Raw genomic sequence first — 56,871 nt, 5'->3', positions numbered from 1 at the left:
TCGTCGACATCGCGGCCGGTTCGCTCCAGATGGCGCTCATACCCGACGCGCTGCGCTCTCGCGTGACGGGCGCCTACCGAACCCTGAACCATGGCTTCCGGCCCCTCGGAGCCCTGGCGGGCGGGGCGCTGGGGGAGGCGGCCGGGCTGCGGACCGCACTGTGGGTGGGCACGGCCGGGGCGGTGCTGAGCGTGGTGTGGATCCTGTGCTCCCCGGTGGCCGGGATCCGAAAGCTACCAACTCGTAGTGCCGCGTCAGGCAACGATTGCCCTGTTGTGATGTGACGCGCCGCATGGGTCCTACAGGGGGCCGGTGTGGGGGCGGACCTCTTCGGGGCGGGGTGGTCGGCCCAGGCCGAGCGTGGGCTCAGCAGCGGGTGCATGTTGTGATCAGTGCCGACTTCAGCGAGAAGACGTGATCACGCAAAGGCCGCCCCACTGTCCGGTGAATGGCGAAGCCCGTGACCAACGGGCCGCACACGGGCGGAGGTTGAACGCCAAGCTCAGACGCGGGATGTCGCACACCAGGCCGTTTCAGTTGCCCCGACCGTCTCAACGCGGTACGCGTACGCCCGAGTCCGCCCCGGGAACCGGGCGGCGTGCGCGGCACGACGCGACATCGCTCGGCTCATAGAGTGAGCACTTCATCAGACCAACGATCCGCGAGGGCCCATGTCTTACACCACCACACGCCCCACCGTCACCAGGCGCGCCCGTCTCGGCCGCCGCACTGCCGCCGCACTGCTCGGCGCCGCCGCCCTGACCGGGCTGACCGCGGTCACCGCGCCGTCCGCCGGCGCCATCACCTGGGACCACACGTACTCAGGCACGGGCGTCAAGGTCTACGTGAAGGAGCACGGGGACATCATCCGCGTGTGCGACACGTCCGCGAACGGCCACTCGGCCTGGGTGGCGGTCATGGACATCACCGACAACGTCGATCATTACAAGCTCAAGGCCAGCGGTGGCAAGGGCACCTGCGCCACGCATCAGGCCAGTGAAGGCGGCAGGTACAACCTGGCGGAGTACTCCCGGATTGCCCTCAACTTCGAGGGCGCGGGCGGAAACGGTTCCTACTACGTGAGCTTCGTCAACGACCACTGACAGCCGCGACGGCCCGTGCGCGCCGCGCACGGGCCGCTCCCGCACCGCACGCCGACCGTCGCCCCTCCGCGATCACCACGGCCGACGCACATTCTCCCGCTTCTGTGCAACCGGGAAGCCGAGCCCAGGTTCGGGTGCCGACTTTCGAGGTTTGGGGGCCCGCCGCTGCCACTACCAACGACGAGGCCACGACCTCCACATGCGGTTGCAGTACCTAGGCGGCTTCCCGGCCGGCCCGGCGCACCGGCGACTTCCGGAGCACGGGCCGACTCGCCCTGCGGTTCAGCGGCACAGGGCGGTGTCCACGGCGGCCTCCACCCGCTTCACGACAGCCTCGTCGGTCGGCATGGCGGTCACCGCGACACTGGCGGCGCGTCCGTCGTCGGTGGCACCGCCCCGGGTCTCGTATCCAGGAATGTCGCCGCCGTGGCCCCAGTACACACCGCCGCACGACAGCGGCTTGCTCGCCAGCCCCAGTCCGTAGCGAGCGCCGGTACCGAGATAGTCGGCGGGGACGGTGGTGCGCATCTCGGCGAGCTGGGCCGCCGGGAGGAGGCGGCCCCCGAGGAGCGCGGTGTAGAACCGGTTGAGGTCGGTATTGGTGGAGATCACCGCGCCTGCCGCCCAGCCCAAGGAAGGGTCCATTTCCGTGTAGTCGCGCAGGGGCCCGTCCGCCGAATCCCTGAAATAGCCCTTGGGGTGGGGCTCGCGAATGGTCATGTCACCTGGGGCGGGGAAGTACGTGTGGCGCAGTCCGACGCGGTCGATGACGCGCCGGGTGATCTCCTCGCCGAGGGGCCGGCCCGTGACCTTCTGGATGATCAGGCCCGCCAGCAGGTAGTTGGTGTTGCTGTACTCCCATTTCGCGCCCGGGGGGAAGTCGGCCTTGTGCTTGAGGGCGATATCGAGAAGGTCCCGGGGTTCGTAGTACCGGTGCTGAAGAGTGGTGCGGTCCAGATCGCCGGTGTACTCGGGAAGTCCGCTGGTGTGCTGGAGGAGTTGGCGGACGGTGATGCGGCGTCCGTCTATCCCGTCCCCGCGTACGAGGCCCGGCAGATAGGTGTCGATCGCGGTGTCGAGGCCGACCTTCCCCTCACCGACCAGCTGCAGCATGACCACGGCGGTGAACGTCTTGGTGTTGCTGCCGACCCGTACCTGCCCGTCCCTGGGCACCTTCGAGCCGGTGGCCAGGTCGCCGACCCCCGCGGTGTAGGTACGGGTGCGGCCCTCACGGCCGTCGCGGCCCTTGACGCTCGCCAGCGCGGCGGGCATGCCGTCGGTGCGCACCAGCGCGCTCAGGCTCTGCTGGACGGTGTCCGGCCTGGTCGCTGCGGAGGCCGCCGGCGGCGCCAACGCACCCACCGTCATGACACCGGCGATCACCGCGACCGCGGCCGACACGGCCTTGCGCCGAACGCCCCGCCTCCCGCCGCGGGAGCGGAACCTCTGCCATGTCTGCTCGTGCACGAAACAACTCCTGCCAGATCGAGGGGAACCGGTGGCGTGTGCGGTGCCCAGCATCTCCGGGTGCGGCCGCCCGAAGTGATCCCGCTACCTGCCCACTTCCGGGTAGGGCTACCCCCCGGGTGCACTCAGAGAAGGCAGAAGTTACGCCGGAAGGCGTCGAGTTCGGCTGCCCGGCCGATGACGGATGCTCGTCTGCGGTCCTCGATGATCTGTTGCATCGAGCGGCGGCGCGGCCGGGCTGAGGGCATACGGCTCAGTCCGACAACACGGTAAGCAGCTCCGGGAGGTGTCCGTCGGACGCGGCAGCCGCCGCAACCCGCTCCTGCGGCACATCGCCGTACAGCGTCGTACGCGGCTTCGCCGGGCGGCCCGGGAGCGGGCCGCCCCGCGAACTGGGCGTGATCGACGCCGTGCTGACCGATCACGACCGGCTCGGCTGACATCGGCGGGCCGGGCGCACCCACCCCACTGGTGCGCGTGCCCTCGCCGGTCACGGCTTGTCGTGGCCGGCGCGCAGGCTCGCTGCGAGGCTCAGTTGAATGAGAACGGACGTCACGAGGGTCGTTCTGACCGGCCTGACGGGCCATCGGGACGTCGTCGCCGAGCGCGCGTCGGCCCTCACCGCTTCGATGTGTGTGTTGGGGGGCGGCCCGGTCGCGAAGGATGAAAGCGGGTACCGGGTTCAGCGCATCGCGCCGAACGTGTTCCGGGCTCGGAATCTAACCGCTGGTCATGCTGCGTGCCGAGGAGTACACGTCGAGGACGGCCAGGCAGAGGGGGACGAGCGCGAGGAGGAGAACCACCTCGGCCAGGTCGGAGAGACGGCCCCAGAAGGGTGACAGTCCCCTCTTCGGAATGATCAGAGCGATGCCGATCAGCAGGGCGGCACCGGCCGTGACGGCCGTGGCGAGCCACAAGGTACGGATGTCGAGCGGCCCTCGGTCCTGTTCCGTCAGGAGCTTGATGACAGCGCCGGTAGGCGGATTGAGCGACAGCCCCAGCACCAGCAGGCCCAGGGCGGCGAGGCCCGCGCCCAGAACGGCGGCGACTTGGGCGGTGTAACGGAAGAGCCGTGCTCGCAACAGCATGGCCAGGCCTGCGACCAGCGCGAGGGTCTGGCCCCAGACGTCACTGGAGAAGCCCAGGACAGCGGCGGCCGCGACCACCACGACGCAGCAGCCTCCGACAAGGCCCAGCAGCAGCTCGTGCCCGCGCCGGGCCTGGGCCGCGATGCGTTCGGCGTCGACAGGATCGGGCTCGCCGACGCCCGGCTCGTTGTCGAGGTCGGCGTCCGTCGTGGGGCGGGGGGCGGCGTAGCCGATCGGCAGGTGGGCCACCCGCGCGGAGAGCCCGGGCAGGAAGGCGATGGCGCCGATCGCGACGACCGCGCAGACAGCGGCGGTCTCGCTGGGGCGGGCTTCGGTGAGGATCGAGCAGAACGTCGCGAGGGTGCCGACCGCCGAGGCGAAGACAACGGCGACGAAGGGGGCGTCGCCGGTCGGCATCGCGGCGACGAGCCCGGCGGAGACGACGAGCACCGTGGCGCAGCCGAGCAGGAACTGGAGACGCCCGATACCGGTGCCCGGGTCGAGCGCGAGGAGGCCGGACCCGGCGATCATCAGGTGCGGCAGAGCCGCGAGGCCGAGCGCGATCGCGGAGGCCCGGTCGCCGTAGCTCCGCGCCCTGACGCCGGCGAGCGTGACGAGCAGCGTACCGACGGCGGCGGCAACGATGCCCGGCAGTCCATGCATGTCATGCCGGACCGGGTCGGCGAACCAGAGCACAAAGCCCATGAGCACGAGAAGGAGCGCGCCACCGAAGCGACCGGAGACGCCCAACAGCTGGTCGCTCCACAGTGCGCGGTCGCGGCGGACGGCGGACGCGACCGCGTCGGCGACATCGTCGAAGACGGCCGGGGGGAGCGATTCGGCGAAGGGCCGAAGCCGCAGGACGTCACCGTCCAGGACCCGCTGGACGGCCAGCGGGTGGGTGGCGTCCAGGAGGGTGCCGTCGCGGCGGGCCAGGTGGTAGCCGGGAGGTACCCCCGGTGGTGTGGCCTGGCCGGTCAGCCGCAGGATCTCCGGAAGGAGATCGGCGACAGCGACATCGTCCGGGAGGGCGACATCGATACGGCTGTCCGGTGCCACGACCGTTACTCGGCTAAAACCGGTTGTCAGGGTCGAACTCACCTGATGGATCCCCTCGTTCGCTGTACACCACGCTCCGGGCCAAGGGCGCCACCCTATCGGGGTCTCTCCCATGGCCTACACGTAGGATTATTGGCGCGCGGAGGTAGGTCGCTGCCACGGGGGTGCCGGCCCGCAACTCTCCGGGCCGCACTGAGGGATTGATTCGCCGGTGACCCAGATCGTCGTCAAGCGCCTGCCCCGAGCCATGCCACCTGAGACATCAGCTGCGGAGGTGCGGCTCGAGTCGCCTCCTGAACTGCCGCGTGGGCAGCAGGAGGGCATGGCCATGCAGTTGCTGCCGATGCTCGGCATGGGCTCATCGGTGGTGTTCTTCTTCATGCCCGGCTCACAGCCGTTCATGAAGATCATGGGCGTCATGATGCTGCTGTCGACTGCGGCCATGGCGATAGCGCAGGTGATGCGGCACCGCAAGGGAACCCAGGGCGAAGCCTCGGAGGGCCGCCGGGACTACCTGAAATATCTCGCGCAGACCCGGCGGAAGGTACGCCGTACCGCGCGGATCCAGCGGGACGCGCAGTTCTATCTGCATCCGGATCCGGACCAGTTGTGGTCGCTGGTCGCCGAGGGCGAGCGGCTCTGGGAGCGGCGGATCGGCGACAAGGACTTCGGACAGGTCCGCATCGGTCTGGGACCGCAGCAGTTGTGGACACCGCTGGTGGCTCCGAGCACCGCGCCGCTGGATGAGCTGGAGCCGCTGTCGGCCGGTGCCATGCACCAGTTCCTGGCCACGCACGGTTCGCTCGACCGGCTTCCCATGGCGGTATCTCTTCGCGCCTTCTACCACGTCGTGGTGTCGGGCGAGCCGGGTTCGGTACGCGATTCCGCCCGCGCGATGGTGGCCGGACTGGTCGCGCTGCACTCACCCGACGACCTCATGGTCGCGGTCGTGGCGTCCCGGGATGTCACGGACCAGTGGGACTGGACGAAGTGGCTGCCGCACACCCAGGTTCCGGGGTCTTCCGACGGGGCCGGCACGAAGCGGCTGTTCGGCGACAACCTGATGGAAGTCGAGGCACTTCTCGAGAACACCCTGGCGGGCCGGTCGAGGTTCAATCGCGAGGGGTCACCGCTCCTCGACCAGCCGCACGTCGTCATCGTGCTGGACGGCAGTTTCGTGCCGGCGGAGTCGCTGCTCGCCTCTCCGGAGGGGCTCCAGGGCGTGACCGTCGTGGAGATCGTTCCGGAAGAGCTGGACGAACCCCGCGGCGGACTGAACATCGCCGTACGGCCGGGCCGGCTGCGGCTGGAGTCTGCCGCAGCCACCTATCACGGCACGCCCGACTTCCTGCCGGTCGAGACCGCGGAGGCCCTGGGCCGTCAGCTCGCCCCGCTACGGATGGGCAGCGGCGCCGAGGACGACGAGCCGCTGCTCGCCAACCTGGACTTCACGGATCTGCTGGGAATCGGTGATCCGGCCGCGGTCGACACCGCGACCGTCTGGCGGCCGCGTTCAACGGCCGACCGGCTGCGGGTACCGATCGGCATCGGCGAGGACGGCTCGCCCGTCATGCTCGACCTCAAGGAGGCCGCGCAGGAGGGCATGGGCCCGCACGGGCTGTGCGTGGGAGCGACCGGTTCCGGCAAGTCCGAGCTGCTGCGCACCCTGGTGCTGGGCCTGGCGGTCACCCACTCCTCCGAGACGCTCAACTTCGTCCTGGCCGACTTCAAGGGTGGCGCGACGTTCGCCGGGATGTCCGAGCTTCCGCACGTCGCCGCGGTCATCACCAACCTGTCGGACGACCTCACCCTGGTCGACCGTATGCGGGACTCCATCACGGGTGAGCTGCAGCGCCGTCAGGAGCTCCTTCGGGCGTCGGGCAATTACGCGAACCTCACCGACTACGAGAAGGCGCGCGCCGCCGGGGCCCCGCTGGAGCCGCTGGCCTCACTGGTCCTGGTGATCGACGAGTTCAGCGAGCTCCTCACCGCGAAGCCCGACTTCATCGACATGTTCATCCAGATCGGCCGCATCGGGCGGTCCCTGGGCGTGCACCTGCTGCTGGCCTCGCAGCGCCTGGAGGAGGGCCGCCTGCGCGGCCTGGACACCTACCTGTCCTACCGGATCGGCCTGCGTACGTTCTCCGCCGCCGAATCCCGTACCGCTCTGGGTGTGCCCGACGCGTACCACCTGCCCTCGGTCCCCGGTTCCGGGTTTCTGAAGTTCGGCACGGAGGGGATGACCCGCTTCAAGGCCGCCTACGTGTCGGGTACCTACCGGCCGGGCGTCGCCCCGACCACCGGTACCGGGGAACTCCCCATCGACCGCCGCCCCGTGCTGTTCACCGCGACTCCGGTGGCGGTCCACTACCCCGAGCCCGATCCGGGCGTCTCCTTCGCGCCCGGACAGAGAACTGACGATGCGCTGGCGGACACCGTTCTCGACGTCATCGCCCGCCGCTTGGAGGGCCAGGGGCCCCTCGCTCACCAGGTATGGCTGCCGCCTCTCACCGAAGCCCCGTCCCTCGATCAGATGCTGCCCCCGCTGGCCGTGACGCCCGAGCGCGGACTCCACTCCCCGCAGTACGGGCAGAACGGCGCCCTGGTCGTTCCGTTCGGTCTGGTGGACAAGCCCTTCGAGCAGCGGCGCGACCCTCTGGTGCGGGACTTCTCCGGCGCCGCCGGTCACATGCTGATCGTCGGCGGCCCCCGCTCCGGCAAGTCCACCCTGCTGCGTGCCCTCATCGGCTCCTTCGCCCTCACGCACACACCGCACGAGGTGCAGTTCTACGGAATGGACTTCGGTGGCGGCGGCATGATCGCCGTCGAGGGCCTGCCCCACGTCGGCGGGGTGGCTTCCCGGCTCGACCCGGAGAAGATCCGCCGCACGGTCGCCGAGGTCTCCGGGATCCTCAACCGGCGCGAGGAGTTCTTCCGGGACAACAACATCGACTCGATCACCACGTACCGCCAGCTCCGCGCCGCCGGCCGGCTGCCGGGCGAGCCGTGGGGCGACGTCTTCCTGGTCATCGACGGCTGGCAGTCCTTCAAGACGGACTACGAGTTCCTGGAGCCCGTCGTCGCCGACATCGCTGCCCGGGGCCTGGGGCTGGGCGTACACCTGATCGCCACCGTCGCCCGGTACATGGAGATGCGGGCAGCGCTCAAGGACCAGTTGCTCAACCGGCTGGAGCTGCGCCTGGGCGACCCGACCGACTCCGAACTGGACCGCAAGGTAGCGGTGAACGTCCCCGTCGGCACACCGGGCCGCGGCCTGACGGCGGAGAAGCTCCACTTCATGGGTGCGCTGCCGCGCATCGACGACTCCGCGGGCTCCGGCGACGACCTGTCCGAGGCCACCAGCGCCTTCGTCCGGGCCTCGTCCGACAACTGGCCCGGCCCGCACGCCCCGCAGGTCCGCATGCTGCCCAGGAAGCTGTCCGCGCGCGAGCTGCCGAGCGGCCCCGACCGGTCGCGCGGTGGTGTCGCGATCGGCATCGACGAGATGAACCTCGCACCGGTCCTGGTCGACTTCGACACCGACCCGCTGTTCGCGGTCTTCGGTGAGTCGGAGTCCGGGAAGACCGCCCTGCTGCGGCTGCTCATCAAGCAGATCACCGAGCGGTACACCCCGGAGGAGGCGTTGATCTGCGTCGGTGACTACCGGCGCAGCCTGCTGGAGTGCGTGCCCGAGCCGTACCTGGTCGGATACGCGACGACTCACAACGCGTTCGAGAAGTACCTCAACGACATGAACACCCTCATCAGCAGCCGCATCCCCGGACCGGATGTGACCCCGCAGCAGCTGCGCACGCGCAGCTGGTGGCGGGGGCCCCGGGCGTTCATCATCGTCGACGACTACGACCTGGTCGCCACGTCCTCCAACAACCCCATGGCGATGCTGGTCGACAATCTGCCGTACGCCCGCGACGCCGGGGTGAACTTCATCATCGCCCGCAGCAGCGCGGGGGCCGGCCGCTCCTCGTACGAGCCCTTCGTCCAGCGCTTCAAGGAGCTCGGCGCGCAGGGCGTCGTCCTGTCCGGCCATCCCGGTGAGGGCGAACTCCTCGGCGATGTGAAGGCCCGCCCGCTGCCGCCGGGCCGCGGCCTGTTCGTCTCCCGCCGCAGCGCGCCTTCCCTGATCCAGACGGGCTGGCTGCCGACGGACGTGGACTGAGCGGGTCACCACACAACGGAGGAGGGGGCCGGCCCGGTGACGGGCTGACCCCCTCCTCTACGCCGAGGCGCCCGCTCCTTACGCGCCGCCCTTGCCCAGGTTCCAGGGCTCGACGGTGTACTTCCCTGGGGCGAACCGCTCAAGTGCGTCAAGGATCAAGTCAGGGTGATTCGGCCTCCGTCGGCGCCAGAGGGAGTTTCCGAGCGAATACATAAAAACCACTCTCGGCCCGGCAACGGCGACCGGCCGCTCCGGGAGTGCGCCTGCCTTCAGCACCAGCAGCAGGAAGCTCCGCCTGCTGTTGAACCGAACCTTGTCGATATCAGCCCACCGCACGGTCTCCGTGCGGTGACGCCACACCTTGCTCATACCCGTTGAATCGATGCGCAGACCCGGATGTTGCCACACAAGCGCGATCAGCGGCAGCAGGCACACCACTCCGCCTATCACCGGTAGTCCCACATATCCGGCGACACCCGCCTCGCCCATGAACCCCATGTCTTCACCCATGATCAGCACGCCGACCACAAAGAAAATGAGTCCTTCGAGGAGCACCAGGCAGAGCATCCCTGCGATGACCAAACCGAGGTAGAACCCGCCGCGGCGGAACCGCTCAGCGGGGAGCAATAGCCCTTCGGTGGGGCTGGAGGGTGTGGACATGATGTTTCCTTCATTGAGTCTCAGGCGGCGAGTGCACGTCGCACAACTCTCCGCGGGCGAAGCGTGATTGGACATCACCTATGAACTGTCCAGACTCGTAGCGCAATGTCAACACGTGAGCTGCCACGGACTCTCCCCCGGTTTCCAGTCGCCCGACGGGCCGGGGTATCAGCCCTGATGGCCCCGGGCCTGCGCATCGTCTCAGGTGGACTCAGAAGGCGAGGCCGGCCGCGCGGCTCGGCGTCGGCGGGTTACATGTCCACGCGGCGCACGCGAGTCTGTGCACGGCGCTCCGGTACTCAATCTTCGGTGAGACGGGACGCCGATCCCCGAACTGCGCATACTTCGACTACGCCGAGGCGCCCGCCCCTGTCGCGCCGCCCTTGCCCAGGTTCCAGGGTTCGACGGTGTACCTTCCCGGGCCAAACCGCTCGACCGCGTCAACGATCAAGTCAGCGTGAGTCGGCCTCCGTCGGCGCCAGAGGGAGTTTCCGAGCGAGTGCATCAGAACCGCTCTCGGCCCTTCAACGGCGTTCGGCAGCTCCGGGAGTGCACCTTCCTTCAGCAGCAGTATCAGGTAGCTCCGCCTGCTGTTGAACCGGACCTTGTCGATATCAGCCCAGCGCACGGTCTCCGTGCGGCCACGCCACACCTTGCTGATGCCCATTGAATCGATGCGCAGGGCCGAATATCGCGGCACAAGGTAGATCAGCAGCAGCAGACTCACTACCCCTCCCATCACCGGTAGTCCCGTACACAGGCCGACGACGCCCACACTGCCCATAAACTCAATACCTTCACCCAAGATCAGCACGCAGGTAACAAACACCACGAGTGCTTCCAAAAGCACCATGCAGAGCATCGCAGCGAGAACCAAACCGAGGTAGAACCCGCCGCGGCGCGCCCGCTCAGCGGGGAGCAATAGCCCTTCGGCGGAACCGGGGAGTGTGGGCATGATGTTTCCTCCATTGAGTCTCGGGCGGCGAGTGCACGTCTCACAACTCTCCACGGCCAAGCCGATCGGCATCCAGAGCACCGCACAGCGCCGAACGTTGACGGCCATGGTGAGCGGGTACAGCGCTCACAGCGCTTGGATTTCTTGGATGCCGCCTTCCCTGGCACCAACACGAACTCAGGGAGGGCACGCCGCATCGCAGCGCACTCTCCCTGATCCGGACCCGTCTGTGGCACGCGGGCTCACAATGCCGTGACCAGGGTTACTGCCACGTCCAACGGAAGCGGATAGAGCTGACGCTTGACCTCCCGTACCGCGTTGGCAGGCGCCTTCTCGTCGCGGATGCGACGCAGGCCCAGCTCGTCAACGGCCTTCCGCAGCACGTCGATCGAGCCAAAGCTCTGGGCGTACCAATCCCGTTGCTCCGCTTGGTGCGCTTTCTGTTTCCGTCGTGCCACCTGGCCCTCGGCCACCAACGGGCAGGCCAGGGACAAGACTACGGAGAGCATCAGGACCGCCTCGGGGAGATCCGATCTCATCAAGAAGAACGAACACCCCAAGGCCACCAGGCCGATGGCCCAGAGAGCGACCCACAATCCGTACAAGAAGTCCACCCTGCCTGTTGATCCGAGAATTCCGCGCGCCCGGTCATGCACTGGGCGAAAGTCGGGCGTCGGACGGTGCCCAGGAGGAGGCAACGGCACCCGGCGCCGCGATCGCGCCGCTCAGGGTCACGACGTACTCAGCCGGGATGACGCCCGGCGTGACGTAGAACGCGCCCCGACAGCGCCACGTAGCGCCGGGCCCGTGACGGCCTTATCCGCGCTTGTTCCAACCTTGACGACCGCGGTGAGCGAGTGGAGCGGTCACAGCGACTGGATCATCTTCAGGGCTTCACTCAAGGGGCACCGAGGAAACTGACGCCTGAATCGGCGGGCAGCCACCAGCAACCCTTTTTCGTCACGAATCCGCCGGAGCTCCGCCTCGTCCGTCACTAGCAACCGCAGTTCGTCGATGGACGCAAACTGTGCGTGCCAGTCTCTCCGGCGCCGCCACAGCAAGTAACTCTCACCCCAGCCCGGGAGGAGAATGCCCACGACACAAAGGAGCATCACCAACGGGGACTTCATAAGAAGATGGGGGGTGAAGAACATCACGTAAAAACTGGCCGGCGTGGCACACCAAAGCGGTACTCGAATCCAGTACATGCGAAACCATCACCCGTCATTCAAAAGTTCCTGCCTTCCCGGCGTCATCGAGCACTGCCGAGCCAGCAGAATCAATTCGGCAGCGCCGCACCCGCATCAAACAGTCGCGGACGGCCACTTACCTCCCCGGAAGGCACTGTTGTCGTTTGCTTCACCCTTGGCAACGGCTATTTGACCAGCCTGCGCTGTGAGCACCCCCACCAGCGTTACCACAAGTCCGGTGGTGGTGCCGGCACCCAACAGCACTTCCCCCACAGCAGCGAGAAGGCCCGCCCACGAGAACACGACGGAGCCTTCAGCGACGGCTGCGGCGGTCATAACAACGATGACCTTGATCAAAACGGCCAGCAGCGCCAATTGGAATGCCGCCCCGGCAACCGCACAAAGCGTCAATTCCGTTACGAGCTTGTCCGCACTCGTCTCGATCTGAGTGGCAGCGGTGGGCTGGCCCTTCACTGCCGCGACGTACGCTTTGGCGCCCTCACCCTGCGAACCCCGCGTGTGCGCTAACCGCGCTTCTTCCGCCGTATCTCATGCACCTCTGCGGCAATTGGGCAAAAAACCACCAGAACACTGAGGACGGCAATCAGGCTTTTAGGGGGAAGATCGCTCACGTTACCGGTGAACAGCGATAGGCAGAACCATCCGAATGATGCCACTGCAACCCCCCAGAGGGCCACGCGAGTTCTATTCATATCATCTTCCTCTTCAATTCAGAAAAAGCGCAGCGCCAATCGCCATCTCGGAAATAATGAAGTCGACGGCTGAGCGAGGGCGTCAGGCCGTTCCGACCGGCCAATGCCCTTCCGGGAAGCCCATTTTGTCGACGCTCTCGCCCGTAAGCGCAGCCATCACCGGAAGCTGAGCTCCGAGCGCGGTCAGCAGGCCGCCCACGGCGGTCACAATGGTGGCGGCGCCGAGAGCTGTTTCCGCCACGGCAGCACCGCCGGCAGCCGGAAGACCCACCACAGAAGCAGCCGCAACAGTCGAGGCAGCCAGGACGGGGATCAGCTGGGCAATAAAGATTCCTAGTGTCACATAGAACGCGACTCCCGCCGTTCCACAGGCCGTCAGGCAGGTCGATACCGTGCTCGAACTGGACGCGACCTGAGCGCCAGCGGCAGACTGAGGGAAGACGGCATTCGTGTATGCGTTAGCCCCGTGCCCTTCCCACTGCCTGGGAGCCTTGAGGTTAAACTTCTGCGTAGCGGACGCGACGCCGGATGCCTTCCCTCGAATCTCCTCGCCCTGCCATGTAATGGCATCGGCGAACAGGATGAAAGGAGCTGCCACTCCCTTGAGGAATTCTAGAACCTTGCCAATAATATAATTGACACCTTCAATAATCTTGTTCACTATCCAGATCAATGCGCGCGCGACGGCGTCGGGAACCCACCAGTGGTTTACTGCCTTTTCCACCCTTGGGCCAATGGAATTCAAATCTGTCGAGAGAGTCGTGAGGCCGGAGTTCAACTTATCGATAATTGCCTGGAATTGCTCGGAATTGAATGCCACGAGGGACCCCGTTCTTTCTGAATCTGTTCTAGTAGGCGTTTTCCACGGACTTCTCGGTTTCTACTTCGTGATCGTCGTAGGCCTTCGCGTTCCTGAGCAACTCGTCGGCAATCTTCGACATTTCAGCGTTTCCTTCGGCACATCGACTTGAAAGATGATCGATGACATCTGAATAGTCACCGAAAATAAGCTGGAAGAGTCCAAATTCGAGCCGAGTGGGCTGCATTCCCTTAATGGCAGCACCCACCTCGCCTATCGCAATGGCCTGCTCATCCCACATGACCACATCAGCACGTATCGCATCGGTGATGACTTTGAGATCGGTGTTTCCCAAAACTCTCAACCCCTTCAGGAATTCACTGCGTAAAGTGCTGCGGGTTATTCATGATGGCTAGAGCCTCATCCAGCAGGCCGCCCAGGTACAGGTTTGCAACGGCCGCTTGGCCGTCGCTTTCGGCGCTGCCGACTTTGCCGCACGCGTCGGTCAATGCATCATCAAGTGCTTGATTAAGTCGCACAGCTGACTGCTGGGCTGCCCATTGCGGCTCCAGCTCGCACGAGACGAGACCCTGCGAGCTGAGGGTGATCACGACCCGGCGCGCGGCAGATTCCCCCTTCACCTCGGGTGGTAGATACAATTCAGCACTCTGTCGCTCGACCGCGTCGAAGGCTGACAGCGCGTCCTCGGTCACTTCCTCGAGGGGTCGCGGAACGACGTGACGCAAGTCCCGCTCGAAAGTCTCCGGAGGCACTGAGGGCGTCCCTGTCGATACAGATGGGCCAAGGCCGCCATCGAGCCGTTCAGCTCGGGCTTCCCAGTCAGTCTCCGAGAGGCCCCCCGACCAGCGTTCCATCCACTCGCTCAGGGCGGACTGATACGCCTCGAGAACAGCAGCGCCGAGATCCTCAGGACGCTGCCTACGCTGCCAGTCGGATGCGACCTTGATCGATTCCGGGAGCCCGCCGGCTCTCAACCGGACTCTGACGGCTCCCTGCGGGTCCTCGCCCTCGGCGTACTCAGGCATCTGGTCGTTCACATCAGAAATCAGTTGCTGCATCTTATGCGCATATTCTTGAAACTGCTGCAGTTCTTGAAATATGTCACCACTCACGTCTATCCCTCCTGAAAGTTCCCAGATTTGCACGATTGCACCCATCTGCCTCTGACAGTATGCTGATCGGTGCATTCACACGCTAACACGGTCGCGCAATCAGATTGCCAATTTCCACTATGTCAACCGCATTGCATCACCATGGTGAAGAAACCGAGTTGGGTGCGGCTCCTTCCAAGGTGAGCTTGCTCCGCTTTGACATGATCGTTTTCCCAGTGGATAGCGAGGAGTCTGAATTCGTCCTTCACGATTCCTCCTCCTGGCCTGTGCACTTGCAGGTGAGTTCGATTGGGGCGGTGGGTGAGTGATGACACGAGTTCAGCGCCGGAGACCGGCAGCTCTCCGGCGCAGCAGGAGCACCACGCCGACAACGACGACCACGCCGACTCCGACGGTGATCCAGACGATCGCGCCGGCGCCCTTGCCGTCATCCGACTTTTCCGAGGCAGCGGAGGATGCCGGCTGCTTCGAGGGGTTCGAGGGGCCGGATCCGCTGGAGTCCGACGCCGAGGGAGACGGGGACTTCTTCGGGGACCGGGCAGCCACCAGAGGGTTCACATCGGCGGGGCCCGGGTCTCCGGGGTCGCCGAGGACGGCCACGCGGGGGCGGACCGTGCCGTAGCCGATGTAGCGGCTGGGGATCGCGCCCTTGGTCGGTTTGCCCGCGGTGTTCATCATGACGCGGAGGACCTGGTTGCCGGTCCAGGACGGGTGCTTGGACCAGATGAGGGCGGCCGATGCGGAGGCGATGGCCGTCGCCTGGCTGGTGCCCCAGCTGCTGCAGTAGCCAGTTTCGCCGTCGACGCAGCGGATCGGAATGTCCTCACCCGGGGCGGCGAGCGCCACCTGAGGTCCTGACACCGAGAACTTCGTGACCGAGGACGTCTTGTCGACGGCCCCGATGCCCGCCACCCCAGCAGTAGCCGCCGGGTACCCGACATAGTTTCCCGAGTCGCCAGTGTTGCCGCTCCCCGCCAGAAGCAGCTTTCCGCGCTTCACGGCGTAATCCACTGCCTGTTGGATCTGTGCCCGCTCGTCCTCATCCAGCGTGAAGGACTCGTAGGCCAACGACATGTTGATGATCTTGGCGTCGCTGTCAGCGGCGTACCGGATGGCCGCGAGCAGAGCCGAGAGGTGGTTGGTGCCCGCTTCCTTGGAGGATCCGAAGACGGTCAACGGGAGAATGCGCGCGTCCGGCGCGAGACCCTTCACACCCTGCCCGTTCACCCCGTTCCCCGCGATGAGCATCGCCATGGCGGTGCCATGCCCGTCCTTGTCCTTGTGTGCACCCCGCTGAGGCTCGACAAAGTTCTTCCCCGGGAGCACTCTTCCCGTCAGTTCGGAAACGGAGGGGATCACGCCGGTATCGAGAACAGCGACAGTGATCCCCTTACCGGTGCTGGTTTTCCACATCTCAGCGGCCTGCATCCGGTCCAGGTACCACTCGCGGTCGCGCATGGTGTCCGCGGACGCGGCCGGGGCGACGGCGCCGCCGAGGAGGAGCAGGGAACCCAGCGCTGCCACCACCGCCGGCGCTCGCCTGCCTCGACGCCTGACTATTGACCTCATGCCACCCACTCGTCGTCCTCTGTCCGCCACCCGGCGTCGCTGCTCCGCGACCGGATCTAGTCGATCACGGGGGGAACGACGCCGTCGTCCCCCGTGGCCCAGCTCTCTTCGTCCTCGGCGAGGTATCCCGAGTTCCCGCCGTCACGTCGCTGCGAACGTCCCCGTGTGCCCTGGGACGCGCCGCCCATCGCCCCGCCCATCGGGCCCATCGCACCGCCCGTTCTCGGCGACTCACGGACGAGTCCGGTGCCCCCCTGGGTGAATTCGCGTCCCGCCCCCGGCTGCGTTCCGCGCGGTGCCCGCACGGTGCCGCCGGGCTCCGTGACCAGGCGCTGCGAACCGCCACCGAGGCCCCCGGGCCGCCCGGCCGTGCCGGGACCGCCACCGGCGTGGCCCGGCATCATTCCGCGCCCGGCCGACGGCCTCTCACCACCGATCACCGTTCCACGCGACGTGCCCCGGACCGGGCCGACCCCGGTCCGGCCCTGCGCCGGTGTACCGCCGTGGATGCCCGTGTCGGTCCGGGTGGCCAGGGGGGGCCGGACGCTTTCCACGCCGCCCCTGCCGGGGGTGGTCATGGGAGGCCGTACGCCGTCCACGCCACCCCTGCCACCCGGCCCGGTGGGCGGAGTGCGCACTGTGTAGTCTCCGGGACCGACCGGGCCCGGGCGCGAGGGCATCACCACGGGCGGCAGCGGTGTCTGGAGTCCGCCGCCACCTGGGCCCTGAGGGGGCAATCCACCAGTGGGCAGGGGCGCGTGAGGTGTCGGAGCCTGCGGCATCGTCACCGTGTCGATGTTCGTCCCCGTGGTGTCCGGCGCCCCGGGTACCGCGGAGACGTGCTGCGGTGTGTGGACGACGGGAACGCCGTCCACAGACGACGCGGTCACGCCACCTGAGCTTGAGACGGTGTAGTGGTGGCCGACCGTCGACGTGCTGCCGCTCTGCGGACCTGTCACCGAGTACGTACTGCCAGAAGGGCTCCCCGGAGAGCCGTAGTGTGTCTGCCCGCCATCGACCGGCATGTCAGGCACTACTTCCTTCGGCAACGGCTTGAAGTTCGGCTCCTCCTGCGAGGAGATCGACTGCTCTGCCATCAGGTAGTACGAGGCGAGCTTGTTCATCTGCGGAATGGCTTCGTTCCGCGCCGTCTCGACGGCCGCGATCCGGGCCTTTTCCTTCTTCTCGTCCGCGAAGCACATCTGCACGGCGTCAGGGTGTCCCTGAATCACCTTGGCCACCTCGCTGAGGGCCTGACCGGCCGTCTGCAGCGAGGTGCCCGCGGTGCCAGCGTAGTCGGCCAGCTTCAGGGTCTCCTTGGCGAAGTCGTTGCCCCACTCACGGAAGGCATCACCGCCCGCGCCCTTCCAGGTGGTACGGCCGACGTGCTCCTTGAGCTCGGTGCCGATCTTCTCGATCTCGGTCTGCGCGTCGACGAGAGCGGTGCCGCGGCTCATGATCTCCGTGGCGTTGACGCCACTGACCATGTTGAGCATGTCCTGGTACGACGCGTGCTCGAAGTCGCTGGTGTTGTAACAGGCGTTGAGTGGTGGCAGTTGCTTGCCCATGGTTATCCCTGTCCCCCGTTCACTTCAGGTGTTACAAGCCGTCTGATCCGCTGGACGAACCCCCACCGGTCTTGTCCTTGCCCTCTGCGGGCGCTCCGGGATCCTTGTCGGTTTCCGGCTTCTTGTAGTAGATCTCGGTGCGCTGCTGGATGGCGTGCAGACGCTCGGAGTGTTCCTGGTCGACGTTCTCGTAGCCGCGGTCGGCCAGGTCGACCGTGATGCCCATCGCCTCCAGCTGATCACCGAGCGTCTTGGAGAGCAGCGCCAAGCGCGCATGCACCATGTCGTAGGCGCTGGACAGCCCTATGGCCTCCGGAAAGCCGGTGCCGTACGCGGCGGTGGTGACCTTCTGTTCAGTGATGCGGCCGTGCGCGGCCGGTGACGCGTCGAGCTTCGTGAGCAGATTGTCCACGCGGATCTTGAAGTTCTGCAGAGACTCACTGGGCGTCGCCAGATCCGGCGTGCGCGACCCATCGCCCGGAAGTTCAGGTCTCATGGAAGCACCTCCCCTAAAGTGCCGCGGAACCGCAGGCACAGGCACGGGTGTGGGATGCGCTGACCGCATCCCACACCCACAGCGTGCCGGTTCCGTCGTGATTCATCTGAGCCTGGGTCAGCCCTGGAAGCGCCGAGCCTGGGCGAGGTCGTTCGCCCGGTAGCCCTCGGTGGCTTCCATGAGCTTCCTCGAAATGGTCGTCAAGGTCTCGTGCATGTGGTTCACCTTGAGGTCCCAGCCACTGTGCCGGTCGTAGAACGCCTGCTGCGTCTCACCGTCCCAGGTGGCGACGACGGCCTTGACCTTGGCGTTCAGTTCGCCGAGCTGGGTCTTGATGGTGTCGGCGGTCGACTTGACCTGGTTAGAGGCTTCGACGACCCCGGAGTACGTGATCTCCATTGAACGGTCTCCTGATGCGAGGCGGGATGAGGACGGGTTACGAAGAGACCTGGAATCGGTCCAGAACGCCGTTGCTGCCCAGGTTGCCGCCGTCGACGCCCTTGAAGCTGTTGAGCCGCTCCACTTCCTCCGCGTCGAAGCCGTCACGGCTCATCTGAACGGCTTCCTTGGTGAAGGCGAGGAGCTCCTTCAAATTGCGCACGTCGAGGTTGACCTGCGTCTGGAGGCCGTTGTACGCGTTGGCCGCAACACCCTTCCAGTGGCCTTCGACGGCGTCGATGACCGCGTTGAGGCTGCTGATCCTGCCTTCGAGCGTGTCATGCATATTGCCGAGTTCGCCGATGAGCTTGTCGATCTGATCGGCTGAAAGCTTGAGCTTGTCTCCCATAACGCACCTTCCCCCATGAATCGGATGTCGCGGGTTGCCCGAATGTCGGGTGCCACGTGTACACCGGACCAAAGTTGTCAATTATCACTTTAGCTGTGGCCGCTACTGATTCCAACCGCCATAGTTCTGCACCGAGTTGTTGGATATTCACCTAATCCCGGCGACGACGGTCCCGCAGCACGATAGCGGTGCCCGCGATCACTGCGATGAGAAGGCCCGTGGTGGCCAGCGCATAGATCGAGATCCGGGTGATCCGCTCCTGCCGGGTCTCACCCACCTGGAGGGCGATCGGTTCCGGTCCGACGGGGCCGTCCGACACCGCACGATCCGGGACAGGGGCGTTCACCGGGTGTTCGTCGTCGTTGAGGGCGCGCACCGGATCGACCACTCCCCACCCGATGAAGTCATCCCGCCCCTTGACCGCGCGTTCGGCGGTCTGCTCGATCTGGGCGACCACCTGGGACTGCGTCCAGCGCGGGTGCTTGGCCCGTAGCAGGGCGGCGACTCCGGCGACGTAGGGGGCCGAGAAGCTTGTGCCGTTGTCGACACACTGGCCGCCCTTGGGGACGGTGGACACCATGTCGACGCCCGGCGCCGCGACCCCCACGAAGTCGCCGGTCTGGGAGAACGGCGCCCGCTCGTCGTTGCGGTCCGAGGCGGCCACCGCCAGGACGCCCTTGTAGGCCGCCGGGTACGTCACCTTGACCTTTCCGGCGAGACCGTCGTTCCCGGCGGACGCGACCACGACGATGTCCTTGTTCAGCGCCTCGGTCACCGCGAGCGCCAGGTCGGAGTCGGCTCGCAGGGGCTTGGCGGTGTCCTGGGAGATGTTGATGACGCGGGCGTGCTTCGCGATGGCGTGGCGGATGGCCGCGGCCATCGTCGCGGCAGTGCCGGTGCCCTTGTCGTCGTTCTGCCGGATGGGGATGATCGTCGCTTCCGGAGCGAGACCGACGAACCCCGTGCCCGGACGCGGGCGGGCCGCGATGATGCCGGCGACCTTGGTGCCGTGGCCGACGAGATCGGTTGTGCCGTCCCCACCGCCGGATGCCGCCGGGTCCTGAGCCCCGTCCTTCGACGGCGGAAGCAGATCGGTCCCGGACGCCCGGTCGACAGCGGACTTCAGCTGCGGATTGGTGTCGTCGACACCGGTGTCGATCACCGCGACCCGGACCCCCTTTCCCTTGGTGTCCTGCCAGAGCTGGTCGAAGACCAGCCGCTGGAGTGCCCAGGGACGACCCTGAATCTGCTTCGCCATCGGAAAGGTGCACTCACCGCTGCCCTCGGAACCCGTCTGCGGGTCGGAGTCCAGTGCTGCCGCGGGAGCCTGCGCGAACCCCGGCAGGCCGGCGCCCGCCGCGCACATCAGGAGCAGCACGACGGCCGAAGAACGGAATCCGTTGCGTGTGATCATCACGCGCTTCCTCCTCTCCGTTCTCAGGAACCCTGGGGCTGTTTGGCACTGTTGGCGTCGAGCCGGGGCCCCTTGGGCAGGAGGCCGGACCAGTTGTCCGGCACCGGCACCGGCCGTACCTCCTTGTAGCCGAGCTTGATCTGGGCCTGGTTGACCTCGGCAGCCTGCTCCTCCGCCGTCGGGGGCTTCGGGTCGGCCCCGATCTTGGAGGGATCCGCGCTGCTGTCGTTGTTCGTCTGCACGGCGTAGCGCAGCCCGGTATCCGTCACCAGAAAGAGCGAACCGGTGGTCGGGGAAGCTCCGTTGAACTGCCGGTACAGCACACCGCTGCCCGGCGTGACGTACGCGCTGGTGGCCCCGTCCTGGAAGCGGACCGGATACCCCGGGCCGGCCCAGGTGGTCAGTTTCGGCACGCCCGCCGAGGTGACGCCGTGCAGCACGTTGCAGACGGTTCCGGTCCGGGCCGACGTGTCGTTGGCCTGTGTCGGGACGTTCTTCGGCCAGCCGTACTTCGCGTAGAACTCGTCCGGGGAAGAGGTGAAGGACTGCGGTCCGACTTCGGTGGCCTGCGCCTTCTGGCCCAGCACCTCCGCCTCCGGGCTCGTCAGGAGCAGCCTGGCGACGAGGTCGGACACGGGCGCAACCGCCCCCGGCAGGACGACGTACTGCTGCATGCCGGTACCGGCCACGGCTTTGAGTACCGTGCCCACCTTGTCCAGGCGGGGGTCCAGGCCGCTGACGCCGGCCGGGTCACCGACCTTGCCGGGCAACCGCGGGAAGTCGATGGGCTTGCCGGCATGCAGGGTGCCGAGCCAGTCCTTGGTGACCTTCTGGGGCTGTGCGCCCTCGCTGAACAGTGAGCGGCGCAGCACCTCGTCCCGGGCCGAGGGCTTGTCGCCTCCGGTGGTCCCGATGACGTGCTGCGTGCCGTCCGCATCCACCAGGTAGCGCGTGCCACCCCCGCCGTCCGTCTCGACGTAGAGGGCCTGGCCGCCGTGGAGCTGCTGCTTGCCGCCCACCTTGTCCGCCTCTCGGTCGGCGAGCAGGAAGACCGCCTTCTGCACGGCGTCACCGGCGCCGGCGCCCGGCTGCTCGCAGACCGCCCAGAGCTTGTTCCGGCCCGCCTCGTCCGCGCTGGGCAGCCGGTCGGGTGCGTACGGTATGCCGAGCATCGGACCGCGCTGCAGCTTTCCGTTGTCCAGTTCGGACTCCGCCACCTGGATCACCGAGGACTTGTCCGGGTCCAGGAGCAGTTTCGCGGAGGAGAAGTTCAGCACCGGGTGCAGGCGCTTGACGCCTTTGGTCTCCAGGACGACGTATCGGGTTGTCGATTCACTGCCGACGATGACGTGGGCACCGGGGTCGTCCCAGCCGTCGGGAACCTTGGGCTTGAAGATGCCCCAGGCCCCGAAGCCCGCCACCAGCAGGGCGCCCACCACCACTCCTGGCAGCAGGGCCCGCAGCGGGCGCGGCGCTCCCTCGTCCGAACCGGCTGCGGACGGTTGCAGAAAGGCGGCGACCAGCCGCTTCTTCGCGAAGGTGTAGGCATTGAGTTCGTCCCGCCGTGATGCCATCTGCCCTATTTCTCCCCGTGGTTGTAGATGCCTCGCGAACCGCCCCCACTATGCCCGCCGCCGCTCGTTCACCGCCGTGCGGGTACATGCTTCAAGGAGCCGGCCGACGCCCCTGCCCGACGGGGCGGGCCGTGAACCCCCCTTCGAACCCCTCATCGCCGGACGTGGGACAGTGGGCGGTCGCGGGCCGGTGTGCGAAACGCGTCGGTCCGACTCGCACACGCCTTAGTGCCGTGACACGGAGGGACATACCGGGGGATGAGCAGCGCGACGACCGCAGTGATGAGTGTGCACCCGCAGCCGGGGCGGATCGGTGGAGTGCGGCTGCACCAGGTGGTGTTGATGGAGGTCGCCGGCGCGCTGATGCTTATCGCGTGGGTGACGAACAGGATCCTGTTGGTGCCGATGGGCCTGGTTGCGGCGGCGCTGGTGCTGCTGGCGGTTCTGCGGCGGCGGGGGCGGCCGGTGATGGAGTGGCTCACCGCCGTCATGGCCCTGCGCGGGCGGCTGAGGGCCGCGCGACGGCCGTGGTCCGCGGAAGGGGTGGACCCCGCGCTGGCGCCGGTCGTCGAGTGCGAGGCGGCGCTGCGGACGTACACCTACACCGACCGGCAGCGCGAGCGCACGATCGGGATGGTGGGTGACGGAACGTTCCTGACAGCCATGCTGCTCGTGCAGCCACGGGACGAACCGCTACGGATGGCCCGGGACTCGCGTCCGCTGGAACTCGGGTTGCTGCACGACGCCCTGGAGGTGGACGACATCCGGCTGGAGTCGGTACAGGTCGTGCAGCACACGCAGCCCGCGCCCGGACCGCACCTGCCTGAACAGGCCGCGGCGGCACGGTCGTACGCGCCGCTCCAGGCCCAGGGCGGTACCCCCGCGATCCGGCTGACATGGATCGCGCTGAAACTCGACCCGGAGCTGTGTCCGGAGGCGGTGCGGGCACGCGGCGGCGGCATCGACGGAGCGCAGCGCGCGCTGTTGCGGGCCACGGATCAGCTGGCAAGCCGACTGGCAGGGGCGGGGTTCGACGCTTCGGTCCTGACCGAGGCGCAGGTGACGTCCGCCCTCGCGACCTCGGCCGGGGTGAATCCGCAGGCCAGCGCGCTGGCGGTGCGGACGGATGTGCCGCTGCGGCGCACCACGGAGTCCACCCGCGCCTGGCGCTGCGACGACCGTTGGCACACGACCTACTGGGTCGGCCGCTGGCCGCACCTGGGCGCGGGTGCTGCGCCATCGTCACAACTGGTGGCACTCCTGACGTCGATGCCGGCGCTGGCCAGCACATTCAGCCTGACGGTGTCGCGCGGGACCGGTGGCACACCGGCCGTCAGCGGATACGTCCGCCTCACCGCCCGCGGGAGTGATGAACTGGTCTCGGTGCGACGGCAGTTGGAGCGCGCCGCACGAGGAGTGAAGGTCGGCCTCGTACGGCTGGACCGCGAACAACTGCCCGGTGTGCTGGCCACCTTGCCCCTCGGAGGTACCCGTTGACCGCCCCCCGTATGACGCCCCCCGGCACTACCGGTCCGGCTGCTTCCGCCCCACCGGCGGCCGGACGGGGCAGGGCCGGGTTCGGACTGCTCGGCCCACGCCGCGGCCGGCACGTACTGCCCGTGGAACAGCTCGCCGCGCTGTCGCTGCCGCTCGGTGACGACGGAGTCGTAGCGGGCGTCGACGCGAAGGGGAAGCCCGCGGTACTCGGCTTCTTCCGCCCCGCGCAGCTCGATGTCGTGGTCATCGGCAGTGTGTGGACGGCGCAGGTACTGGCGCTGCGCACAGCCGGCACCGGTGCGCGCGTCGCCGTCGAGACGGCCAGGCCGCAGGCGTGGACGGGACTCGCGCAGGCCGCGGGCGGCGGGCAGCAGTGCATGACGGTGCACGACGTCAAGCAGGTGGGACCGCAGGGCGCGTCGGTCACCAGCCCCGTCCTGGTCGTGAGGGACTGCGGTATGCGCCCGCCGCGCAGCCGGCTGGCGACCGGACCGTGGCAGTCCGTGCTGACGCTGCTGCCGTTCCTGGGCCCGACGGCGCCGAGGCTGCTCGGCAACGCGGGACTGGTCGGGATCCAGCGGGTCTCCCCGGAGGAGGCCGCGGTCCTCGCCCGGATTCTGCGGCTGCCCCGGGTACAGGCGGAGGCGCTGCCCGTACTCGGCGACGACATGGTGCTGTGGTGTACGACTCAGCACCGGAAGTTGGTCAAACTGCAACCGACTGACGTCGAGGCCGGGCTCCTCGGAGCCCCGCGCCGCCTGGACTGACTTGATCCTTGACCCGTGCGGTGGGTCCGCGGGTCCGTGGGTCCGCGGGTCCGCGGGTCCGTGGGTCCGCGGGTCCGCTCGTCGGGGAGCACAGCTGGTGCCGGGGGGCGTCGCCCGCCCATGACGACGAGGAAATCCGGCGCTGGACGGCCGCGCTGGACGGCCGCGCCGGACAGCCACGTCGGACGGCCGCGCCGGACAGCCACGCCGGCGCGGACCGGAAGCGGGCCGCCCCCGAACTGCTCGTGATCGACGCCGTGCCGGCCGATCACGAGCGGTTCGGCTGACGAGCCCCCCGCCCGGCTGAGAGCCTGTCGGGTGACCTCCGATCGGATAGCGGACGCGGTCTGGTGCGCGCGATTCCAAGGCGGAGGAGGGAGTCGACGCGAAGGGGGTCCCCCATGCCTTCAGCTATGGGGGGAGTCGGTGACTGACGACAACGCGCAAAGCCTGCGCGCCAGGGCGTGGCCGCCCGGTCGGAGGCCACCCGACAGGCTCTAAGGCAGCACCGGCAGCAGCACCGGCAGGTGGCCGTCCGAGGCGGCGGCCGCCGCGACCCGCTCCTGCGGCACGTCCCCGTACAGCGTCGTACGCGGCTTCGCCGGCCGCCCGGCCAGCTCGGCGATGGCGACCAGGTCCTGGATGGAACGGTACGAGCCGTAACTGGATCCCGCCATCCGGGAGATGGTCTCCTCCATCAGCGTGCCGCCCAGGTCGTTGGCGCCCGAGCGCAGCATCTCGGCCGCGCCCTCCGTGCCGAGCTTCACCCAGCTGGTCTGGATGTTGGTGATGTGCGGGTGGAGCAGGAGCCGGGCCATGGCGGTGACGGCCCGGTTGTCGCGGTCGGTCGGGCCGGGGCGGGCGATGCCTGCCAGGTAGACCGGGGCGTTGGTGTGGATGAAGGGGAGGGTGACGAACTCCGTGAAGCCGCCGGTCTCCTGCTGAAGGTCTGCCAGGGTCCTCAGGTGGCCGAGCCAGTGGCGGGGCTGGTCGACGTGGCCGTACATCATCGTCGACGACGAGCGCAGGCCCACCTCGTGGGCGGTCCTGATGACCTCCAGCCAGGTCGCCGTGGGCAGCTTGCCCTTGGTGAGGACCCAGCGGACCTCGTCGTCCAGGATCTCGGCCGCCGTGCCGGGGATCGAACCGAGCCCGGCCTCCTGCGCGGCGATCAGCCAGTCGCGGATGGACATGCCGGTGCGGGTCGCCCCGTTGACGACCTCCATCGGGGAGAAGGCGTGCACATGCATGCCGGGTACGCGTTCCTTCACCGCCCGCGCGATGTCGAAGTACGCGGTGCCCGGCAGGTCCGGGTGGATGCCGCCCTGCATGCAGACCTCGACCGCGCCGACGTCCCACGCCTGCGCGGCCCGGTCGGCGACCTGGTCCAGGGAGAGGGTGTACGCGTCGGCGTCGGTGCGCCGCTGTGCGAAGGCGCAGAACCGGCAGCCGGTGTAGCAGACGTTGGTGAAGTTGATGTTCCTGGTGACGATGTACGTGACGTCGTCACCGACCACGTCACGGCGCAGGGTGTCCGCGATCCGGCACAGTTCGTCGAGCGCCGGGCCCTCCGCGTGGAGCAGGGCGAGCGCCTGGTCGTCGGTGAGTCTCGTCGGATCGTCGGCGGCCTGGCCGAGCGCCTGGCGTACGTCGGCGTCGATGCGGGACGGGACCATGCCGGGGGCCGCCGCCTCGCGCAGCGCCTCCCAGTCCCCGTACACCTCGTCGAAGTCCTCGCGACGGTCGCCGGTGCGGCCCTCGGTGTCGATGGTGCGGTGCAGATCGGTGCGGCCGGTGGCGCCGAACTCCTCGTCGGGCTCCTGCCAGGGCAGGCCGACGGGGATCGCACCCTCCTTCGCGAGGCCCGTCTCCGGGTCGGCGAGGGCGCGGACGTGCGGGAGGAGGCGGGGGTCGAGCCAGGGCTCGCCGCGCTGGATGAACTCCGGGTAGATGGTGAGTCGCTCGCAAAGCGCGAAGCCCGACTCGGCGGTCTTCGCGGCCAGTTCGTCGATGTGGGGCCAGGGGCGTTCGGGGTTCACATGGTCGGGGGTGAGCGGGGAGACGCCGCCCCAGTCGTCGATGCCCGCGCCGATGAGCAGCGCGTACTCGGCGTCGACGAGGTTCGGCGGGGCCTGGATGCGGGTGGACGGGCCGAGGATGTGCCGGGCGACGGCGATGGCCGCGGCCAGTTCCTCCAGCTCGGCGTCCGGCATGCCGCGCATCGCGGTGTCCGGCTTGGCGCGGAAGTTCTGGACGATGACTTCCTGGATGCCGTGGTAGGCGCGGGCGGTCTTGCGCAGCTCGAAGAGGGAGTCGGCGCGCTCCTCGTACGATTCGCCGATCCCGATCAGGATGCCGGTCGTGAACGGGACGTTGGAGCGGCCCGCGTCTTCGAGGACGCGCAGGCGCACGGCGGGTTCCTTGTCCGGGGAGCCGTGGTGCGGGCCGCCCGGTTCGGACCACAGGCGGGTGGCGGTCGTCTCCAGCATCATGCCCATGGAGGGGGCGACGGGCTTGAGCCGCTGGAGGTCGGTCCAGGTCAGCACGCCCGGGTTGAGGTGCGGGAGGAGGCCGGTCTCCTCCAGGACACGGATCGCCATGGCGCGTACGTACGCGAGGGTGTCGTCGTACCCCTCGGCCTCCAGCCACTCCCGTGCCTCGGGCCAGCGGTCCTCGGGCCGGTCGCCGAGCGTGAACAGCGCTTCCTTGCAGCCCATGGCCGCGCCCTTGCGGGCGATGTCCAGCACCTCGTCGGGCGACAGGAACATCCCGTGGCCCTCGCGCCGGAGCTTGCCGGGGACGGTGACGAAGGTGCAGTAGTGGCACTTGTCGCGGCAGAGCCGGGTCAGCGGGATGAAGACCTTGCGGGAGTACGTGATGACACCGGGCCGGCCGGCGGCTTCGAGGCCGGCGTCGCGCACCCGGGCGGCCGAGGCGGCGAGATCCGTCAGATCGTCACCTCGCGCCTGGAGCAGAACGGCGGCCTCGGTCACATCGAGAGCGACACCGTCGCGGGCCCGCTTGAGGGCGCGCCGCATGGAGTTGGTGGTCGGACGTCCGCGCTGAGGATCGGTCATGGAGCGAGCATACGAGCGAGGCGCGCGCCCCGGACCAGGGACTCCGTGGGACCGGCGGGGCCGAAGGCGCGACCCTGGCGCCTGGGCCGCTGGAGCGGTCGGGGGCCGTAGGGTCGGGACGGTGATGGAAACGATCGTCTTCGACATCGGCGAAACACTCGTACGCGACGACCGCCACTGGGCGTCCTGGGCGAACTGGCTCGGAGTTCCGCCGCACACGCTCAGTGCGTTGGTCGGCGCGGCGGTCACCCAGGGCCGCGACAGCGCCGACGCGCTGCGCATCCTGCGCCCCGGCATGGACGTCAGAGAGGCGTACCTGGCGCGTGCGGCGGCCGGACGCGGCGAGCATCTCGACGAGACGGACCTCTACCCCGATGTCCGCCCCGCCCTCGCGAAGCTGCGCGCGCTGGGGGTGCGGGTGGTGGTGGCGGGCGACCGGACGGTACGGGCCGGGGAGCTGCTGCGGGCCCTGGACCTGCCCGCGGACCTGGTCGTCACCTCGGACGAGTGGGGCGTGACCAAGCCGGACCCGGCGTTCTTCGCACGCGTACTGGAGGTGTCGGGGGCCGCCCCGGAGCGCACCTTGTACGTGGGCGACCACCCGGCCGACGACCTGTTCCCGGCCAAGTCCTCCGGCCTGCGCGCGGCGCATCTGCGCCGCGGTGCGTACGGGCACTGGTGGGCGGACCATCCGGACGTGGTGGAGACGGCGGACTGGCGCATCGACGCGCTGACGGAACTCCCGGCACTGGTGGCCGAGGACCGCGACTCCACCCCGTCGGGCGATTGAGGACGGGACCGTCGTCCGCGTGAGCGGACATCATTCGTGACACAGCCACCGGCCGCGCCGCGTCCGCGTCCTGGGCCGCGCCACCCCGCCCGTATCCGCGCGGCCCGATAATCGCTGGATCCGGCTCGGGCGCATTGTTACGGTCACCTCGACCACGGTGTCGACCGTCGCCGAACCATGGGCGCCTGCCCTGGAAAGAAGTTGATGTATGCCCCGGCCAGTAGTTCCGAGCTTCCCTCGTCGCGCCTCCAACCGCGCAGGGGCAACCGGAGCTGCGTGCATGCGCACGCCCGCGGCATCGCGCTGACCCGCGTTCCCTGACCGGTACGCATTTCCGCCTCGTCAGTACGTGATCCCCGGCTGACGTCTCATGCCTCTGAGGCCCATGCCCCCGAGGGCTGCTCGGTACTTCCCTGCTGCATTGCTCATCCTCTTCGGCAAGGAGAAAACCGGGTGTCCACCGACAACCCCCAGAACCGTTCGACCAAGTCCTCCGCCAACGGCGCCGGCGCCTGTCTGAGGACCGACACCTTCACGTGCCTGTGGTGCGGGCTGACCGTCGCCACGCAACTCTCACCCCGCCTGCAGCCGCGCAGCTCGGGCATGGTCGAGAACGAACGTGACATGTGGGGGGTGTGGTGTCACGTTGTGCGGACCGGGTGGTGCCTGACTTGCGGCGAGCTCAGCACCAACCGCACCACGGGGGACGACAACACCCTCGCCCTGTTGCGGATGGCGGTACGCCCGCCGGCACCGGGGGACCGATACCGTCGCCCGCTCGACACAAGATGCAACACGTCGGACGCTATCGAGTGCTGTACGAGACCGCAGAGGCCCAGGTCACCCTTATCGTGCTTCGCCTCGGCCGCGTCGGCTGACCGTCACGGGGTCGTGGCCAACTCGGCCCAGACCGTCTTGCCCACGCCCCGGTCCTTCACGCCCCACGACGCCGCCAGCGCCTCGACCAGACGCAGGCCGTATCCCGATTCCGCGCCGGGCCGGAGCGGCTGAGGCTCCGGCCCCCGCTCTCCCCGCGCGTCCGACACCTCGATACGGAGCGTGCCCGCGAGGGCGACGAGCCTCAGTTCGAAGTCCCGCCCCGCTACGAGCCCGTGCAGCACCGCGTTGGCCGCCAGCTCGGACACGATCACGGCGGCATCGTCGGAGAGCTCGCTCCCGTACGGCACACCCCACTCGTCGAGTTGATGCACAGCGAGCCGACGGGCGAGCCGCGCGCCTCGGCGGGTGGCGCTGAACCGCTGGACGAACTCGGCGCCCACAAGGGTGATTTCGGCGTTCATGTGACTCAGCGTGTCCGGTTCCTCGTACGCTGACCAGGAGTGACACCACGACTCCGAGGAGCTGTACGGGCACGCCCGGTCGGCTGTACGGGGCGTCGGCCGTGACCGGGCGGACAGAGAGCGGTGCGGAGTAGATGGCGAACGCGGAACGTGAGGAACGACCGGAGCGACCGGCCGAGTCGGACGGGACGGCGCACCTGTTCAGGGCGCTGGGCAAACAGATCAAGGTGCTGCGCGAACGCGCGGGCCTGAGCCAGAGGGATCTGGGGCTCGCTGCGCATTGCGGGGAGGACCTGATCTCCGCGATGGAGCGGGGCGTGCGGACGCCGCAGCCGGATTTCCTGGGGCGTGCCGACACGTTGCTGAACGCGGGAGGCGTGCTGGCGGCGGCGGTCGATGAGGTGCGGGAGGCGTTGTCGCGGACACGGACGCGGCACCCGGACTGGTTCCGGGACTTCGCACGGGTGGAAGCCGATTCCGTGGCGCTCCACGAGTACAGCAACCAGGCAATTCCCGGTTTGCTCCAGACAGAGGAATACGCGCGAGCAGTATTCACGAAGCGCCGACCCCTGCTGGACGAGCAGACGGTAGAGAAACGGGTCGCGGATCGACTCGCCCGTCAGCAGATCTTCGAACGCTGGCCCGCACCGACCTTCAGTTTCGTAGTGGAGGAGGCGGTTCTTCAACGCCCACTCGGCGGACGCACCGTCCACATCGGCCAACTGCATAGGCTGAGCCAGATCGGCCGAATGCGAACGGTAGAACTTCAGGTGATCCCGATCGATCGAGACGAACATCCCTCGATGGATGGGCCATTCACCCTCCTCACCCCCAAGGGCCGTAGCGAGGCTGCGTACACGGAGATCCAGGGCCATGCTCGCCTCATCACCGATCCGGACGAGGTCCGCCTGTTCAACGAACGCTATGGGATCATGCGGGCGCAGGCTCTCACGCCCAGGGAGTCCCTGACGCTGATCGAGAAGATGCTGGGAGAGCGATGAACACCGAGCAACTGCACTGGTTCAAGAGCAGCTACAGCGGCGGCGAGGGTGGAACCTGCGTCGAGGTCGCCTACGACTGGCGCAAGTCCAGTTACAGCACCGGAGAAGGCGGCAATTGCATCGAAATCGCCACCTGCCCCACCACCATCCACATCCGCGACTCCAAGGTCGCCCAGGGCCCGCACCTCGATGTGTCCCCCGCCACCTGGTCGGCGTTCGTCGCATACGCGCAGCTGGGGTAGTCCGCCCTGGGGAAGGCCAGGGAGACGTTGTGGCCGTCGAAGCCGAACAAACCGGCGATCCCGGCGGCCCAATTCCCCCGACGGTGCAAGCCCATGCACGACCGTGATCCCCGCGTGATCACCACCCCGTAACCTCCCATCGGCCAGGGGATTTGCGGGGTACGCGATCAAGGCGGGGGCAGGACATGACATACCGGCGCGCAGCGATACCGGCACTGGCCGGAGGACTACTGCTCACGGCGCTCCTGTGGTGGGCGGGGGCGAGCGTGAACGCGCTGCACCTGCCGGGCACCGCCGACGTGATCGGCGGCCGGGCAGCCGCCGATCTCGAATACTGGCTCACTCCCTGGTCGTACGATCCCCCGGACTCGGTCCGGCTCGGCGCCGAGGTGTCCGGCGGGATCGGGGACACAGCCGTGACCGACGGCAGCCGCTACCTCTCGCTGTACGCGACCGGGATGCAGATCAGGTTTGTCGCGGTCTTCGCCTTCTTCGTACCCGGGGCGCTGCTCCTGGTACGCAGGCTGCCGCCGGTACGCGGCCGAATCGTGGCCGCGCTGCTCGCGGTGTGGGCCTGGGGCCTGGTGGCCGGGACCCTGGCGGTGACCGTCTCCGCGCCGTGGCTGATCGCCGCGCGGGGGCGCGGCAGTTACCGCTTCCTGCCCCAGTTGGCGGGGGTGATCTCCTCCGGGCGGCAGATCCTGACGTTGATCGCGCTCGTCGCGGCGGCGGCCACCGTGCTCGCGGCGTGGGTCACCGCCAAGGGTGCCGGTGTGCTGCCACGGCAGAACGTTCCGGCACGCGCCGCCCGCCTGGCCGCCACCTCCGGGACCTTCGTCGTCGCGTTGTCCTTGGTGGTTCTCTCGTACCAGCCGGTCGCCGCGACCCTCCAGAGCGTCCCCCTGTCCGGTCGGCTGCTCTCCGAACCGGGCGATCTCCTGCGCCAGTGGCTGCTGCTCGGGGCCTGGGCGGGCCCGGCGGGCACGCCGGTCGGCGACTGGCTCCTGTACCGCGTCCCCGATGTACTGCTGCTCGCCGTGGTGTGGTGGTCGCTGCGGTGGCTGCCCGCACTGCTGACCCGGGCCACTGTTCCGGCGATGGCGGTCGGCACGGTCTGTGCGACCGTTATCGGGCTGCTGGCGAGTCAGTTGCTGCATCTCGTGACGATCGCGTCGGACTCGGGCATGCGCTGGGGGCTCGTATACCTGTCAGCCGGCATCGGTGGCGGCGTCCCGGCCGCCCTGACCTGCGGTCTGGTGGCGGGCGTCGCGGCTGTCGTGACACTGCGGTTGACCGCAGGCCGCACGGAGACCACCGACGCCATGGCCCCCGCCCCGCCTGCCGCACTGCCGGACCAGCCCGCGTCATGATGTCGCCCGGTCCGCCTTCGTGGCCGGTGTACGGGCAGCAGGTCCGAGTTCCCGCCGGTACTGCACCGGATCGCGGCACCCCCGACTCGGTGCAGTACGACGCGGCCGGCCGCCACTCGGCGGGCCCGGACGTATATAGCTAGCCTTCAAGGCTTCGGAAGAACTGCGACCGCTGCGACCGCGCCTTCCGCTCCCCCACCCCGGGCAACTGCCACGACCGCACAGCCGACGAACCGCACCTCCTGTCGGCCTGAACAAGTGCGGTCTCTACCCTGTGGTGATCACTGCTGGGCCACGGGACAGGTGGGTGAGGGAACGTCATGACGAGTGCTCCGGCGTTGGCAGAACTGCGTGAGGTCTGTCAGCCGAACGCGAAGCTTCAGAGCCGTAACGGGGAGCACTGGGCGGGCCGCCTGTACATGCGGCGGATCTCCCTGCGGACCACCCGGCAGCTGGTGCGTACGCGCGTGACGCCCGATCAGCTCACCTGGACCATGGTGGTGTGCGGCGTGGCCTCCGGTTTCGCACTCCTCATACCCGGCCTGGCAGGAGCCCTGCTCGCGGCGGTGCTCTTCCAACTGTTCCTGCTCTTCGACTGCGTGGACGGCGAAGTCGCCCGCTGGAAGGGGCAGAACAGCGCGACGGGCATCTACGTCGACCGACTCGGGGCCTACCTGGCGGACGCGGCGCTCATGATCGGGGCCGGGTTCCGGGCGGCGCGCGGCGCTTCGGACCTCTGGGTGTCGGCGGGGCTCGCGGCGGCGCTCGGAATCGTCCTGCTGAAGGCGTCCACGGATCTGGTGGATGTCGCGCGCTACCGCCGCGGTCTGCCGCTCGCCGACGACGAGGCGACCCGGCCCCGGTCGGCGGGGCTGGCCTCGGCTCGGCGTCTGGCCTCGGCCTTCAAGATCCATCGGATCACCAACGGCATCGAGGCGTCCCTCGTCCTGCTGGCGGTTGCCGTGGTCGACCTGTTCATGGGCAGCATCGAGGCGACCCGGATGACGGTGCTGGCCATCGCGGTCATCACCTGGGTCATGGTCGTGGCCCACCTGGCCTCGATCCTGTCCTCCTCACGCCTTCGCTGAGGCCCGCCCGCCCCACCCCCCTGCTGGATTGCCGCGGCAGGGCAGTCCAGCAAACTCTGTGCCCCGGTGGGCCCCACGCCCCTGAGAGGGGCAGCCGGTGGCCTCCCTCGGCGCCCGCGCCCCGTACCCGCGCCCCGAACGACAACGTCGGTCTCCAGGACCACAACCGGGTCTTGGAGACCGACGTCGCGCCAGGCCCCGAATTCGCCAACAACGTCCTGCCTGAGGGCGGGACCGGCAGTCGTGCTCCCGGAGACGACGCCCCTAGACGAGGGCCACGGCGAACAGCGTGAAGGCGAGCACGATGACTCCCACGCGGACGTAGTGGAACCGGTCCCAACGCCCCACCTGCTGCTTCCAGTCCGCGGGCACGCCTTCCTGTGACCAGGTCGCGACGCGTGAGTTGATCGGCACGAGCAGCAGGATCGACATCACCACGCTCACCACGAGCAGCACTGCGCCCGCGGCGACGAGCGACGCGCCCGCGTCGCCCCACGTCAGCGTCGACCACACCGCGCCGAGAACGACCGAGCCGATGTACCAGAACGGCATCACCCGGCCCAGGACACGCGCCCCGTCGCTGCGGGCTTCGACCCCGCCGTCGTTCGGAAGCCGGTCGAGGATCGGGTTCACGAACACCGCCACCGCGAACTCCACGCCCACCATCAGCCCGACCACAACGACCGTGACGACGGCCAGTACGTCCTGCATGACCCCTCCAAAGGCTGACCTAGCGGCGCTAGGTTCTGACGCAATGCTAGACATGTCATCGCTCTATTGTCTAGCGGTGCTAGCATCGAGTCATGTCAGTACACGAACGCAAGGAACGTGAGCGGGCCAACCGCCACAGGCTGATCGTCTCCACGGCCCGCGAACTCGCCGAGGCCCACGGCTGGGACGCCGTCACCACGCGCCGGCTCGCCGAGCGGATCGAGTACAGCCAGCCCGTGCTCTACAGCCACTTCCGGGGCAAGAACGAGATCGTGGCAGCGGTCGCGCTGGAGGGGTTCGCCGAGCTGACGACCGCGCTGCGCGCCGCGGTGCCGGAGGGGCCCGCCGACCGGGAGGCGGTGGCCGCACTGGCCCGCGCCTACACCGACTTCGCCGCGCGCAACCACGCCCTGTACGACGCGATGTTCAGCCTCGACAACGGCCTCCCCTTCGCCGACGACGCCACGCCCGCTCCACTGCGCGAGGCGTTCCAGGCCCTGCTGGACCCGCTCGTCGACCACGCACACCCCGATGAACCGGGCTTGTTCGTCGAGACGTTCTGGGCCGCGCTGCACGGACTGGTCACCCTCACCCGCGCCGGACGCCTGCCCGCCGACCGGGTCCCCGACCGCCTCACGCTCCTGGTCGACCGCTTCGTCCCCCGCTAGGGTCCGCTCCGGCCCGGCTCGCCGCCTGTCCTCCGGATCACCGCGTCCGGGCCGCCGGGCCGTTCTCCCGCCTCCGTTGAAGTACGGGTTTCCTTATCCTGGCCGGATGACCACTCCTCCTGAACTCGTCATATTCGACTGCGACGGCGTACTCGTCGACAGCGAGCGCATCGCCGTGCGCATCCAGGTCGAAGTGGGCGCCGAACTGGGGTGGTCGCTGACGGCGGAAGAGGTCATCGAGAAGTTCGTGGGCCGGTCGAACAAGTCCATCGGTGCGCTGGTCGAGGCCCACCTGCCCGGCAAGTCCGCCGTCTGGCAGCAGCGCTTCGAGGACCTCCACCGTGCCGCCGTGGACTGCGAACTCGTCGCGGTCGACGGCATCCACGAGGCGCTGGCCGCCCTCGCGCTGCCCACCTGTGTGGCATCGAGCGGCAGCCACGAGAAGATGCGCCACACGCTCGGCCACACCGGGCTCCACTCCCACTTCGAGGGCCGCATCTTCAGTGCGAGCGAGGTCGCGAACGGCAAGCCCGCCCCCGATCTCTTCCTCCACGCGGCTCGACAGATGGGCGTCGAGCCCGCAGCCTGCGTCGTCGTCGAAGACAGCAAGTACGGCGTGCAGGCCGCCCGTTCGGCCGGAATGCGGTCACTCGGCTACGCAGGCGGCCTGACCCCGGCGCACTGGCTGGAGGGCCCGGACACGGTGGTCTTCGACGACATGCGCAAACTGCCGGTGCTCTTGTCGGAGATCTGACGGCCGGCCACCTCAAGCCCTTTACGCGTAGGGCGGCTCGGGATGGTCGCTACCCTGTTCTCCCCCTGCCACGAGGCGGGGAGAACAGGGGTGGGACATGCGCAGAAGAATGGCTGCGGCCTCGGTGGTGGCGGCAGTGGCTGCCACCGGGATCGTGGTGGCGCCGGCCGCTCACGCGGAGGGGCGGGGTGACATCCGGGTCACCAAGACCGTCGTGAACGGTGGCAGCAATGTGGTCGTCGGGGTCAAGAACGCCAAGCGTTTCCTGATCACCATGACGATCAAGGACAACTCGGGGGTGAAGGGGGTCACCTATGTGTCCGCGTACAACGCGACCCATGGTTACGAGCCGGTCGACCACCTCGGCACGACGTGCAAGAAGGTCAGCACGACGACGTCCGTGTGCACCGCGACGATACAGATCGACCCCACGTGGATCGACTCGTACGGAAGCGGCAACGAGGGCTGGGACGCCAACGCAGTCGCGGGGAACTGGCAGGTCGACGCTACGGTCCAGGCCAATGACCGCGACTACTGGATCTCCGACCGCATCGCCTCGTTCAAGGTGAAGCGCGCCGCGACCCTGACCACGGACGCCACGCCCGAGCCGGTCAGGAAGGGGGGCACGCTGACCGTCACCGGAAAGCTGTCGCGGGCCAACTGGACGGACCTCAAGTACCACGCGTACACCAAGCAGGTGGTGAAGCTGCAGTACAAGAAGCCCGGCGGCGCGTACAGCACCGTGAAGACGGCGACCACGGACAGCAAGGGCCACCTCCGCACGACGGTGAAGGCCACCGCTTCGGGCAGCTGGCGCTGGGCGTTCCTCGGTACGACCACGACCACGAAGGTCGTCTCCACCGGCGACGCCGTCACGGTGAAGTGACCTCGCGGCGGGCCGGATAACGGCCTGCCGACGGGTCACCGTTCCTCGTGCACCGGCCGCTGCCGTCCGAGGAATCGCTCGCGGGCGGCCGTCCGGCCGGGCCGCCCGGGCCACGAGCGGGCCGGCCCGAGCGGCCCGCGCCCGCTCTGCCGCGTCACCCCGGACACGGCTACAGATACTCCGCGTACGCGTCCAGCACCCGCAGTACTTCCGCCGCTCCGGCCGGAGGCAGTTGCAGGACGATCTCCTCGAAGCCCAGGTCCGCGTAGTGCGCCAGCTTCCCCGGGCTCGGGAGCACCGCGTAGGGGACCACCTGGAGCTGCTTCGGGTCGCGGCCGGCCGATTCCCAGGCCTCGCGCAGCTTCGGTACGGACTCCGTCAGGCCGCGGCCGCCGATCGGGAGCCAGCCGTCGGCGTACTGGGCGATGTGCGCGAACAGCTTCGGGCCTGCCGCGCCGCCGATCAGGGTGCGGGGGCCGTTCACCGGGCCGCGGGGCACCTGGACCGGCTTCGGGTACGCGTGGCTGGCGCGGACCGAGCCGAACTCGCCGTCGTACGCCGTCGGTTCGTCCGACCACAGGGCACGCATCAGGGCCATGCGGTCGCGGACGAGGTCCCGGCGCGTCGACCAGTCCACGCCGTGGTCCGCGGCTTCCTCGATGTTCCAGCCGTAGCCGAGGCCCAGCGTGAAGCGGCCACCGGAGAGGTGGTCGAGGGTGGCGATCTGCTTCGCCAGGTCGATCGGGTCGTGCTGGGCGACGAGCGTGATGCCGGTGCCGAGGGCGAGGCGTTCGGTGACCGCGGCGGCCTGGGCGAGGGCGACGAAGGGGTCGAGGGTGCGGCCGTACTCGGGCGGGAGTTCGCCGCCCGCCGGGTAGGGGGTGTCCCTGCTCACCGGGATGTGGGTGTGCTCGGGCAGGTAGAGCCCGGCGAACCCGCGCTGTTCGAGCTCGCGGGCGAGCCGCAGCGGCGTGATCGTCTCATCGGTGAGGAAGATCGTTGTGGCGATCCGCATATGAGGAAACCTCCGTCGTGATCCGCTGAGGGCCTCAACGTATGCCGTGCGGTGCGCAAAAGCCGAGTGTCCGGGAGTTCGGTCCCCGGTCGTGCCTCCCGCCGTTTCCCCGGAGTTCATGGCTCCCGGCCAGGGTCGGGTATGTCACCCCTCGCCAGTCACGACACCCCGGGGAGCCACTCGTATGTCCGCATCGCAATCCGCCCACGGCCGCCCGATGGCCAGGCGCGGCCTTCTCGTCGGTACGGCCGCCACCGCTCTGACGTTGGGCACTGTGAGCTTCGCCGACGCCGCGACCGGGGACGACGCCCCGGACCGGACCAGGACCGTGCGCGGCACCCTGCCGACCGGGTCGCCCGACTATGTGTACCTGCCGGTCGACGTACCGCGCGGGGTACGGGAGATCGCCGTCTCGTACACGTACGAGAAGACGCCCGTCCCCGCCGGGACCCAGGGCAACGCCCTCGACATCGGCATCTTCGACGAGCGCGGCACGGAGCTGGGCGGGCGCGGGTTCCGGGGCTGGTCCGGCGGGGCGCGCAGCAGCTTCTTCATCCGGGCGGACGAGGCGACGCCCGGCTATGTCGCGGGGCCGGTACGGGCCGGGACCTGGAACATCGCCCTCGGGCCGTACACCGTCGCCCCGGAAGGGCTCCCGTACGAGGTGACGATCACCCTGCGCTTCGGGCCCACCGGGTCCACGCCGAAGCCCGTGTACCCGCCGGAGCGGGCGAAGGGGCGCGGGCGCGCCTGGTACCGCGGGGACTGCCATCTCCACTCCGTCCACTCGGACGGCAAGCGCACCCCGGCCGAGATCGCCGCCGCCGCTCGCGCGGCCGGGCTCGACTTCATCAACAGCAGCGAGCACAACACGTACTCCGCGCACAGCGCGTGGGACGGGCTGTGGGGTGACGATCTGCTCGTCCTCACGGGCGAGGAGGTCACCACCCGCAACGGGCATGTGATCGCGCTCGCCACCGACCCCGGCACGTTCGTCGACTGGCGCTACCGGGCCCGCGACAACCGGTTCGGGCACTATGCGAAGGCCGTGCGCCGGGCCGGTGGTCTGGTCGTGCCCGCTCATCCGCACGCCACCTGCATCGGCTGCCACTGGAAGTTCGGCTTCGGCGAGGCGGACGCGGTGGAGGTGTGGAACGGGGCGTACACCCCGGAGGACGAGATCGCCCTCGCCGAGTGGGACAACTCCCTTGTGGCGGCGGTCCGTACGTCGAAGCCATGGGTCGCGGCAATGGGCAACAGCGACGCGCACCGGGAGCCGGACAAGGTGGGGCTGCCGCAGACAGTCGTCCTCGCCGACGAGCTGTCGCGCGAGGCGATCACGGCCGGAATCCGGGCCGGGCACTCCTACATCGCCGAGTCGTCCGCCGTCACCCTGTCCTTCGGGGCCTCGGGCGGGCGCGGCCTGCACGCGGGGATCGGTGAACGGCTGCGGGTGGACGGGGACGACACCCCGGTCACCGTACGGCTGGAGGTGACCGGGGCACCCGGCTGCACCGCGCGCTTCGTCACCGACCAGGGCACGCTGTTCACGGCCACGCTGCCGGAGTCGGGGACGGGGGTGGTGGAGTGGCGTACGACGCCGGTGTACGCCGCCTATGTGCGGGCCGAGGTCCGGCACCCGGCGACGGTGCCGGGGCTGCCGGGGGCACTGGCGGCGCTCACCAATCCGGTGTTCCTGGAGGGTTAGGGGCAGCGTACGACTGCGCGCTACGCCGTCGTCGGCGCGGGAGTCTCGCCGGCGCGGTCGACTGCGGCCCTGGTGAGGACCGCGGAGGTGCCGACCACGGTCCCGGCCGGGCCGGCGTCGCCGGCTTCGGTGAGGACCGTGCGTTCGCCGAGGAATGCGTACGTGGTCCGGTCGAAGACCCACTGCGTTTGCTGCCCGTGTGCCGTACGGGCGACGGCGACGCCTTCGCGCCCCGTGGCGTCGGCGGCCTCATGGATCACCGTGACGCCGGGGATCTTCGCGGCGGCCTTGTAGAGCGCGGCGCTGACCTGCGGTGGTGCCCAGGTCTCGGCCAGCAGGTCGCCGATCGCGGTGAATGCTCGCTGGTCCGGGTCCTGGCCCTGCCCGCGGGTCTCATTCCGGATCAGCCTCAGCAGGGCGTCGGGGTCGGTGGGCAGCGACGCGACGTACTCGTGGGTCGGGTCGCTGATCGACGGGCCCTTCTTGTGCAGGGTGCTCGGCCTGGGTGTCGCCCCCGGGCCGTCGAGGTGGTAGACGGGTGCGTCGTCGCCGAGCCGGCTGTCGGGCTCGCCCTCCTCGCGCAGCAGGCCGGGGCGGCTGCCGTCGGCGGACGACCACACCTGCCGCGTGTGCGCGGGAGCCATGGTCACGGGGCCTCCTGCGGCGCTCTGCCCGGCGTAGGCGACCTTGCTCTCGATGTAGAGGAACTGGTCGGCGCGGACCGCCGGTTGCTTCGTCCCGGCGGCGGCGAGTGCGATGCGTTCGAGGAGCTGTGTCGCCTCGGGTGCGCCGGTGGCGCTGCCGTCCTTGACCGCGGTGGTTCCGTGCCCGGGGGTGTCCGCGAGGTTCACCACCATGACGCCGCCGACCGCCAAGGCGCAGGCGACAGCCGGCGCCACGAACCGGACCGGACGCCGGCGCGGGCGTGAGGCCGGGGCGGTGAAGTCGGGCGATCCGGCAACGACGGCCTTGCGCAGCAGTGCCTCCTTCAGCAGCAGTTCACGGTCGGGGCCCAGGCCGGGGACCGGTGGCGGGGGCAGCAGGTCGGTGAGGGCGTGGCGTTCGGTCTCCTCGGACCGGTGGTGCGCAGAGCGTCGCGGGGTGGTGTTCATCCGTGGTTCTCCTGGGTCAACGACCGGGCCGCGGGGAAGCGGCCCGGTACTGGCTTGTCGGGGGTGGCGGAGGGTTCCCGGTTTTCCGCCGCGGGGGGCCGTTCGGCTCCGGCCCGCGTGGCTTGCGAGCGTGGGACGCGGACTTCGGCGTCGGTGAGTTCGCGCAGCCGGGTACGGGCGCGGGACAGGCGTGAGCGGACGGTGCCGACCGGCACGCCGAGTGCCGCGGCCGCGGCCGCGTAGTCCAGGCCGGCCCACACCACAAGGGTGAAGACCTCCCGGTCGCGCCGTCGCAGGCGGGCGAGTGCGGTGTGCGCGGCGCGCAGTTGCTCGGCATCCGCGAGGTGCGTGACGAGATCGTCGGTGAAGTCCGGAATGGAGCCGCGTTCCGGGACGCGGGCGAGCGCGATCTCGCGGCGTCGGCGTGCGCGTGCGTTGCGTCGCATGATGTTGGTGGCGATTCCCAGCAGCCATGGGCGCAGGCTGTCCCCGTCGGGGTGCAGCTTCTCCCGGCTGCGCCATGCCTCCAGGAAGGTCGCCGAGGCGACGTCCTCGGCCTCCGCCCAGTCGCCCGTCACCCGCAGCGCATAGCGGTACAGCACCTGGGCGTGCTCGTCGTACAGCTCCCCCAGGGCGTCGCGGTCTCCGCGGCGGAAGCGATTCCTCATGAGTGTTTCCACACTCTGCTCTGCCGCGTCCGTTGCGCCGGTTCCGGTGACGTGCGCCACATATGCCGCCCGGGGCCGCGACTCCATGCGCGGTGTGACGCGGCTCACGGGAACGCCGGCGCCCGGCAGCGCAGTGCACGTCATGAACAGTTCTTCCGTATCCCGCGTATCCCGCCGGAGTGTCCTGCGGACTCTGGCTCTCGCCGTCGCCCTGGTCGGCAGCGCGACACCGGCCTGGGACACCACGGCCTTCGCCGCAGAGCCGGAGACGTACGCCCTCACGATCAACCACCTCGACCGCGCCGGCCGCTCGACGGGGGACTACGAAACCACCGTCACCGGGATCTCCGGCGCGGGTGCCGACGAGTCCGTCCAGCCGCACGACGCCTCCGGCACGACCACCGTGCGCCTGCCCAAGGGCCGTTACCTGCTGGACAGTTTCCTGACCGCCGGCAACGGCGCGGACGGGATGGACTGGATCGTCCAACCGCGCCTCGACCTCGACCACGACACCACCGTCACCGTCGACGCGCGGACCACCGCCCCCGTCGACGTGACTCCGCCCGACCGCGCCGCGGGCTTCCTGAACGGCGGGATGTTCGCCGAGGTCACACACGGCGGCACCACCCGCTTCATCAACCGGGTCGTCGCCGCTCCCAACCTGCGCGTCGCCCACCTGGGCCCCGCCGCCGAACCCGGCTCGGTGAAGCAGTGGTACGACTCGCACTGGACGACCGGGGCCACCGGCTACGCGCTCGGCTACACCTTCACCGGCACCCGCGCCCTGACCGGGCTCACCCGGCACCCCTCCGCGAAGGACCTGGCCACGGTGCAGATCCGCGGCGCGGCCCGGCCGGGCACCGCGGGCGCCGCGACCATCGACCTGATACCGAGTGCCGGACCGACCATCGGCGTCACGCAGAAACTGACGACCCCCGGCACCACCACCTACCTCGTGACACCCGAACGCGGCACCTGGGACGTCACCTACTGGGCCCCCGCCGAGCCGGGCACGGCAGCGAACCGCTACAGCGCCAACGGCATCGCCGTGCGCGCCGGGGCCACGACCACGCACACCTTCGACAACGCCGTCTTCGGCCCCCACCTCACCGACCGCCCCGGCGTCGTGCGCGACGGCAACCGGCTTGCCGTCGATGTCCCGCTGCTCGCCGACGGCGACGGCCACGTGCCGTCGTCACCGCCGTACGGCGCGGCGTCGACCACACTGCACCGCAACGGGGTGCTCGTCGGGACGCAGTCCGGTGCCCCCGGACGAGCCGAGTTCACCGTGCCGGCGGGGCGCGCGGCGTACCGCGTCACCAGCACGGTGAAGCGCGGCGGTGCGCCCGGCACCGCCACCCGCGTGACCGCGTCGTGGACCTTCACCTCGGACACGACGGCCGGTCCGGCCCCGGTGCCGGTGAGCGCCGTGCGATTCTCGCCCGCGCTCAGCCCGACCGGCACCGCAGCGGCGGACACGGCACTCCGTGTCCCCGTCACCGTGCAGGGCGCCGCCTCGGACGGACGCATCCGCTCGCTGGCAGTCTCGGTATCCGTGAACGGCGGAGCCTCGTGGACCCGGGTCCCGGTCGAGAACGGCGCCGTGACGGTCCGCAACCCACGCGCGGGCACCGGCGTCTCCCTGCGCGCAGAGCTGACCGACACGGCCGGGAACACCCTCACCCAGACCGTCGTCGACGCCTACCGCACGCAGTGACCCCGTAGTCCGGGCAGACGAACGGCGCGTGAGGCCTTCGGCTTCCGGCACGTTCGTCGACGCATGGACGAACAGCGCACGCCGGACAGCGGGCCCGAGGCCGGCGGGTACGCGGCCTCGGAGGGTGCTGAAGATCTTGGCCGGATCAGGGAGCGGCGTTCGGTGCGTGCAGCTGCAAGGCGCCGGAGCGTCCTCGAATGGGGTCTCCCCTGCTCGAACGAAGCTGAGAGCTCGGGGAAGGAGCTATCAGGGCGTTTCGGCAACGCCGCAGATGTGCGTGCCGGGCGTCGCGAGCCCGGCCAAGGATCTTCAGCACCCTCCTCGGGCGAGGGGAAGCTGCAGGACGGTCCCGGACGGGGGGTGCGCACCGGGCAACGCGGCCGAGGGGCGGCTCGCCGGCAAGTCGTCTCGATGTCAAGATATTGAATTCAACATACCTGCCGTCCGTGCCGACGCACCCCGCCCCTGTGCGCTTCACGGCCGGGAGCGTCACAGTGGAAGGGGGGACACCGGGCGGGCCTGCCGGAGGAGGTGTCCGGATGGATGTGACCGGCGAAAGCGACGACCGGCTCCGGGACCACCGCAGCGAACGGCACTTCGACGCGACCGCGGAGCCACGCGGCGACGGCGGGCGGACGGGTGCGGCACCCTGTTTCGTCGTACAGATCCACCAGGCGCGGCGCATGCACTTCGACTTCCGGCTGGAGGTCGGCGGCGTGCTGAAGTCATGGGCGGTGCCGCGCGGACCTTCGGAGAACCCGCGCGAGAGGCGGCTGGCCGTCCCCACGGAGGACCATCCGCTGGAGTACCGCACATTCGAGGGAGTCATCGCGAAGGGCAGGTCCGGCGGCGGCACGGTGATCGTCTGGGACCAGGGCACCTACCGCCCGCTCAGCCACGACCGCTGGGGCGCGCCCGTGCCGTTCGAGCAGTCCCTGGAGGACGGGCACGCGACCTTCTGGCTCGACGGCACCAAGCTGCACGGCGAGTTCGCCCTCACCCGCTTCAAGGGAGGCGGTGCGAACGACGCCCCGGGCGAGGAGATATGGCTGCTGATCAAGGCCAAGGACGGGCGCGCCACCCATGACGGGCCGGACACACCGGACCCGTACCGGGCACGTTCGGCCCGTACGGGGCGCACCCTGCAGGAGGTCGCAGCCGAGGAAGGGGGCGGACCTTCGTGACCGCCCGCAGGACCGTTGAGGTCCTTCTCAGCCGCTACGGCACCACCTACGCCGCCGAGGCCGGCATCCGGCTGCGGAACACACCGCAGCCCCTGTACCAACTCCTCGTGCTCAGCGATCTGTTGAGTGCCCGCATCCGGGCGTCCGTGGCGGTGGCGGCGGCGCGCGCGCTGTTCGCCCACGGCATGCGGTCCCCGGACCGGATGATCGGGTCGACATGGCAGCAGCGTGTCGACGCGCTGGGCGAGGGCGGCTACCGACGCTACGACGAACGGACCGCCACCCAGCTCGGCGACGGGGCGGAGCTCCTGCTGGTCGAGTACGGGGGCGATCTGCGTCGGCTGCGCAAGGAGGCCGACGGTGACCTGGACATCCTGCGGTCCGGGCTGCGCAGAACCCCGGGCATGGGCCCGGCCGGTGCGGACATCTTCGTACGCGAGGTGCAGGCCGTGTGGCCGGAGACGGCACCGTTCCTGGACGGAAAGGCTCTCCAGGGTGCCGAGAAGCTGGGGCTTCCCGCCTCGCCGGCGAAGCTCGCGCGGCTGGCGGAGCAGGCTGAGCAAGCCGAGGAGGCCGACGACCGCGGGCCGGCCGTGCTCGCGGCGGCCCTGGTGCGCGCCGCGCTGGACAAGCACGTCGTGGACGACGTCGCAGCGCGGGCCTGAGGGAGCGGCCCACCGCCCCGGCCCGTCGGCCCGCTGCGCCCCCTTACACCCCCGCGGCGGCCGCCCGGCTCAGGAACGCCGGCCGGGCCCGATTCTCCGGCTTGTCGATCTCCGGGCCGAGCTCGAAGCCCGCCCGGACCAACCGCGCGACGGCCTTGTCGTTGCGGGCATCCGGCTCGACGACGATCCGCAGGTGCGCCGGGTCGCTGAAGACTTGACCGCCGCCTGCACGCCCTCGCGGCGGGCGTCCGCGGCGCCCGCGTCACCACTCGGGAGATCCCCGCCCCTTACGCCACCGTCCAGCCGCTGCTGGCCGACATCGACGGCGAACTGTCCCGGCTGGTCCCCGACATGCGCCGCCTGAAGCTCACCCGCGCGGACGGCGACCGCATCGAGGCCGTGGCCCGCAGCCGCTACGGCATGCACGCCCGCTTCCACGGCGTACGCCGTCCCGGCCGGCTCTGGCTCCAGAGCCGCTTCGTCCTGATCGGCATGGCGGCCACCCCGTCCCCCACCGCCCCCGGCCACACCCTGGTCGCCTTCACGGGCGGCGTACGCCTCCCGGGCCGCGCGGCCCTGATCCCACTCGGCGTGTCCCACGCAGGCCGCCGGGTCCTGGGCCGGCTGGCAGCCCGCGTGGGCGGGTAGCCGTACGCACGGTCCACAGCTTGTCCGGGTCTCAGCCAAAAGCCCCGGCCGTCAGTCCTCCACGACCAGCGCCGGAGTCTCCCTCGTCAGCACCTCGCCGTGGAAGAACGCCGGGCTGCGGCGCTGCATCACCAGCATCAGCACCACACCGAGCAGCAACAGTCCGACACCGATCACGAACACCGAGCCGACCCCGAAGACCGACGAGCCGGAGCCGTACGCCGGATCCCACATGTCGTAGAGGGTCTTGCCGAAGACCGCGGTGAGCAGGATGCCGCCGACGACCGGAAAGAGGCCCTTGAAGACCAGGTCGCGGACGGAGCGGGTCAGGTCGGCGCGGAAGTACCAGGCGCAGGCGAACGCCGTCAGCGCGTAGTAGAAGCAGATCATCAGACCGAGCGCGTAGATCGTGTCGACCAGGACGTGCTCGCTGACCAGGGTCATGACCGTGTAGAAGACGCCGGTCGCCACGCCCGCCGTGACGGTGGCCTTCCCCGGGGTCCTGAAGCGCGGGTGGACACGGGCGTACGAGGCGGGCAGCGCCTCGTACGTGGACATCGCCAGGACCGTGCGGGCCACCGGGATGAAGGTGGTCTGCAGGCTCGCGGCGGCGGAGGCGAGCACGGCGATGAAGAGCAGGACGCCGAGGCCCGGGCCCATGACCGGGCCGGCGAGTGCGGCGAAGACGTTGTCGGAGGTGTCCGGGTTGGCAAGGCCGAGACCCGATCCGCCGGAGCCGACGGCCATCTGGGCGGCGACACCGGTCGCCAGGTAGGAGCCGACGAGCACGACCATCGCGATGAGGGCCGCGCGCCCGGGCGTCTTCTCGCTGCCGACGGTCTCCTCGTTGGCGGTCAGACAGGCGTCCCATCCCCAGAACATGAAGATCGACAGCGACAGACCCGCCGTGAACGCCGCGAACGACTGCACCGCGAACGGGTTCAGCCAGGACCAGGAGAAGTCCACCGACGAGGCGAACTCCCCGCTGTTCGCCTTCTGCACGGCCATCGCCACGAACAGCGCGAGGACGACGAGCTGAAGGCCCACCAGGGCGTACTGGATGCCCTTGGTGGCCGTCATCCCCCGGTAGCTGATCGCCGTGGCGATCGCGATCAGAGTCAGACAGGTGAGGATGTGGACGGGTTTGCTGTCATCCAGGGCGGCGATCGAACCGCTGCCCGTGATCTCGCCCGCCAGGAGCCAGAAGTACGAGGTGGCGACGCCCGCCAGGTTCGACAGGACGATGATCGTCGCGATGACCAGGCCCCAGCCGCACATCCAGCCGAGGCGCGGGCCGAATGCCTTCACCGTCCAGGTGAAGGAAGTGCCGCAGTCCGGCATGGCCTTGTTGAGTTCGCGGTAGGCGAATGCGACGAGCAGCATCGGCAGGAAGCCGGCCAGGAAGACGGCGGGCATCTGCACGCCGACCTCGCCCGCGGTGGAGCCGAGGGTGGAGGTGAGGCAGTAGACGGGGGCGACGGTGGAGATGCCGATCACGGCGCTGCCCATCAGGCCGACGGAGTTCCCGCCCAGGCCCTTGCCGCGTACACCGCCGTCGGCCGGGGCGGTGCCCCGTACCGGGTCTCCGGCCTGCGGCCGCGCGTCCAGCTGTGTCATGAAGAGGACGTTATGCGCTGCGATATCCACATTCGGAGGCTGAGACTCCGGAACCTCATCCTTGAATTTCGGGTGACAGAAGGGACACGCGGAAATTAATTGAAGGCAATCAACGATCGAGACCTGCCAATGAAAGGCCAATACCCGATCGCAGTGCCGTACGAGAATCGCAGCACTGTCCGCTTTGTGGTGGTTCAAAATTTTCCCGTGGGTGTCCGCTCAGCGGACACCCACGGGGTGTGCCGGTTCAGCCCGGCCAGACGATCGCCTGGAGTTCGCTGTATGCGTGCAGGGCGTACGAGCCGACATCGCGCCCGACACCGCTCTTCTTGAACCCGCCGAACGGGGCCTCCATGTTCCGCCCGATGGTGTTCACGCCGACCCCGCCGGCGCGCAGTTGCCGGGCCACCCGGAAGGCGCGTGCCACGTCCGAGGACCAGACGTAGTCGATCAGTCCGTAGTCGCTGTCGTTGGCGAGTGCGATGCCCTCGTCCTCGTCGTCGAAGGGGACGACCACGACTACGGGGCCGAAGATCTCCTCGCGGACGACGCGCATGTCGTTGGTGCAGTCGGCGAGGAGGGTGGGAGCGACGTAGAAGCCCCGGTCGAGTCCGGCCGGACGTTCGCCGCCCGTGACGATCCTCGCCCCCTCCTTCCGGCCGAGTTCGATGTACGACTCGATGCGGTCGCGGTGGGCGGCGGAGATGACCGGGCCGACGACCGTGGACCGGTCCGTCGGGTCGCCCACCTTCAGGTGACCCGCGTACGCGATGAGTTTCTCGATCAGGGCGTCGTGGGCCGCGCGCTGTACGAGGACGCGGGTCGGGGCCGTACAGATCTGGCCGCTGTAGAAGGAGAACGTGGTGCCGATGCCCGCCACCGCGGAGTCGAGGTCCGCGTCGTCGAGGACGACGGCGGCCCCCTTCCCGCCCAGCTCCATCAACTGCCGCTTCATGGAGCGCCCGCACACCTCGGCGATGCGCTGTCCGACGGCCGTGGAGCCGGTGAAGCTGACCATGTCGATGTCCGGAGAGTCGACGGCGGCCTCGCCCGCCCCGGAGCCCGATCCGGTGACGACATTGACGACGCCCGCCGGGACGCCCGCCTCTTCGAGCGCCTCGGCCATCCGGTAGACGGAGAGCGGGTCCTGCGGCGCGGGTTTCACGACGACCGTGTTGCCCATGGCGAGTGCGGGGGCGACCTTGCCGGCCGGGTTGGCCCAGGGGTTGTTGTACGAGGTGATGCAGGTGACGACGCCGACCGGCTGGCGTACGGCGAGCGCCCCGAAGACACCGGCCCGCCCCATCGGCCCGGCCTCGTTGATCTGTGGTGCGATCGCCTCCTCGACCGGTTCCAGGGCGCCCCTGGCGTACCGGCGGAAGCGGGCGGCGCCGACGGCGGCCTGCATGGCCCTGGCCGTTGACGTGGTGGCGCCGCTCTCCGCCTGGGCGAGTGCGGCGTTGCCGGTGAGGTCGCGCTGCATCAGGTCGGCGGCGCGGTCGAGGATCGCGGCGCGTTCCTCGGGGCGGGTGCGGGACCAGGTGGCGAAGGCCTCGCGGGCCGCGGCCGCCGCCGCGTACACCTGCTCGCGGCTCGCCTCCGGGGCGAGGCCGACGACCTCCTCGGTGGCCGGGTTGATCACCTCGTAGTGGCCGTGGTCGGGTTCGGTCCACTCGCCGCCGATGAAGAGTCGCCGGTTCCTGTCGCTCATACGGTGCTCACCGTCCGGGTGTCGCGGCCGGAGCGGAGCACCGTACCGGGGACCGCGCCGGTCACCTTGTCGTCGCGCAGGGTCTCCACGCCGTTGACGCGGACGGACACGATGCCAATGGCCTTGGAGTCGAGACGGGGGCTGTCGCCGGGCAGATCGTGTACGAGGGTGGCGGGCCCGGCGTCGATGCGTTCGGGGTCGAAGAGGACGAGGTCGGCGTGGAAGCCCTCCTCGATGCGGCCGCGGTCGCGGAGCCCGAAGAGTCGGGCGGGGTCGTCCGTGAGCATCTTGACGGCCTGTTCGAGGGGGAGGAGTTTACGTCGGCGCAGGCAGTCGCCGAGGAAGCGGGTGGTGTACGGGGCGCCGCACATCCGGTCCAGGTGCGCGCCCGCGTCGGAGCCGCCGAGCATGACGTCCTCGTGCTCCCAGGTCTGCCGTCGCAGCGCCCAGGAGTCGGGGTCGTTGTCGGTGGGCATGGGCCACAGAACCGTGCGCAGCTCGTCGTCGGCGCAGATCTCGACGAGGCAGTGGAAGGGGTCCTGCCCGCGTTCGGCGGCTATGTCACCCACGACGCGGCCGCTCAGTCCTTCGTTGGCCGCGCTGTACGTGTCCCCGATGACGTACCGGCCGAAATCGGCGAGGCGGCGGAAGACGCCGGCCTCCTTGCTGTCGGCGCGGCGGAGCATTTCGGCGCGGGTGCCGGCGTCGCGGAGCCGTGCGATGCGTTCGGGGACGGGGAGGGCGAGGATGTCGCCCCAGCCAGGGATGAGGTTGAGGGCGCAGAAGGTGCCGAGCGACATGTTCATGGGGGTGAGGATCGGCATGGTGAGTGCGACGATCCGGCCGCCGGCCCGGCGGGCCCGTTCGCTGGGAACGAGCTGGCGGGGTACGCGTTCGGGGACGGCGGCGTCGATGGTGAGGACGTTCCAGTTCAGTGGGCGGCCCGCGATGGCGGTCATGTCGACGAGGAGTTCGATCTCTTCGTCGGAGAACTGGTCGAGGCAGCCCGCGACGATCGCTTCGAGCTGGGTGCCTTCGTGTTCGCCGACGGCGCGGGCGAGGGCGAGGAGCTCCTCGGGGAGCGCGTGCCGGGAGGCGACGGGCTGTCCGTCGCCGTCGGAGTGGGTGGAGGACTGAGTGGTGGACAGCCCCCAGGCTCCGGCGTCCATCGCGTCGTGGAACAGCGCGAGCATGGCGCCGAGCTGTTCGGGGGTGGGCTGCCCGCCGATCGCGTCGGCGCCCATGACGTGTCTGCGCAGGGCACAGTGCCCGACCATGAATCCGGCGTTGACGGCGATCCGTCCTTCGAGGGCGTCGAGGTATTCGCGGAAGCTGGACCAGCTCCAGTCGACGCCCTCCTCCAGCGCCTTGAGGGCCATGCCCTCCACCCGCGACATCATGCGGCGGGTGTAGTCGGCGTCCTCGGGGCGTTCGGGGTGGAGCGGAGCGAGGGTGAATCCGCAGTTGCCCCCGGCGACGGTGGTGACGCCGTGGTTCATGGAGGGTGTGGCGTACGGGTCCCAGAAGAGCTGGGCGTCGTAGTGGGTGTGGGGGTCGACGAAGCCGGGGGCGAGGACGAGGCCCGTGGCGTCCTCGGTGCTGACGGCGCCCTCGGCGAGCGTGCCCGGTTCGGCGATGACGGCTATGCGGCCGTCGCGGATACCGATGTCGGCCGGGTACGAGGGTCCGCCGGTGCCGTCCACGACGGTCGCTCCGCGGATGAGGTGGTCGAGCATGACGGGGGTTCCCTTCTGTGTGTCCCGCCGCGGGATTGTGGGTGTGCAGCCGGGGTGCGCACGGCCGCGGTACGCACCCCGGCTCCACGGAGCGGCGGTCCGGGAAGACGCCGCTGTTCTCGGCCCCGCCGGTGTTTCAGCGGGGTGAAATCAGCCCCGCCGGTGCGTGAGGCGCGGGGTCCGGGCGGAGCGACATTCAGCCCCGCCGGCGCTTGAGGCGCAGGGGTCCGGGGCAGAGCGACATCCAACCCCGCCGGCGCCTAAGGCGCAGGGGTCCGGGGCAGAGCGACATCCAACCCCGCCGGCGCTTGAGGCGCGGGGTCCGGGGCGGAGCCCCGGTTTTGGGAAGGGGCGGGCAGGGGACAACGCCCGCCGCAGGCACACCGAACCCGCACCCCGCCCCACCCCTGCGCCCCCTACGCCCCCGCCGCCCCCCGGAACCGCGAGGTCCGGTGCACCGGGTCCGTGTCGATCTCCGGGATCACGTGCTCACCGATCAGCCGGATCGAGTTCAGCGTGTCCTCGCGGCTCATCCCGATCGGCAGCCCGAAGCTCAGCTGATCCGCCCCCGCCTGCTCCCACCGCTTGCACTGCCGCAGCACCTCGTCCGGATCACCGCAGATCATCAGCTCCTCGGCGATCAGCAGCTCGATGATCTCCTCGGAGTACTCCGGCAGCAGCTCGGGCCACTCCGGGATGCCCTCGGGCCGGGGGAACGTGTCGTGGTAGCGGAACAGCAGCGACTGCAGATAGTTCAGCCCGCCGCCCACCGCGATCTCGACGGCCTTCGCGTGCGTCTCGGCGCAGATGGCGGTGGAGGTGACCATGACGTTGTCGTTGACGAAGTCGCCGACGGGTTCGGCCTCCTTGACGGCCGTCTTGTAGGACTCGACGACCCACTCCATGTCGGAGACCTTCTGCACGCTGAAGCCCAGCACGCCGAGCCCCTTCTTGCCCGCCATCGCGTAGGAGGACGGCGATCCGGCCGCGTACCACATCGCCGGGTGCGACTTCCCGTACGGCTTGGGCAGGATCTTGCGCGGCGGCAGCGACCAGTGCTTGCCCTGGAAGCCGGCGTACTCGTCCTGGAGCCACATCTTGGGGAACTCGGCGATGGTCTCTTCCCAGAGTTCCTTGGTGTGGTTCATGTCGGTGATGCCCGGCATGAAGCCCAGGATCTCGTGGCTGCCGGCCCCGCGCCCGGAGCCGAATTCGAAGCGGCCCTCGGAGAGGTGGTCGAGCATGGCGACCTTCTCGGCCACCTTCACCGGGTGGTTGACGGGGGCGAGCGGGTTGAAGATGCCGGATCCGAGGTGGATGCGGTCGGTGGCGTGTGCGAGGTAGCCCAGGTACACATCGTTGGCCGAGAGATGCGAGTACTCCTCCAGGAAGTGGTGTTCGGAGGCCCAGGCGTACTTGAAGCCGGACTTGTCCGCCTGGATGACGTACTCGGTCTCCTCGATCAGCGCCTTGTGCTCTGCCCCGGGGTCGGTCTTGGCCCGTGCGGCGGGCACGTACCCCTGTACAAAGAGCCCGAATTCCAAGGGGGTTCACCGTCCTCATTCATTTCTGACACACCGTCAGATTGCGATGCGTCCGACTGTTCCACCGGCACTCGCACCCGTCAATAGCTGACGCATCGTCAGACCTGTTCAGAACAGACTGACGCCCGCCAGCCAGCCCCCGTCGATGACGAACGGCTGCCCGGTGATGTACGAGGAGTCGTCCGAGGTCAGGAAGAGCGCCAGCGCCGCCACCTCCTCGGGCCGCCCGATCCGCCCCAGCGGTACGAGCTTGCGGTACAGCTCTGCCACCGCAGCCCTGGACTCCTCCGGGTCCGCGGTCGGGTCCAGCGCCGCCGGGTTGGTCATCGCGGTGTCCACGGCCCCGGGGCAGACGGCGTTGACCCGTATCCCCTTCGCGGCCAGCTCCACCGCCGCCACCTTGGTCAGCCCGAGCACCGCATGCTTGGTGGCGGCGTACGCGCCCACGAACGCCATGCCCGTGAGCCCCGTGTACGAGGCGGTGTTGACGATGGTCCCGCCGCCCGCGGCCTCGATCTCGGGCGCGACGTTCTTGATCCCGAGGAACGCGCCCACCTGGTTGACCTGCACCACCTGCTGGAACTCCTCCAGCGGTGTGGCCACCAGCTCGTTGAAGCGGAGAATCCCCGCGTTGTTGACCAGTCCGTCGATCCTTCCGAAGGCGTCCTTCGCGGCGGCGACGGCGGCCTGCCACTCGTCCTCCCGGCTCACATCCAGATGGACGAACCGCGCGACGTCCTCCCCCAGCTCCTTGGCCAGCGCCTCGCCCTGCTCGTCGAGCACATCGGCGATCACCACCCGCGCGCCCTCCGCGGCGAAGAGCCGCGCCTCCTGCTCACCCTGTCCGCGCGCCGCGCCGCTGATCAGCACGACCCGCCCGTCCAGCTTGCCCATGGCCTGACTCCTATCTGTCGAGATGGGGTGCGACCTCGGCGGCGAACGCCGCCATCTGGTCGGTCAGTTCACTGCGGCTCCGGCTGCGGAAGCGCACCTGGATCTGGTGGACGCCCATGGCCCCGTACGCACGCAGCGACTCGGCGACGGCATCCGGCTTTCCGGTGAGGGTGCGCCGCCCGACGGACCACTCCGGCTCACCGACGTACAGCGGCTCGGTGATCGCACCGATGACGATCGGGGCCTCGACCCCGGCCTCCTCGCGCAGCTCCTTCAGCCGGGTGATCTGTGCGGGCAGCCTCTCCCGCGGATCACCCTGCGGCAGCCAGCCGTCCCCCCGCACCGCGGCCCGGCGCACGGCGGCGGGCGAGGAGCCGCCCACCCAGAGAGGCACCCTTTCCTGGGCCGGGCGCGGCAGTTGCCCGAGCCCGGCGAAGGAGAACCGTTCCCCCGCGAACTCCGGGAACTCCTCGGGACCGAGCGCCGCCTTCAGTGCGTCGATGGTCTCGTCGAGGACCCCGCCCCGCCCCTCGAAGTCCGCCCCGAGCGCCTGGAACTCCTCCGGTACGTGCCCGGCCCCGACCCCGAGGATCAGCCGGCCGCCGCAGAGGTGGTCGAGGGTGGCGTACTGCTTGGCGGTGGCCAGCGGGTGCCGCAGGCCGACGACGGCGACATGACTCATCAGCAGGACCCGCTCGGTGATCCCGGCGAGAAAGGCGAGAGTGGCGACCGGGTCGTACCAGACGGTGCTCATGACCCCGGCGAGCCGCCGCGGGATCGCGACATGGTCACAGCTCGCGAGGTAGGCGAAGCCGGTACGGTCGGCGGTGCGGGCGATCTCGGCGAGGTCGGCGGGGGTGGCCGCGGCCTCCCACCCCTCCGCGTAGATGGTGCTCTGCGACTGGATCGGCAGCTGCATCCCGTACGACAGCGGCCCGGTGGACAGTATCGGCACCGGACGGCCTCCTTCCCGAAGGGATCTGACGCATCGTCACCTGACGCGCGCGGGGGCCATCGTCGTACCTGACGTCACATCAGACAAGAGGCGGGCGCGAACCGGGCGGCCTGGCGGCCGGGCCAAGCAGCGGCGCCCGGCGCCGATGAGCCCGTCCGACGGGTGACCTCGGGATCGACGTAGCCGTCATCGATGCCGGCCAGCAGGTGGCAGGAGGGGAAGGCCGGCCGCAGCCGCTCCACGAAGGCGACCATGTCCGGCCAGGCGATGGAGCCGATGCCGGAGAGCCCGTAGCGGGAGGCGGCGAAGCCGAATCCGGACACGAAGAATCCGTCGTAGTGCCGGGCCCACGACGGACGCCGAATACATGTCGTAAATACCCACGAGAGGAGTCGTTGCCGGAGATCGAACTTCTTCCCTCAACGCACTTCCGTAACGCACAGCGCCTCATTGCCAATGAGTCGTTTATTCGTGAACCGGTGTCCGGCGCATCGCCGATGCGCCGAATCGGCGGTTCAGCGATTCCGTTTATGAAATAGGCGTTGAACGAAGCAGTCCCAGGTAATGCGGAATCCGGCACCACCGGGATCGGGAGCCACCGAGACACCGAGACACCGGTGGACGAATCAGGGGCATGCGGATCGGCGAGTCAGCAATTCGCTGATGCGACGAATACGGAAACACCACGTACAGCGCTCACTTGCGGAAAAGACGACAGCGCTCACGCCGCACAGAACGCGAAGAACTGCCCTCTTCATGAAGACGCGTATATCTATACAGACATGACCGCCCCTTTACCCCGGGACACGCCGCGTTTGACCCTGCGTACGAAACCGGAGGGTCGTTTTCCTTCGGATCATGCGACGCATCGCCGGAAGGGCCGCAGACTGCCCGACAGCGACGTCACGTTGGGGCGCCGTGGCGATGACCGCCGATCAGGCGAGCCGGTCGAGCAGGCACTCCACCCAGCCCTCCAGACGCGCCGTGAGCACCTCGGGCGTCAGATCGGTCCGCCCCGGTTCCCGTCACGGCACCGCGACCTTCTCCGCGTCCGGCGCGTGGGCCGGCGCGTCCGGCAGCCGCCGGTACAGGTGGTCCGCACCGCTCGCGGCCAACCGCCCGCCCGCGCCCGTGTACTCCTCGGCAAAGCTCATCCCGGGTGGAAGTCGCGGTGCAGGAACCGGGGTGTGCACACCGGCGGCTCGCGGCGGCAGGCGGGACGACGTCCACTTCGACGCGCCCCTTTCACCTGAAGGGTGGATACGCAGGTCGTTCGCCCCTGGGCAGGCTTCCCGCGCTCGGAAGCAGCACAGCCGAGCAGCGTTCGAACTCGCAAGACAGACAAGGAGCACATCTTGAAGCGCATGGGACTTCTGTCCGCCCGCACGGTGATCGCCGCTACCGCTTCGGTCCTGTTGGTGGCCGGTACCGCGCAGGCCGCACCGGCGAAGTACGCGCGGCACGCGGATGCCGCCGCCCAGCTGGAGAAGGCGGGCATCACCTGGACATCCAGCGGCAACTGCTCCGACTGGAACAAGAAATCGTGTACGTCGTTCACCCAGATCAACAAGGCGACCATCGCGGGCACGATCGCCTTCAAGAAGGCCAGCGGCTGCAAGGTGATCGTCACCGGCGGCACCGAGAAGGGCCACAGCGCCGGCACGTACAGCCATCGCAACGGATACAAGACGGACATTTCCACCAAGATCTCGTGCGTCAACGACTACATCACGCGCAAGTTCGCCAAGGCGGGGAAGCGTAGCGACGGGGCCGCTCTGTACAAGTCCCCCGCCGGCAACGTCTACGCACGGGAAGGCAGCCACTGGGACATCACGCACTACAACAGCAAGGCGTAGCGGACACTGCCGCTTCTGACGGGGGGCTTGCGGCATCGGACTACGGCACGCATGTGAAGGAAGCAGCCGTCTCCTTCGCATGTGGCCGCGACGCCGGATGCCATTCCCGTCCGTCCTCGACCGGTGGACGGGAGTGGCATCGGCCAGGCGTGCCGGTCAGCAGTCCGGGATCACCGTCCCGTTGTTGTCCCTCGCCTCGTCGTTGCCCCAGCGCGACAGGTAGTAGGCCGAGACATACGCGCCGCGCCCGTTCTTGCCCGCGTACACCGTGTCCAGGTCCGTCTTCAGCCACCAGTGGTTGTAGCTGGAGCCGGAGCCGACCTGGGCGCCCCACACCTTGCAGTAGACATAGTTCGTGCCCGCGTTGAGGACGCCCTGCGCGTCGCCCGTGCCGGCTGCCGCGTAGCCCGTGGCGTCGGCGAAGGTGTCGACCCAGTACGTGCCGCCACCGCCACCTCCGCAGCCGTTGTCGCTGGTCAGGTACTTGCTGTAGTACGAGCCAGGGTACGGGGCGAGCGACTGGCCGTTGATCGCGATGGTCTGACCGACGCCGTTGTACAGCTGCTCGTAGTGGATGTGGGCGCCGCTGCTGTTCCCGGTGGAGCCGGTGACGCCGATCTGCTGGCCCTGGGAGACGGAGGCGCCGTCGGCGACGGAGTAAGAGGCGAGGTGGAAGTAGTAGGTCTGCCAGCCGCCGCCGTGGTCGATGGCGATGTAGTTGCCCGCACCGCTGGGCTGGGAGTAGCGGTGAGCTGTCCCGCCGGACGAGGCGAGGACGGGGGTGCCGGCGGTGGCGCCGCCGTCGGTGCGGACGAAGTCGACGGCCTGTCTTACTTCCGCCGAGTGATGACTGTAGGTCCAGGTCTGGCCGCAGGGGAACGGCGCCTTGAAGTTCGGTGCCGCGGCGGCGGGGGTCGCGGTCAGCATTCCCGCGACGAGGGCCACCAGGCCCAGCAGGGCGATGCGTATCGAGCGCATGCGCGGTCATCCTCCGAGTCGAATCCGAGTGGAGTACCGGGGTACGGGGGGACAGCAATCCGGGTCGAACGGACCCAAGAGTGCCGGAAGTTCAGCTGTCCCAATAGACCCGACAGCCCCCGAGACCCGAGCCGGCCGCTTCGGAGAAGTGCGGCCGGCGTGCGCCGGCGCGGTCGCGCCGGATGGGAACTCGGGGGCTGTGGAACTCGACGGAAACGACATGGAGCTGCCGCAGCAGAAGACCCTTCATCTGCTGCGGCAGCGATCACAGGGACTGTCCCGAACCCTGAGCGGGTTCCCGTCCATTCCCCTTGGAACTAGTTACGTCACGGACCGACTGTGCCAGGAATGCAGACCGCGTACGACTGGACGGTCTGCGCGGTGGCACCGTTGTTGTATGCGGAGACGTGCCAGGTGTTGGTGGCGGTGTCCGGGTAGCTCGCGGTCCAGATGATGTCCGGGTTCTGCAGCTGGCTCACCGCACCTCCCCCGGTCAGCACGGTTCCGGCAGGGCACACAGCCACGATGTCCGTGGTGCTGCCCCCGGCGGGCACAGACGTGGCGTTGCTGTTGGCCTGCACGGACGGGCCAACAGGTCCCGTCGGGCCGGTGGCACCCGTCGGGCCAGTGGCGCCGGTGGCACCGTTGGTGCCGTTGGTGCCGTTGGTGCCGGACGCACCCGTCGGACCCGTTGGACCGGCAGGACCAGTCGCACCGTCCGCACCATTGGTACCGGACGCACCCGTCGCACCCGTCGGACCGGCAGGACCAGTCGCACCGTCCGCACCATTGGTACCGGAGGCACCCGTCGCACCCGTCGGACCGGCAGGACCAGTCGCACCATCGGCACCATTGGTACCGGACGCACCCGTCGCACCCGTCGGACCGGCAGGACCAGTCGCACCATCGGCACCATTGGTACCGGACGCACCCGTCGCACCCGTCGGACCGGCAGGACC

The 56,871-nt window shown here is 69.1% G+C and carries 53 protein-coding genes and 2 pseudogenes (1 of these 55 running past the window's edge); 20 read left to right on the top strand and 35 right to left on the bottom strand.

The annotated features are described in order from the left end of the window. Positions 1–284, top strand: partial view of an MFS transporter gene (locus ACIPEK_RS30340; protein WP_402002415.1) — the final stretch only. 994 nt of this gene lie to the left of the window's left edge; only the last 284 of its 1,278 coding nucleotides appear in the window; the start codon falls outside the window, past its left edge; its stop codon occupies positions 282–284. A gap of 387 nt (positions 285–671) precedes the next feature. Next, positions 672–1,103, top strand: a complete 432-nt coding sequence (locus tag ACIPEK_RS30335; RefSeq protein ID WP_383067097.1) for a hypothetical protein — start codon at positions 672–674, stop codon at positions 1,101–1,103. A 282-nt stretch (positions 1,104–1,385) separates the two neighbouring features. On the opposite strand, the gene ACIPEK_RS30330 is transcribed toward ACIPEK_RS30335, so the two are convergent. The 3 genes from ACIPEK_RS30330 to eccD all read right to left on the bottom strand — a co-directional run bounded on the left by ACIPEK_RS30330 (position 1,386) and on the right by eccD (position 4,759). Next, complete coding sequence (locus ACIPEK_RS30330; RefSeq protein ID WP_402002506.1) at positions 1,386–2,504, bottom strand: serine hydrolase domain-containing protein; 1,119 nt, start codon at positions 2,502–2,504, stop codon at positions 1,386–1,388. Between the two features lie 191 nt (positions 2,505–2,695). Beyond that, positions 2,696–2,818, bottom strand: a complete 123-nt coding sequence (locus ACIPEK_RS30325; RefSeq protein ID WP_402002412.1) for a hypothetical protein — start codon at positions 2,816–2,818, stop codon at positions 2,696–2,698. 471 nt (positions 2,819–3,289) lie between these two features. Continuing rightward, positions 3,290–4,759, bottom strand: a complete 1,470-nt coding sequence (gene eccD / locus ACIPEK_RS30320) for a type VII secretion integral membrane protein EccD (RefSeq protein WP_402002409.1) — start codon at positions 4,757–4,759, stop codon at positions 3,290–3,292. Between the two features lie 169 nt (positions 4,760–4,928). Here eccD and eccCa point away from each other — a divergent pair, with 169 nt between their 5' ends. After that, complete coding sequence (gene eccCa, locus ACIPEK_RS30315; protein WP_402002407.1) at positions 4,929–8,894, top strand: type VII secretion protein EccCa; 3,966 nt, start codon at positions 4,929–4,931, stop codon at positions 8,892–8,894. A gap of 78 nt (positions 8,895–8,972) precedes the next feature. Here the strand turns inward: eccCa and ACIPEK_RS30310 are convergent, their stop codons facing one another. From ACIPEK_RS30310 to eccB, 15 genes are all read right to left on the bottom strand, one after another. Continuing rightward, the gene (locus tag ACIPEK_RS30310) at positions 8,973–9,554 is read right to left on the bottom strand and encodes a hypothetical protein (protein WP_402002404.1); all 582 of its coding nucleotides are present in this window, start codon (positions 9,552–9,554) and stop codon (positions 8,973–8,975) included. Positions 9,555–9,903: 349 nt separating this feature from the next. Continuing rightward, a complete protein-coding gene (locus ACIPEK_RS30305; protein ID WP_402002401.1) occupies positions 9,904–10,509 on the bottom strand; it encodes a hypothetical protein in 606 nt (201 codons plus the stop codon). A 242-nt stretch (positions 10,510–10,751) separates the two neighbouring features. Beyond that, positions 10,752–11,123: a hypothetical protein gene (locus ACIPEK_RS30300; RefSeq protein WP_402002398.1), complete on the bottom strand. Its 372-nt coding sequence runs from the start codon at positions 11,121–11,123 to the stop codon at positions 10,752–10,754. A 690-nt stretch (positions 11,124–11,813) separates the two neighbouring features. Continuing rightward, positions 11,814–12,173 carry a hypothetical protein gene (locus tag ACIPEK_RS30295; protein ID WP_402002395.1) on the bottom strand — a complete coding sequence of 120 codons (360 nt, stop codon included), beginning with the start codon at positions 12,171–12,173 and terminating at the stop codon, positions 11,814–11,816. 321 nt (positions 12,174–12,494) lie between these two features. Next, positions 12,495–13,232 (bottom strand): hypothetical protein, encoded by a 738-nt coding sequence (locus ACIPEK_RS30290; protein WP_402002393.1) that lies wholly within the window; start codon positions 13,230–13,232, stop codon positions 12,495–12,497. Positions 13,233–13,260: 28 nt separating this feature from the next. After that, entirely contained in the window at positions 13,261–13,566 is a 306-nt protein-coding gene (locus ACIPEK_RS30285) for a hypothetical protein (protein WP_402002390.1), read from the bottom strand. 22 nt (positions 13,567–13,588) lie between these two features. Continuing rightward, positions 13,589–14,344 carry a hypothetical protein gene (locus ACIPEK_RS30280; RefSeq protein ID WP_402002387.1) on the bottom strand — a complete coding sequence of 252 codons (756 nt, stop codon included), beginning with the start codon at positions 14,342–14,344 and terminating at the stop codon, positions 13,589–13,591. 122 nt (positions 14,345–14,466) lie between these two features. After that, positions 14,467–14,592, bottom strand: coding sequence for a hypothetical protein (locus ACIPEK_RS30275; RefSeq protein WP_402002384.1), 126 nt, complete (start codon positions 14,590–14,592; stop codon positions 14,467–14,469). 70 nt (positions 14,593–14,662) lie between these two features. Next, positions 14,663–15,871 (bottom strand): type VII secretion-associated serine protease mycosin, encoded by a 1,209-nt coding sequence (mycP, locus tag ACIPEK_RS30270; RefSeq protein ID WP_402002381.1) that lies wholly within the window; start codon positions 15,869–15,871, stop codon positions 14,663–14,665. Between the two features lie 98 nt (positions 15,872–15,969). Beyond that, positions 15,970–17,481: a WXG100 family type VII secretion target gene (locus ACIPEK_RS30265; RefSeq protein WP_402002378.1), complete on the bottom strand. Its 1,512-nt coding sequence runs from the start codon at positions 17,479–17,481 to the stop codon at positions 15,970–15,972. 31 nt (positions 17,482–17,512) lie between these two features. Then, positions 17,513–17,977: a hypothetical protein gene (locus ACIPEK_RS30260; RefSeq protein ID WP_393699582.1), complete on the bottom strand. Its 465-nt coding sequence runs from the start codon at positions 17,975–17,977 to the stop codon at positions 17,513–17,515. Between the two features lie 117 nt (positions 17,978–18,094). Further along, positions 18,095–18,376: a WXG100 family type VII secretion target gene (locus ACIPEK_RS30255; RefSeq protein WP_383067065.1), complete on the bottom strand. Its 282-nt coding sequence runs from the start codon at positions 18,374–18,376 to the stop codon at positions 18,095–18,097. 37 nt (positions 18,377–18,413) lie between these two features. After that, positions 18,414–18,764, bottom strand: a complete 351-nt coding sequence (locus ACIPEK_RS30250) for a WXG100 family type VII secretion target (protein WP_383067063.1) — start codon at positions 18,762–18,764, stop codon at positions 18,414–18,416. Between the two features lie 151 nt (positions 18,765–18,915). After that, positions 18,916–20,022: a type VII secretion-associated serine protease mycosin gene (mycP, locus tag ACIPEK_RS30245; RefSeq protein ID WP_402002503.1), complete on the bottom strand. Its 1,107-nt coding sequence runs from the start codon at positions 20,020–20,022 to the stop codon at positions 18,916–18,918. A gap of 179 nt (positions 20,023–20,201) precedes the next feature. Continuing rightward, on the bottom strand, positions 20,202–21,752 hold the full coding sequence (gene eccB / locus ACIPEK_RS30240; protein ID WP_402002373.1) for a type VII secretion protein EccB: 1,551 nt from the start codon (positions 21,750–21,752) through the stop codon (positions 20,202–20,204). A gap of 318 nt (positions 21,753–22,070) precedes the next feature. Between eccB and eccE the strand changes: the two genes are divergently transcribed. From eccE to ACIPEK_RS30225, 3 genes are read left to right on the top strand one after another with little or no spacing between them, the layout of a single operon-like run. Further along, complete coding sequence (gene eccE / locus ACIPEK_RS30235) at positions 22,071–23,249, top strand: type VII secretion protein EccE (protein ID WP_402002500.1); 1,179 nt, start codon at positions 22,071–22,073, stop codon at positions 23,247–23,249. Positions 23,250–23,260: 11 nt separating this feature from the next. After that, a complete protein-coding gene (locus ACIPEK_RS30230; protein ID WP_402002370.1) occupies positions 23,261–24,016 on the top strand; it encodes a hypothetical protein in 756 nt (251 codons plus the stop codon). Between the two features lie 8 nt (positions 24,017–24,024). Then, positions 24,025–24,303 carry a hypothetical protein gene (locus ACIPEK_RS30225; protein WP_402002367.1) on the top strand — a complete coding sequence of 93 codons (279 nt, stop codon included), beginning with the start codon at positions 24,025–24,027 and terminating at the stop codon, positions 24,301–24,303. Positions 24,304–24,513: 210 nt separating this feature from the next. Here ACIPEK_RS30225 and ACIPEK_RS30220 read toward each other — a convergent pair whose 3' ends face one another. Next, entirely contained in the window at positions 24,514–27,093 is a 2,580-nt protein-coding gene (locus ACIPEK_RS30220) for a bifunctional FO biosynthesis protein CofGH (protein WP_402002364.1), read from the bottom strand. A 124-nt stretch (positions 27,094–27,217) separates the two neighbouring features. Between ACIPEK_RS30220 and ACIPEK_RS30215 the strand changes: the two genes are divergently transcribed. Then, complete coding sequence (locus ACIPEK_RS30215; RefSeq protein ID WP_402002497.1) at positions 27,218–27,883, top strand: HAD family hydrolase; 666 nt, start codon at positions 27,218–27,220, stop codon at positions 27,881–27,883. 881 nt (positions 27,884–28,764) lie between these two features. On the opposite strand, the gene ACIPEK_RS30210 is transcribed toward ACIPEK_RS30215, so the two are convergent. Next, the gene (locus tag ACIPEK_RS30210; RefSeq protein WP_402002361.1) at positions 28,765–29,184 is read right to left on the bottom strand and encodes an ATP-binding protein; all 420 of its coding nucleotides are present in this window, start codon (positions 29,182–29,184) and stop codon (positions 28,765–28,767) included. Between the two features lie 134 nt (positions 29,185–29,318). Here ACIPEK_RS30210 and ACIPEK_RS30205 point away from each other — a divergent pair, with 134 nt between their 5' ends. The 4 genes from ACIPEK_RS30205 (at position 29,319) to ACIPEK_RS30190 (ending at position 32,885) form a co-directional block, all read left to right on the top strand. Next, on the top strand, positions 29,319–30,185 hold the full coding sequence (locus ACIPEK_RS30205; RefSeq protein ID WP_402002358.1) for a Scr1 family TA system antitoxin-like transcriptional regulator: 867 nt from the start codon (positions 29,319–29,321) through the stop codon (positions 30,183–30,185). Beyond that, entirely contained in the window at positions 30,182–30,427 is a 246-nt protein-coding gene (locus ACIPEK_RS30200) for a DUF397 domain-containing protein (RefSeq protein ID WP_402002356.1), read from the top strand. Before ACIPEK_RS30205 ends, ACIPEK_RS30200 begins: the two co-directional genes overlap by 4 nt. 185 nt (positions 30,428–30,612) lie before the next feature. Next, entirely contained in the window at positions 30,613–31,797 is a 1,185-nt protein-coding gene (locus ACIPEK_RS30195; RefSeq protein WP_402002353.1) for a hypothetical protein, read from the top strand. 320 nt (positions 31,798–32,117) lie between these two features. Continuing rightward, positions 32,118–32,885: a CDP-alcohol phosphatidyltransferase family protein gene (locus ACIPEK_RS30190; RefSeq protein WP_402002350.1), complete on the top strand. Its 768-nt coding sequence runs from the start codon at positions 32,118–32,120 to the stop codon at positions 32,883–32,885. Between the two features lie 264 nt (positions 32,886–33,149). Here ACIPEK_RS30190 and ACIPEK_RS30185 read toward each other — a convergent pair whose 3' ends face one another. Then, positions 33,150–33,596 carry an anthrone oxygenase family protein gene (locus ACIPEK_RS30185; protein ID WP_399851161.1) on the bottom strand — a complete coding sequence of 149 codons (447 nt, stop codon included), beginning with the start codon at positions 33,594–33,596 and terminating at the stop codon, positions 33,150–33,152. A 92-nt stretch (positions 33,597–33,688) separates the two neighbouring features. Between ACIPEK_RS30185 and ACIPEK_RS30180 the strand changes: the two genes are divergently transcribed. The 3 genes from ACIPEK_RS30180 (at position 33,689) to ACIPEK_RS30170 (ending at position 35,904) form a co-directional block, all read left to right on the top strand. Then, positions 33,689–34,264, top strand: a complete 576-nt coding sequence (locus tag ACIPEK_RS30180) for a TetR/AcrR family transcriptional regulator (protein ID WP_402002347.1) — start codon at positions 33,689–33,691, stop codon at positions 34,262–34,264. A 106-nt stretch (positions 34,265–34,370) separates the two neighbouring features. After that, the gene (locus ACIPEK_RS30175) at positions 34,371–35,018 is read left to right on the top strand and encodes an HAD family hydrolase (RefSeq protein WP_402002344.1); all 648 of its coding nucleotides are present in this window, start codon (positions 34,371–34,373) and stop codon (positions 35,016–35,018) included. A gap of 97 nt (positions 35,019–35,115) precedes the next feature. Further along, complete coding sequence (locus ACIPEK_RS30170) at positions 35,116–35,904, top strand: hypothetical protein (RefSeq protein ID WP_402002341.1); 789 nt, start codon at positions 35,116–35,118, stop codon at positions 35,902–35,904. 169 nt (positions 35,905–36,073) lie between these two features. Here ACIPEK_RS30170 and ACIPEK_RS30165 read toward each other — a convergent pair whose 3' ends face one another. Continuing rightward, the gene (locus ACIPEK_RS30165) at positions 36,074–36,919 is read right to left on the bottom strand and encodes an LLM class F420-dependent oxidoreductase (RefSeq protein WP_402002338.1); all 846 of its coding nucleotides are present in this window, start codon (positions 36,917–36,919) and stop codon (positions 36,074–36,076) included. 217 nt (positions 36,920–37,136) lie between these two features. On the opposite strand from ACIPEK_RS30165, the gene ACIPEK_RS30160 reads away from it, so the two are divergent. After that, positions 37,137–38,627: a CehA/McbA family metallohydrolase gene (locus tag ACIPEK_RS30160; protein ID WP_402002494.1), complete on the top strand. Its 1,491-nt coding sequence runs from the start codon at positions 37,137–37,139 to the stop codon at positions 38,625–38,627. A 20-nt stretch (positions 38,628–38,647) separates the two neighbouring features. On the opposite strand, the gene ACIPEK_RS30155 is transcribed toward ACIPEK_RS30160, so the two are convergent. Continuing rightward, a complete protein-coding gene (locus ACIPEK_RS30155) occupies positions 38,648–39,739 on the bottom strand; it encodes a CU044_5270 family protein (protein WP_402002335.1) in 1,092 nt (363 codons plus the stop codon). Beyond that, on the bottom strand, positions 39,736–40,407 hold the full coding sequence (locus ACIPEK_RS30150) for an RNA polymerase sigma factor (RefSeq protein ID WP_402002332.1): 672 nt from the start codon (positions 40,405–40,407) through the stop codon (positions 39,736–39,738). The genes ACIPEK_RS30155 and ACIPEK_RS30150 overlap by 4 nt, the downstream gene beginning before the upstream one ends. Before the next feature lie 142 nt (positions 40,408–40,549). Between ACIPEK_RS30150 and ACIPEK_RS30145 the strand changes: the two genes are divergently transcribed. The 3 genes from ACIPEK_RS30145 to ACIPEK_RS30135 all read left to right on the top strand — a co-directional run bounded on the left by ACIPEK_RS30145 (position 40,550) and on the right by ACIPEK_RS30135 (position 43,973). Next, positions 40,550–42,124, top strand: a complete 1,575-nt coding sequence (locus ACIPEK_RS30145) for a serine protease (RefSeq protein ID WP_402002329.1) — start codon at positions 40,550–40,552, stop codon at positions 42,122–42,124. Between the two features lie 539 nt (positions 42,125–42,663). After that, on the top strand, positions 42,664–43,308 hold the full coding sequence (locus ACIPEK_RS30140) for a DNA polymerase ligase N-terminal domain-containing protein (RefSeq protein ID WP_402002326.1): 645 nt from the start codon (positions 42,664–42,666) through the stop codon (positions 43,306–43,308). Continuing rightward, positions 43,305–43,973 (top strand): endonuclease, encoded by a 669-nt coding sequence (locus ACIPEK_RS30135; RefSeq protein WP_383067011.1) that lies wholly within the window; start codon positions 43,305–43,307, stop codon positions 43,971–43,973. The genes ACIPEK_RS30140 and ACIPEK_RS30135 overlap by 4 nt, the downstream gene beginning before the upstream one ends. Before the next feature lie 43 nt (positions 43,974–44,016). On the opposite strand, the pseudogene ACIPEK_RS30130 reads toward ACIPEK_RS30135, so the two are convergent. Then, positions 44,017–44,187 (bottom strand): annotated as a pseudogene (locus ACIPEK_RS30130) (GNAT family N-acetyltransferase); the annotation flags it as partial. A gap of 137 nt (positions 44,188–44,324) precedes the next feature. Here ACIPEK_RS30130 and ACIPEK_RS30125 point away from each other — a divergent pair. After that, the gene (locus tag ACIPEK_RS30125) at positions 44,325–44,621 is read left to right on the top strand and encodes a hypothetical protein (protein WP_402002323.1); all 297 of its coding nucleotides are present in this window, start codon (positions 44,325–44,327) and stop codon (positions 44,619–44,621) included. 51 nt (positions 44,622–44,672) lie between these two features. On the opposite strand, the gene ACIPEK_RS30120 is transcribed toward ACIPEK_RS30125, so the two are convergent. The 8 genes and pseudogenes from ACIPEK_RS30120 to ACIPEK_RS30085 form a co-directional block, all read right to left on the bottom strand. Then, on the bottom strand, positions 44,673–46,238 hold the full coding sequence (locus tag ACIPEK_RS30120; RefSeq protein ID WP_402002320.1) for an APC family permease: 1,566 nt from the start codon (positions 46,236–46,238) through the stop codon (positions 44,673–44,675). 247 nt (positions 46,239–46,485) lie between these two features. Then, positions 46,486–47,949: an aldehyde dehydrogenase family protein gene (locus tag ACIPEK_RS30115; RefSeq protein WP_402002317.1), complete on the bottom strand. Its 1,464-nt coding sequence runs from the start codon at positions 47,947–47,949 to the stop codon at positions 46,486–46,488. Next, positions 47,946–49,685, bottom strand: coding sequence for an amidohydrolase family protein (locus tag ACIPEK_RS30110; RefSeq protein ID WP_402002315.1), 1,740 nt, complete (start codon positions 49,683–49,685; stop codon positions 47,946–47,948). Before ACIPEK_RS30110 ends, ACIPEK_RS30115 begins: the two co-directional genes overlap by 4 nt. Positions 49,686–50,101: 416 nt before the next feature. After that, positions 50,102–51,229: an LLM class flavin-dependent oxidoreductase gene (locus ACIPEK_RS30105; RefSeq protein WP_402002312.1), complete on the bottom strand. Its 1,128-nt coding sequence runs from the start codon at positions 51,227–51,229 to the stop codon at positions 50,102–50,104. Between the two features lie 108 nt (positions 51,230–51,337). Further along, positions 51,338–52,123 (bottom strand): SDR family NAD(P)-dependent oxidoreductase, encoded by a 786-nt coding sequence (locus ACIPEK_RS30100; protein ID WP_402002309.1) that lies wholly within the window; start codon positions 52,121–52,123, stop codon positions 51,338–51,340. Between the two features lie 10 nt (positions 52,124–52,133). Further along, positions 52,134–53,042 (bottom strand): LLM class F420-dependent oxidoreductase, encoded by a 909-nt coding sequence (locus tag ACIPEK_RS30095; protein WP_402002491.1) that lies wholly within the window; start codon positions 53,040–53,042, stop codon positions 52,134–52,136. A gap of 200 nt (positions 53,043–53,242) precedes the next feature. Beyond that, positions 53,243–53,519, bottom strand: a pseudogene (locus tag ACIPEK_RS30090) (carboxyvinyl-carboxyphosphonate phosphorylmutase); the annotation flags it as partial. Positions 53,520–54,103: 584 nt separating this feature from the next. Further along, positions 54,104–54,232: a hypothetical protein gene (locus tag ACIPEK_RS30085; protein WP_402002306.1), complete on the bottom strand. Its 129-nt coding sequence runs from the start codon at positions 54,230–54,232 to the stop codon at positions 54,104–54,106. 210 nt (positions 54,233–54,442) lie between these two features. Between ACIPEK_RS30085 and ACIPEK_RS30080 the strand changes: the two genes are divergently transcribed. Continuing rightward, entirely contained in the window at positions 54,443–54,934 is a 492-nt protein-coding gene (locus tag ACIPEK_RS30080; RefSeq protein WP_402002303.1) for a hypothetical protein, read from the top strand. 156 nt (positions 54,935–55,090) lie between these two features. On the opposite strand, the gene ACIPEK_RS30075 is transcribed toward ACIPEK_RS30080, so the two are convergent. Both ACIPEK_RS30075 and ACIPEK_RS30070 read right to left on the bottom strand, forming a co-directional pair. Then, on the bottom strand, positions 55,091–55,912 hold the full coding sequence (locus ACIPEK_RS30075) for a M23 family metallopeptidase (RefSeq protein WP_402002300.1): 822 nt from the start codon (positions 55,910–55,912) through the stop codon (positions 55,091–55,093). A 326-nt stretch (positions 55,913–56,238) separates the two neighbouring features. Further along, positions 56,239–56,391, bottom strand: a complete 153-nt coding sequence (locus tag ACIPEK_RS30070; RefSeq protein ID WP_176740255.1) for a hypothetical protein — start codon at positions 56,389–56,391, stop codon at positions 56,239–56,241. Positions 56,392–56,871 lie beyond the last annotated feature (480 nt).

This window comes from Streptomyces sp. NPDC088246, assembly GCF_044741025.1.
Lineage (GTDB): Bacteria > Actinomycetota > Actinomycetes > Streptomycetales > Streptomycetaceae > Streptomyces.
This window is presented reverse-complemented; position numbering and strand designations above follow the sequence as displayed.

Coding starts and splice junctions, on each gene's coding strand:
- ACIPEK_RS30150 (WP_402002332.1), bottom strand. CDS start 40,407: ATGAGGAATCGCTTCCGCCGCGGAGACCGCGACGCCCTGGGGGAGCTG.
- ACIPEK_RS30155 (WP_402002335.1), bottom strand. CDS start 39,739: ATGAACACCACCCCGCGACGCTCTGCGCACCACCGGTCCGAGGAGACC.
- ACIPEK_RS30110 (WP_402002315.1), bottom strand. CDS start 49,685: ATGCTCGACCACCTCATCCGCGGAGCGACCGTCGTGGACGGCACCGGC.
- ACIPEK_RS30265 (WP_402002378.1), bottom strand. CDS start 17,481: ATGGGCAAGCAACTGCCACCACTCAACGCCTGTTACAACACCAGCGAC.
- ACIPEK_RS30080 (WP_402002303.1), top strand. CDS start 54,443: ATGGGACTTCTGTCCGCCCGCACGGTGATCGCCGCTACCGCTTCGGTC.
- ACIPEK_RS30250 (WP_383067063.1), bottom strand. CDS start 18,764: ATGGGAGACAAGCTCAAGCTTTCAGCCGATCAGATCGACAAGCTCATC.
- ACIPEK_RS30145 (WP_402002329.1), top strand. CDS start 40,550: ATGAACAGTTCTTCCGTATCCCGCGTATCCCGCCGGAGTGTCCTGCGG.
- ACIPEK_RS30165 (WP_402002338.1), bottom strand. CDS start 36,919: ATGCGGATCGCCACAACGATCTTCCTCACCGATGAGACGATCACGCCG.
- ACIPEK_RS30120 (WP_402002320.1), bottom strand. CDS start 46,238: ATGACACAGCTGGACGCGCGGCCGCAGGCCGGAGACCCGGTACGGGGC.
- ACIPEK_RS30140 (WP_402002326.1), top strand. CDS start 42,664: ATGGATGTGACCGGCGAAAGCGACGACCGGCTCCGGGACCACCGCAGC.
- ACIPEK_RS30170 (WP_402002341.1), top strand. CDS start 35,116: ATGCGCAGAAGAATGGCTGCGGCCTCGGTGGTGGCGGCAGTGGCTGCC.
- ACIPEK_RS30335 (WP_383067097.1), top strand. CDS start 672: ATGTCTTACACCACCACACGCCCCACCGTCACCAGGCGCGCCCGTCTC.
- ACIPEK_RS30195 (WP_402002353.1), top strand. CDS start 30,613: ATGACATACCGGCGCGCAGCGATACCGGCACTGGCCGGAGGACTACTG.
- ACIPEK_RS30095 (WP_402002491.1), bottom strand. CDS start 53,042: ATGCAGCTGCCGATCCAGTCGCAGAGCACCATCTACGCGGAGGGGTGG.
- ACIPEK_RS30220 (WP_402002364.1), bottom strand. CDS start 27,093: ATGACCGATCCTCAGCGCGGACGTCCGACCACCAACTCCATGCGGCGC.
- ACIPEK_RS30175 (WP_402002344.1), top strand. CDS start 34,371: ATGACCACTCCTCCTGAACTCGTCATATTCGACTGCGACGGCGTACTC.
- ACIPEK_RS30205 (WP_402002358.1), top strand. CDS start 29,319: ATGGCGAACGCGGAACGTGAGGAACGACCGGAGCGACCGGCCGAGTCG.
- ACIPEK_RS30100 (WP_402002309.1), bottom strand. CDS start 52,123: ATGGGCAAGCTGGACGGGCGGGTCGTGCTGATCAGCGGCGCGGCGCGC.
- ACIPEK_RS30075 (WP_402002300.1), bottom strand. CDS start 55,912: ATGCGCTCGATACGCATCGCCCTGCTGGGCCTGGTGGCCCTCGTCGCG.
- ACIPEK_RS30160 (WP_402002494.1), top strand. CDS start 37,137: ATGGCCAGGCGCGGCCTTCTCGTCGGTACGGCCGCCACCGCTCTGACG.
- ACIPEK_RS30230 (WP_402002370.1), top strand. CDS start 23,261: ATGACGCCCCCCGGCACTACCGGTCCGGCTGCTTCCGCCCCACCGGCG.
- ACIPEK_RS30190 (WP_402002350.1), top strand. CDS start 32,118: ATGACGAGTGCTCCGGCGTTGGCAGAACTGCGTGAGGTCTGTCAGCCG.
- ACIPEK_RS30085 (WP_402002306.1), bottom strand. CDS start 54,232: ATGAGCTTTGCCGAGGAGTACACGGGCGCGGGCGGGCGGTTGGCCGCG.
- ACIPEK_RS30125 (WP_402002323.1), top strand. CDS start 44,325: ATGCGCCGCCTGAAGCTCACCCGCGCGGACGGCGACCGCATCGAGGCC.
- ACIPEK_RS30325 (WP_402002412.1), bottom strand. CDS start 2,818: ATGCCCTCAGCCCGGCCGCGCCGCCGCTCGATGCAACAGATCATCGAG.
- ACIPEK_RS30185 (WP_399851161.1), bottom strand. CDS start 33,596: ATGCAGGACGTACTGGCCGTCGTCACGGTCGTTGTGGTCGGGCTGATG.
- eccB (WP_402002373.1), bottom strand. CDS start 21,752: ATGGCATCACGGCGGGACGAACTCAATGCCTACACCTTCGCGAAGAAG.
- ACIPEK_RS30180 (WP_402002347.1), top strand. CDS start 33,689: ATGTCAGTACACGAACGCAAGGAACGTGAGCGGGCCAACCGCCACAGG.
- ACIPEK_RS30200 (WP_402002356.1), top strand. CDS start 30,182: ATGAACACCGAGCAACTGCACTGGTTCAAGAGCAGCTACAGCGGCGGC.
- ACIPEK_RS30215 (WP_402002497.1), top strand. CDS start 27,218: ATGGAAACGATCGTCTTCGACATCGGCGAAACACTCGTACGCGACGAC.
- ACIPEK_RS30255 (WP_383067065.1), bottom strand. CDS start 18,376: ATGGAGATCACGTACTCCGGGGTCGTCGAAGCCTCTAACCAGGTCAAG.
- ACIPEK_RS30260 (WP_393699582.1), bottom strand. CDS start 17,977: ATGAGACCTGAACTTCCGGGCGATGGGTCGCGCACGCCGGATCTGGCG.
- mycP (WP_402002503.1), bottom strand. CDS start 20,022: ATGGCGAAGCAGATTCAGGGTCGTCCCTGGGCACTCCAGCGGCTGGTC.
- ACIPEK_RS30305 (WP_402002401.1), bottom strand. CDS start 10,509: ATGCCCACACTCCCCGGTTCCGCCGAAGGGCTATTGCTCCCCGCTGAG.
- ACIPEK_RS30310 (WP_402002404.1), bottom strand. CDS start 9,554: ATGTCCACACCCTCCAGCCCCACCGAAGGGCTATTGCTCCCCGCTGAG.
- ACIPEK_RS30210 (WP_402002361.1), bottom strand. CDS start 29,184: ATGAACGCCGAAATCACCCTTGTGGGCGCCGAGTTCGTCCAGCGGTTC.
- ACIPEK_RS30115 (WP_402002317.1), bottom strand. CDS start 47,949: ATGAGCGACAGGAACCGGCGACTCTTCATCGGCGGCGAGTGGACCGAA.